The sequence below is a fragment of the Kribbella sp. CCNWLW201 genome (assembly GCF_037203805.1).
Classification (GTDB): Bacteria; Actinomycetota; Actinomycetes; order Propionibacteriales; family Kribbellaceae; genus Kribbella.
In genome coordinates this window covers 393,289-449,431 of the sequence record NZ_JBBCBQ010000005.1, presented here as the reverse complement: position 1 = coordinate 449,431, position 56,143 = coordinate 393,289, and the positions used below count along the sequence as shown (strand labels likewise).

At 68.4% G+C, this 56,143-nt stretch carries 53 protein-coding genes (2 of these 53 running past the window's edge); 27 read left to right on the top strand and 26 right to left on the bottom strand.

Going from position 1 to position 56,143, the window contains the following annotated elements; all coding sequences use genetic code 11:
* Positions 1-471, bottom strand: the 5' end (the start) of a protein-coding gene (locus tag V9K99_RS23960; protein ID WP_337012410.1) for an ABC transporter substrate-binding protein. The gene continues 849 nt to the left of window position 1, outside the view; 471 of the gene's 1,320 nt are visible here — the first part of the coding sequence; it begins with the start codon at positions 469-471; its stop codon lies off the left edge, out of view.
* Positions 472-823: 352 nt separating this feature from the next.
* A complete protein-coding gene (locus tag V9K99_RS23955) occupies positions 824-1,243 on the bottom strand; it encodes a cobalamin B12-binding domain-containing protein (protein WP_337012412.1) in 420 nt (139 codons plus the stop codon).
* Between the two features lie 134 nt (positions 1,244-1,377).
* Here V9K99_RS23955 and V9K99_RS23950 point away from each other — a divergent pair, with 134 nt between their 5' ends.
* The 4 genes from V9K99_RS23950 to V9K99_RS23935 all read left to right on the top strand — a co-directional run bounded on the left by V9K99_RS23950 (position 1,378) and on the right by V9K99_RS23935 (position 5,230).
* Positions 1,378-2,238 carry an esterase/lipase family protein gene (locus V9K99_RS23950; RefSeq protein ID WP_337012414.1) on the top strand — a complete coding sequence of 287 codons (861 nt, stop codon included), beginning with the start codon at positions 1,378-1,380 and terminating at the stop codon, positions 2,236-2,238.
* A 395-nt stretch (positions 2,239-2,633) separates the two neighbouring features.
* The gene (locus V9K99_RS23945; protein WP_337012416.1) at positions 2,634-3,392 is read left to right on the top strand and encodes a M23 family metallopeptidase; all 759 of its coding nucleotides are present in this window, start codon (positions 2,634-2,636) and stop codon (positions 3,390-3,392) included.
* A gap of 42 nt (positions 3,393-3,434) precedes the next feature.
* Positions 3,435-3,953 carry a DUF6886 family protein gene (locus V9K99_RS23940; protein ID WP_337012418.1) on the top strand — a complete coding sequence of 173 codons (519 nt, stop codon included), beginning with the start codon at positions 3,435-3,437 and terminating at the stop codon, positions 3,951-3,953.
* On the top strand, positions 3,917-5,230 hold the full coding sequence (locus V9K99_RS23935) for a lanthionine synthetase LanC family protein (protein ID WP_337012420.1): 1,314 nt from the start codon (positions 3,917-3,919) through the stop codon (positions 5,228-5,230). Before V9K99_RS23940 ends, V9K99_RS23935 begins: the two co-directional genes overlap by 37 nt.
* Here the strand turns inward: V9K99_RS23935 and V9K99_RS23930 are convergent.
* Both V9K99_RS23930 and pcrA read right to left on the bottom strand, forming a co-directional pair.
* Positions 5,227-5,790: a hypothetical protein gene (locus V9K99_RS23930; protein ID WP_337012422.1), complete on the bottom strand. Its 564-nt coding sequence runs from the start codon at positions 5,788-5,790 to the stop codon at positions 5,227-5,229. The genes V9K99_RS23935 and V9K99_RS23930 overlap by 4 nt on opposite strands.
* 86 nt (positions 5,791-5,876) lie before the next feature.
* Complete coding sequence (gene pcrA, locus V9K99_RS23925; protein ID WP_337012424.1) at positions 5,877-8,195, bottom strand: DNA helicase PcrA; 2,319 nt, start codon at positions 8,193-8,195, stop codon at positions 5,877-5,879.
* Positions 8,196-8,254: 59 nt separating this feature from the next.
* On the opposite strand from pcrA, the gene V9K99_RS23920 reads away from it, so the two are divergent.
* On the top strand, positions 8,255-8,878 hold the full coding sequence (locus tag V9K99_RS23920) for a class I SAM-dependent methyltransferase (RefSeq protein WP_337012426.1): 624 nt from the start codon (positions 8,255-8,257) through the stop codon (positions 8,876-8,878).
* On the opposite strand, the gene V9K99_RS23915 is transcribed toward V9K99_RS23920, so the two are convergent.
* Positions 8,875-9,252, bottom strand: coding sequence for a hypothetical protein (locus tag V9K99_RS23915; protein ID WP_337012428.1), 378 nt, complete (start codon positions 9,250-9,252; stop codon positions 8,875-8,877). The two genes, V9K99_RS23920 and V9K99_RS23915, sit on opposite strands and share 4 nt — an antisense overlap.
* Positions 9,253-9,350: 98 nt before the next feature.
* On the opposite strand from V9K99_RS23915, the gene V9K99_RS23910 reads away from it, so the two are divergent.
* Complete coding sequence (locus tag V9K99_RS23910) at positions 9,351-9,944, top strand: ClpP family protease (RefSeq protein WP_337012430.1); 594 nt, start codon at positions 9,351-9,353, stop codon at positions 9,942-9,944.
* Positions 9,944-10,552, top strand: a complete 609-nt coding sequence (locus tag V9K99_RS23905; protein ID WP_337012432.1) for a ClpP family protease — start codon at positions 9,944-9,946, stop codon at positions 10,550-10,552. The genes V9K99_RS23910 and V9K99_RS23905 overlap by 1 nt, the downstream gene beginning before the upstream one ends.
* Here V9K99_RS23905 and V9K99_RS23900 read toward each other — a convergent pair.
* From V9K99_RS23900 to V9K99_RS23870, 7 genes are all read right to left on the bottom strand, one after another.
* Positions 10,549-11,628: a serine hydrolase domain-containing protein gene (locus V9K99_RS23900; RefSeq protein WP_337012434.1), complete on the bottom strand. Its 1,080-nt coding sequence runs from the start codon at positions 11,626-11,628 to the stop codon at positions 10,549-10,551. The genes V9K99_RS23905 and V9K99_RS23900 overlap by 4 nt on opposite strands.
* Before the next feature lie 69 nt (positions 11,629-11,697).
* On the bottom strand, positions 11,698-13,965 hold the full coding sequence (locus tag V9K99_RS23895) for an FdhF/YdeP family oxidoreductase (RefSeq protein ID WP_337012436.1): 2,268 nt from the start codon (positions 13,963-13,965) through the stop codon (positions 11,698-11,700).
* Between the two features lie 97 nt (positions 13,966-14,062).
* Complete coding sequence (locus tag V9K99_RS23890) at positions 14,063-15,412, bottom strand: bifunctional folylpolyglutamate synthase/dihydrofolate synthase (protein ID WP_337012438.1); 1,350 nt, start codon at positions 15,410-15,412, stop codon at positions 14,063-14,065.
* Positions 15,409-16,284 carry a dihydropteroate synthase gene (gene folP / locus V9K99_RS23885; RefSeq protein WP_337012440.1) on the bottom strand — a complete coding sequence of 292 codons (876 nt, stop codon included), beginning with the start codon at positions 16,282-16,284 and terminating at the stop codon, positions 15,409-15,411. The genes V9K99_RS23890 and folP overlap by 4 nt, the downstream gene beginning before the upstream one ends.
* Entirely contained in the window at positions 16,281-17,180 is a 900-nt protein-coding gene (locus V9K99_RS23880; RefSeq protein WP_337012442.1) for a bifunctional methylenetetrahydrofolate dehydrogenase/methenyltetrahydrofolate cyclohydrolase, read from the bottom strand. Before V9K99_RS23880 ends, folP begins: the two co-directional genes overlap by 4 nt.
* 28 nt (positions 17,181-17,208) lie before the next feature.
* On the bottom strand, positions 17,209-18,372 hold the full coding sequence (locus V9K99_RS23875) for an NAD(P)/FAD-dependent oxidoreductase (RefSeq protein ID WP_337012444.1): 1,164 nt from the start codon (positions 18,370-18,372) through the stop codon (positions 17,209-17,211).
* Complete coding sequence (locus V9K99_RS23870; protein ID WP_337012446.1) at positions 18,369-18,719, bottom strand: bifunctional 3-phenylpropionate/cinnamic acid dioxygenase ferredoxin subunit; 351 nt, start codon at positions 18,717-18,719, stop codon at positions 18,369-18,371. The genes V9K99_RS23875 and V9K99_RS23870 overlap by 4 nt, the downstream gene beginning before the upstream one ends.
* Positions 18,720-18,872: 153 nt before the next feature.
* On the opposite strand from V9K99_RS23870, the gene V9K99_RS23865 reads away from it, so the two are divergent.
* The 5 genes from V9K99_RS23865 (at position 18,873) to V9K99_RS23845 (ending at position 24,310) form a co-directional block, all read left to right on the top strand.
* On the top strand, positions 18,873-19,679 hold the full coding sequence (locus V9K99_RS23865; protein ID WP_337012447.1) for an IclR family transcriptional regulator: 807 nt from the start codon (positions 18,873-18,875) through the stop codon (positions 19,677-19,679).
* A 171-nt stretch (positions 19,680-19,850) separates the two neighbouring features.
* Positions 19,851-21,509, top strand: coding sequence for a BCCT family transporter (locus V9K99_RS23860; protein ID WP_337012449.1), 1,659 nt, complete (start codon positions 19,851-19,853; stop codon positions 21,507-21,509).
* Between the two features lie 192 nt (positions 21,510-21,701).
* Positions 21,702-22,568, top strand: a complete 867-nt coding sequence (purU, locus tag V9K99_RS23855) for a formyltetrahydrofolate deformylase (RefSeq protein ID WP_337012451.1) — start codon at positions 21,702-21,704, stop codon at positions 22,566-22,568.
* Positions 22,569-22,598: 30 nt separating this feature from the next.
* Positions 22,599-23,684, top strand: a complete 1,086-nt coding sequence (locus V9K99_RS23850) for an S-(hydroxymethyl)mycothiol dehydrogenase (RefSeq protein WP_337012453.1) — start codon at positions 22,599-22,601, stop codon at positions 23,682-23,684.
* Positions 23,681-24,310: an MBL fold metallo-hydrolase gene (locus V9K99_RS23845; protein WP_337012455.1), complete on the top strand. Its 630-nt coding sequence runs from the start codon at positions 23,681-23,683 to the stop codon at positions 24,308-24,310. The genes V9K99_RS23850 and V9K99_RS23845 overlap by 4 nt, the downstream gene beginning before the upstream one ends.
* A gap of 81 nt (positions 24,311-24,391) precedes the next feature.
* On the opposite strand, the gene V9K99_RS23840 is transcribed toward V9K99_RS23845, so the two are convergent.
* The 4 genes from V9K99_RS23840 to V9K99_RS23825 are packed head-to-tail and all read right to left on the bottom strand — an operon-like array spanning position 24,392 to position 30,001.
* Positions 24,392-25,762 (bottom strand): L-serine ammonia-lyase, encoded by a 1,371-nt coding sequence (locus V9K99_RS23840; RefSeq protein ID WP_337012457.1) that lies wholly within the window; start codon positions 25,760-25,762, stop codon positions 24,392-24,394.
* Entirely contained in the window at positions 25,762-26,358 is a 597-nt protein-coding gene (locus V9K99_RS23835; protein ID WP_337012458.1) for a sarcosine oxidase subunit gamma, read from the bottom strand. The genes V9K99_RS23840 and V9K99_RS23835 overlap by 1 nt, the downstream gene beginning before the upstream one ends.
* 21 nt (positions 26,359-26,379) lie before the next feature.
* Positions 26,380-27,516: an aromatic ring-hydroxylating oxygenase subunit alpha gene (locus tag V9K99_RS23830; RefSeq protein WP_337012460.1), complete on the bottom strand. Its 1,137-nt coding sequence runs from the start codon at positions 27,514-27,516 to the stop codon at positions 26,380-26,382.
* A 46-nt stretch (positions 27,517-27,562) separates the two neighbouring features.
* Positions 27,563-30,001, bottom strand: a complete 2,439-nt coding sequence (locus V9K99_RS23825) for a GcvT family protein (RefSeq protein ID WP_337012462.1) — start codon at positions 29,999-30,001, stop codon at positions 27,563-27,565.
* A gap of 132 nt (positions 30,002-30,133) precedes the next feature.
* Here V9K99_RS23825 and V9K99_RS23820 point away from each other — a divergent pair, with 132 nt between their 5' ends.
* Complete coding sequence (locus tag V9K99_RS23820; RefSeq protein ID WP_337012464.1) at positions 30,134-30,865, top strand: alpha/beta fold hydrolase; 732 nt, start codon at positions 30,134-30,136, stop codon at positions 30,863-30,865.
* Here V9K99_RS23820 and V9K99_RS23815 read toward each other — a convergent pair.
* On the bottom strand, positions 30,862-32,184 hold the full coding sequence (locus tag V9K99_RS23815) for an aminopeptidase C (RefSeq protein ID WP_337012466.1): 1,323 nt from the start codon (positions 32,182-32,184) through the stop codon (positions 30,862-30,864). The two genes, V9K99_RS23820 and V9K99_RS23815, sit on opposite strands and share 4 nt — an antisense overlap.
* Before the next feature lie 130 nt (positions 32,185-32,314).
* Between V9K99_RS23815 and rpsR the strand changes: the two genes are divergently transcribed.
* On the top strand, positions 32,315-32,560 hold the full coding sequence (gene rpsR, locus V9K99_RS23810) for a 30S ribosomal protein S18 (protein WP_337012468.1): 246 nt from the start codon (positions 32,315-32,317) through the stop codon (positions 32,558-32,560).
* Between the two features lie 89 nt (positions 32,561-32,649).
* On the top strand, positions 32,650-33,444 hold the full coding sequence (locus tag V9K99_RS23805; protein ID WP_337012470.1) for an IclR family transcriptional regulator: 795 nt from the start codon (positions 32,650-32,652) through the stop codon (positions 33,442-33,444).
* Here the strand turns inward: V9K99_RS23805 and V9K99_RS23800 are convergent.
* The 3 genes from V9K99_RS23800 to V9K99_RS23790 form a co-directional block, all read right to left on the bottom strand.
* Positions 33,364-34,623, bottom strand: a complete 1,260-nt coding sequence (locus tag V9K99_RS23800; protein WP_337012472.1) for an MFS transporter — start codon at positions 34,621-34,623, stop codon at positions 33,364-33,366. The two genes, V9K99_RS23805 and V9K99_RS23800, sit on opposite strands and share 81 nt — an antisense overlap.
* 301 nt (positions 34,624-34,924) lie before the next feature.
* The gene (locus V9K99_RS23795; RefSeq protein WP_337006548.1) at positions 34,925-35,566 is read right to left on the bottom strand and encodes a response regulator transcription factor; all 642 of its coding nucleotides are present in this window, start codon (positions 35,564-35,566) and stop codon (positions 34,925-34,927) included.
* Positions 35,563-37,086 carry a PspC domain-containing protein gene (locus V9K99_RS23790; protein WP_337006545.1) on the bottom strand — a complete coding sequence of 508 codons (1,524 nt, stop codon included), beginning with the start codon at positions 37,084-37,086 and terminating at the stop codon, positions 35,563-35,565. The genes V9K99_RS23795 and V9K99_RS23790 overlap by 4 nt, the downstream gene beginning before the upstream one ends.
* A 195-nt stretch (positions 37,087-37,281) precedes the next feature.
* Here V9K99_RS23790 and V9K99_RS23785 point away from each other — a divergent pair, with 195 nt between their 5' ends.
* The 4 genes from V9K99_RS23785 (at position 37,282) to V9K99_RS23770 (ending at position 40,428) form a co-directional block, all read left to right on the top strand.
* Positions 37,282-38,619, top strand: a complete 1,338-nt coding sequence (locus V9K99_RS23785; protein WP_337006543.1) for a PspC domain-containing protein — start codon at positions 37,282-37,284, stop codon at positions 38,617-38,619.
* Complete coding sequence (locus V9K99_RS23780; RefSeq protein WP_337006541.1) at positions 38,616-38,798, top strand: hypothetical protein; 183 nt, start codon at positions 38,616-38,618, stop codon at positions 38,796-38,798. The genes V9K99_RS23785 and V9K99_RS23780 overlap by 4 nt, the downstream gene beginning before the upstream one ends.
* Positions 38,799-39,004: 206 nt before the next feature.
* Entirely contained in the window at positions 39,005-40,141 is a 1,137-nt protein-coding gene (locus tag V9K99_RS23775) for a Cmx/CmrA family chloramphenicol efflux MFS transporter (protein ID WP_337006539.1), read from the top strand.
* 86 nt (positions 40,142-40,227) lie between these two features.
* Entirely contained in the window at positions 40,228-40,428 is a 201-nt protein-coding gene (locus V9K99_RS23770; protein ID WP_132208951.1) for a cold-shock protein, read from the top strand.
* A gap of 22 nt (positions 40,429-40,450) precedes the next feature.
* Here V9K99_RS23770 and V9K99_RS23765 read toward each other — a convergent pair whose 3' ends face one another.
* Genes V9K99_RS23765 through glyA form a run of 5 tightly spaced genes read right to left on the bottom strand, consistent with a single transcriptional unit; the run spans position 40,451 to position 46,696 of the window.
* The gene (locus V9K99_RS23765) at positions 40,451-41,020 is read right to left on the bottom strand and encodes a sarcosine oxidase subunit gamma (RefSeq protein ID WP_337006534.1); all 570 of its coding nucleotides are present in this window, start codon (positions 41,018-41,020) and stop codon (positions 40,451-40,453) included.
* Positions 41,013-43,883, bottom strand: coding sequence for a sarcosine oxidase subunit alpha family protein (locus tag V9K99_RS23760; protein ID WP_337006532.1), 2,871 nt, complete (start codon positions 43,881-43,883; stop codon positions 41,013-41,015). Before V9K99_RS23760 ends, V9K99_RS23765 begins: the two co-directional genes overlap by 8 nt.
* Complete coding sequence (locus V9K99_RS23755; RefSeq protein ID WP_337006530.1) at positions 43,880-44,167, bottom strand: sarcosine oxidase subunit delta; 288 nt, start codon at positions 44,165-44,167, stop codon at positions 43,880-43,882. The genes V9K99_RS23760 and V9K99_RS23755 overlap by 4 nt, the downstream gene beginning before the upstream one ends.
* 16 nt (positions 44,168-44,183) lie before the next feature.
* The gene (locus tag V9K99_RS23750; protein WP_337006528.1) at positions 44,184-45,404 is read right to left on the bottom strand and encodes a sarcosine oxidase subunit beta family protein; all 1,221 of its coding nucleotides are present in this window, start codon (positions 45,402-45,404) and stop codon (positions 44,184-44,186) included.
* Positions 45,401-46,696, bottom strand: coding sequence for a serine hydroxymethyltransferase (gene glyA, locus V9K99_RS23745; protein WP_337006526.1), 1,296 nt, complete (start codon positions 46,694-46,696; stop codon positions 45,401-45,403). The genes V9K99_RS23750 and glyA overlap by 4 nt, the downstream gene beginning before the upstream one ends.
* 72 nt (positions 46,697-46,768) lie before the next feature.
* Between glyA and V9K99_RS23740 the strand changes: the two genes are divergently transcribed.
* From V9K99_RS23740 to V9K99_RS23720, 5 genes are all read left to right on the top strand, one after another.
* Complete coding sequence (locus tag V9K99_RS23740) at positions 46,769-47,458, top strand: GntR family transcriptional regulator (protein ID WP_337006523.1); 690 nt, start codon at positions 46,769-46,771, stop codon at positions 47,456-47,458.
* A gap of 139 nt (positions 47,459-47,597) precedes the next feature.
* The gene (locus V9K99_RS23735; protein WP_337006521.1) at positions 47,598-49,634 is read left to right on the top strand and encodes a hypothetical protein; all 2,037 of its coding nucleotides are present in this window, start codon (positions 47,598-47,600) and stop codon (positions 49,632-49,634) included.
* Positions 49,635-49,711: 77 nt separating this feature from the next.
* Complete coding sequence (locus V9K99_RS23730; protein WP_337006519.1) at positions 49,712-50,980, top strand: ABC transporter substrate-binding protein; 1,269 nt, start codon at positions 49,712-49,714, stop codon at positions 50,978-50,980.
* A complete protein-coding gene (locus V9K99_RS23725) occupies positions 50,977-51,867 on the top strand; it encodes a carbohydrate ABC transporter permease (RefSeq protein ID WP_337006517.1) in 891 nt (296 codons plus the stop codon). Before V9K99_RS23730 ends, V9K99_RS23725 begins: the two co-directional genes overlap by 4 nt.
* Positions 51,867-52,739 carry a carbohydrate ABC transporter permease gene (locus V9K99_RS23720; RefSeq protein ID WP_337006515.1) on the top strand — a complete coding sequence of 291 codons (873 nt, stop codon included), beginning with the start codon at positions 51,867-51,869 and terminating at the stop codon, positions 52,737-52,739. The genes V9K99_RS23725 and V9K99_RS23720 overlap by 1 nt, the downstream gene beginning before the upstream one ends.
* A 111-nt stretch (positions 52,740-52,850) precedes the next feature.
* Here V9K99_RS23720 and V9K99_RS23715 read toward each other — a convergent pair whose 3' ends face one another.
* Positions 52,851-53,816, bottom strand: a complete 966-nt coding sequence (locus tag V9K99_RS23715; protein WP_337006513.1) for an LLM class flavin-dependent oxidoreductase — start codon at positions 53,814-53,816, stop codon at positions 52,851-52,853.
* A 96-nt stretch (positions 53,817-53,912) separates the two neighbouring features.
* Between V9K99_RS23715 and V9K99_RS23710 the strand changes: the two genes are divergently transcribed.
* The 3 genes in view from V9K99_RS23710 to V9K99_RS23700 are tightly spaced (at most 48 nt apart) and all read left to right on the top strand, a layout consistent with a single transcriptional unit that may run on beyond the window.
* Positions 53,913-55,046: a mandelate racemase/muconate lactonizing enzyme family protein gene (locus tag V9K99_RS23710; RefSeq protein WP_337006511.1), complete on the top strand. Its 1,134-nt coding sequence runs from the start codon at positions 53,913-53,915 to the stop codon at positions 55,044-55,046.
* Between the two features lie 8 nt (positions 55,047-55,054).
* Positions 55,055-56,017: a dihydrodipicolinate synthase family protein gene (locus V9K99_RS23705; RefSeq protein WP_337006510.1), complete on the top strand. Its 963-nt coding sequence runs from the start codon at positions 55,055-55,057 to the stop codon at positions 56,015-56,017.
* Positions 56,018-56,065: 48 nt separating this feature from the next.
* Positions 56,066-56,143, top strand: the beginning of a protein-coding gene (locus V9K99_RS23700) for a helix-turn-helix domain-containing protein (protein WP_337006508.1). The gene runs 1,146 nt beyond the window's last position; 78 of the gene's 1,224 nt are visible here — the first part of the coding sequence; the start codon lies at positions 56,066-56,068; its stop codon lies beyond the right edge, outside the window.

Genomic DNA, 56,143 nt, shown 5'->3' with positions numbered 1-56,143 from the left:
CGGTACGGCGTACAGCTTGTCCTTGTACTTCGCGGTCTCGAGCGTCGACGGCAGCAGCTTGCCCAGGTCAGGGAACTGGTCCTGCGGCAGCTCCGTGACCCAGCGGTTGGCCGCGAACTCGGCCGTCCAGACCACGTCCAGGTTCAGCACGCTGAACGCGTCGGACTTGTTCTGAGCGTTCGAGATCATCTGCGCGCGCTGCTGGTCGGCGGACTCCGGAAGTTCCGAGACCGTGACCTTCTCGTCCGGGTGCTGGGAGTTCCACGCCGCGACCTGGTTCGTCAGGTTCCCGGAGGTGTCCTTGCCGGTGGCGAAGTTGATCGGGCCGCGACCCTCGAGCGCACCCCCGGCCGCGCCGTTGCCTCCACCGCCCCCGTCGTCACCGCCACCACACGCGGTCGCAAGCAGCGCGAGGCTGCTGACGACGGCTGCGAAGGCCGCCTTGCGTGTGTGTGATCGTTCAAACCTCATCGTTTACCTGCCCTCTCCCGATGGGAATTCGCTTGGTCCTGCGTCAGCGGGTCACAGTTCCCCACCACGCTGCGATCCCGCCTGTCCGGACAGTAACCGACGAGGGGGGTGATGTGTCCTGAACCACACACCTTGCCACTCGACAGCCTCTGAACATGGACAGCCGCATGGCTGTATGCGACCGCGATTCGACAGCCCGCACAACCGGGTCTTTCTTAACGATTCGGTATTACCGGTTAGTAACGTGACTGAACGCACGGTATTCGTTCAGAACGACTCCACCCAGTCGCCATCACGCTCCGGAGCGGAACGGACGTTCTCCAGCACGCGAGCGGCGCGCGTCCGGAGCGCCTCAGGCCGGAGAGGCGGAGGCGTCGCCGACGTGGCCGCGGACCCACTCGACGATCTCGGTCGTGGTGGCGCCGGGAGTGAAGATCTTGTGGACGCCGAGCTCGGCCAGCGGCTGCAGATCGGCGTCCGGGATGATGCCGCCGCCGAACACCACGATGTCGTCGGCGTCCCGCTCGGTGAGCAGTTCGCGGACCCGCTTGAACAGGGTCATGTGCGCACCGGACAGCACCGACAGGCCGATCGCGTCGGCGTCCTCGGCGATCGCGGTCTCGACGATCTGCTCCGGGGTCTGGTGCAGGCCGGTGTAGATGACCTCCATCCCGGCGTCCCGCAGGGCCCGGGCGACCACCTTCGCGCCACGGTCGTGGCCGTCCAGACCCGGCTTGGCGACGACGACGCGCAGAGGACTCGTAGCAGGCATGCTCGCAGGCTAACCGCTTCGTTCCTCACGGATAAGACACGGAGGTGTGTGTTCCCCGACACGCCCGGAGGGAACCGGTTACCGTGGAAGAGATCGGACCAATCGGGGGGTCTGGTTGCTGTGAGGAGTCGCCCATGAGTACCTGGCAGGACGACGTACGCGGCGCGCTGGACGGACTCAGGTACGGCGCGCGGTCCGCGCTGTCGCCTCGCGTCCTGCAGGGCGCCGCGGTAGAGATCGGGTGGCTGACCACCCATCTGGCGATGTATCCGCTCGGCCTGGTCAGCGGTTCCGGCTCCCGCACCGAACGACTCAACCTGACCGGCCTGACGCCGGCCCAGCGCGGCCTGCTGGTCCGCGACGTCCGGGCCGCCGGTACGCCGATCCTGCTGGCCCACGGGATCATCGACAACCACACCGTCTTCGCCCTGATGCGCCGGCAACTCGTGCGTCGCGGTTTCAGCAGCATCCACACGTTCTCGTACTCACCGCTGACCTTGGACGTACGCCGTACGGCGGAACGGATGGCGGACGAGATCGAGCGGATCTGCGAGCAGTCCGGGTCGGACCAGATCCATGTGGTCGGGCACAGCCTGGGCGGACTGATCGCGCGGTACTACATCCAGCGGCTCGGCGGTCATGAGCGGGTCCACACCTGCGTCACCCTCGGCACGCCACACCAGGGCACTGTCGCCGCGCGGCTGCTGCCGTGGCCGCTGGTCAAGCAGGTGCGCCCGGACAGCGACCTGATGGCCGAGCTGGCCGAGCCGGCGCCTGACTGCCGGACCAGGTTCGTCGCGTTCTACAGCGACGTCGACCAGCTGATCGTGCCGCAACGGCGGGCCCGGATCGCGCACCCCGATCTGGCGGCTAGTAATGTCCGCGTGAACGGCGTGGGCCACCTGTCCCTGCCGTTCCACGGCGAGGTCGTGCACCGGATCACCGGGATGCTGGCTCAGCTGGACGAGCAGGACGACGAGAACACCGTCGCCTGATCATTGTCCTGACATGCGTAGTTCTGCCTGATGGGGAAGCCTTTTGGGCGCCTTCCGGCAGATGCACGTGCAGGCGCTCATGCAAAGGTTTCGTGAAGGAGACGTGGAAAAGGGGGTGGCAGGGTTTGTCGCCTCGTGACTGATCCGTTATCGTGCGTGGAGCCCGACGGGGAATAAACCCCCGGACGGCGGGAAGAGCACCGGCCCTCCCAAGGCCTCAGCCCCTCCCACAAGCCCCTCCCCTGTGACCGAAAGGCCACGTTGTGTCCCAGCACCGTGCCGCGGGCAACCGCGTCACGCCAGGCAACGCTGCGCGCAATACCGGCGCAGGACGTCACAGTGCCAAGCATCGTGTTGCCAGGCGTACCACCCCGAGTAGTACCCAGATCGTCGGTTTGACCGCAGCCCTCGCTGCGGCGGCAGGAGCTGTCGGGTTCAGTCACAGCTCGCTCGCCTCGCCGACACAGGCGAACTCGGCGGTCAACCTCGCCGCCCTCAGCTTGGACAACGGACAGATGTCCGGGATCACCACCGCACGCATCCAGGCCCGCCAGCTCGCCACCCGTGACTCCTCCCGGGTCCAACTGGCCGGCAACGACACGAACAAGAAGCAGGCCGCCGCCGCTCAGCTGGCCAAGGCCCGGGCCGCGAAGCTCACCGCCACCCAGGCCCTCACCGCCAAGCGCGCCTCCGCGCTGGCCCAGGCGAAGGCCGCGGCGGACGCGGCCGAGAAGAAGGCCCGCGAGTCCGCCACCCGCTGCGAGATGATGGTCTCCGGCTACCGCATCACCGCGACCTTCGGCCAGGGCGGCAGCCGCTGGGCCCGCAACCACACCGGCACCGACTTCGCCGCCCCGATCGGCACCCCGATCCGGACCGTGATGAAGGGTGTGGTGATCTTCGCCGACTGGGCCGGCGCCTACGGCCGCCAGGTCCAGGTCCGGCACGAGGACGGCACCGTCACCTGGTACAACCACATGTCGAAGTTCAGCGTGTCGGTCGGTGAGACTGTGTACGCCGGTGACCAGGTCGGCGCGGTCGGGATGACCGGCAACACCACCGGCCCGCACCTGCACTTCGAGGTCCACCCGGACGGCGGCGACGCGACCGACCCGATGCCGTGGCTGCGCGACCACTGCGGCCTCAACCCGTAAATCCCCAGCAGGTCCCCTGCCCACCTGACTAAGCTGCCGGTCATGCGTCCAGCAGCCGGAGAAGTTCTGCACTTCTCCGAAGATCCGGCCATCGAGGTCTTCCGGCCGCACGTCGCCAAGACGGCGCAGCCGGCCACTCCCTACGTCTGGGCCGTCGGCCACGACCGAGCCCCTGACTACTGGTTCCCGAGGCAGTGCCCCCGCGCGATGGCGTGGGTAGGCCCCTCCACCACTTCCGCCGACCGCGACCGCATCATCGGTGCAGGCTCCGGCACCCGCGTGCACGCCGTCGAATACGGCTGGCTGGACGCGATGCGCTCGGTCAAGCTCTACGCCTACCGCCTCCCCGCTAGCCTCTTCACGGTGAACGATGCCGCGTTCGTCGCGACCACCGAGGTCCGGCCGCTCGGCCCGCCTGAACGCGTCCGCGATCTGTTCGAACTCCATGACGAAGCCGGTATCCAGTTGCGCGTGCTGTCCCGGCTGCACGACTTCTGGGCCGAGGTCACCGCCAGCTCCCTCGAGTGGAGCGGTATCCGGCTCCGGAACGCCCGGCCATGACGTCGTACGGCGAACTCGGCGAAGCCTCCTGGCGCTGGGTGCTCCAGCAGGTGCAGTGGGACGAGGCCGGGCCGTGGATCCCCGAGGCGGCGGGCGGGGACAAGCCGAAGGAGTACACCCACGGCATGCACAGCGGGATCGGCGGGCTCGCGCACACACTGGCGGAGATCAAGCTGACCCGCGCCTGGACCACCGAGGAAGCAGAGCTGGCCGGCGCGATCGCGGACCGGATCCGCTCCGCGCTCCCGACCGAAGCCTCGATCACCTACTTCGACGGTCTGGTCAGCGGCATCGGCGTACTCACTGCCCTCGGCGAACCGGGCTCGCAGGCTGCGCTGGACCGGATCGCCGAGCTCAGCATCGACAGTGGGTGGCACGAGAGCTTCCTCGATCCACCGACGTACCTGCCGGACGCGGTCGGGAACGACGTGACGCTCGGCACCGGCGCTGTCCTGCTGGGCGCGCTCTGGGCCGGTCGACAGGGCGAGGACGCCCACTCACTGGCAGAGCGAGCCGCCGACCTGCTGATGGCCGAGAAGGAAGAGCCGGCGAACTGGCAGTTCATCCCGCGCCGCTTCTGGACCGAGCCCAGGGGCGAGATGCCGAACTTCTCGCACGGTCTGGCCGGCATCGCGACAGTCCTGGCGTTGGCAGGCGTCGAACTCAAGAGACCGGACCTGATCGAGGCGGCCCACGGCGGCGCCGAGCACCTGGTGACGCTCGGGATCAACGACGACAAGGGTTTCCGGGTGCCGCGCGTCATCCCGTGGGCGGAGCGGCATGGCGACGAGTACACGTACAACTGGTGCCACGGCGGCCCTGGTACGTCGCTGCTGTTCCGCGCACTCGAGTACGCCGGGGTGGACAAGGTGGCCGGTGAGACGCCGCCCGTCTGGCATCGGCGGTGTCTGGACAGCGTCCGCTACTCCGGTGTGCCCGAACGGCTCCACCCGGGCTTCTGGGACAACGACGGACGCTGCTGCGGTACGGCGGGAGCCGGCGATGCGTTCCTGGACGCGTGGCACCGCGACCGTGACGAGCAGGACCTGGAGTTCGCCGTACGGCTCGGGGATGCCCTGGTGGAGCGGGCGTTCCACGACGACGGCACGGCGTACTGGCGCTTCGTCGAACACCGCAACGAGGAGCCGCTGCTGCCTCCGGGTGTCGGCTGGATGCAGGGTGCGGCAGGGATCGCGGCGTACCTGTTCAGGCTGCAGCGCACGCTCGACGGTGGCACCGACGCGGTCGAGCGGATGGAGAACTGGTGGGCGCTCTAGCGGCGCCAGACCTCCGCTGTCGTCAGAAACGCGGACGAACCGGGCTTGTCGGGTGAGCCGTCGACCTGGACGAAACCGGGGACCGAGGCACCGCCGATCGAGACGGTCGCGGACCGGACCGGGGCGATCACCAGGCTGAGGCTGTGGTTGCCCTCGGCGAGCTGGAAGTTGTCGGTGGCGAACAGCCGCCGGTCGAGGACGCCGCCCATCTCGATCTGGATGTCGGCGGCCTTGGCGCTGAGGCCGTCGGCCAGGTTCATCGACACCTGGACCAGGTCGCGTTCGACCGCCGGCTCGTGCCAGGGCAGGCCCTGGACCTCGAGGAACGAGCGGACGAAGTAGCGCTCCAGCCAGGCGGCCAGATCGACGTCCTCGGACACCACCCGGACGATCCCGTCGAACCAGAGGACGACCGCCGTACCGGCGCCGCGGATCGACCAGTCGACCATCCAGATCGACGCGTACGCCGTCACCTTGCCGGACTCGTCGAACAGCCGCAGCCCAGGGTTGGCTCCCGCCAGGATGATCCGGCGGTTACTACCTGCTACCGACTTGGACACGGGGGGACGCTTCCGGGGGAGGGCCGAAGATCCTTGATTGTCTCAATCTCCGGCCCAGATGCAACGTGAAAGTCCAAGAACTTGACTTAGATCTTCTCCACCGGTGCGTAACGAAGCAGCAACCGCTTGACACCTTCCGACCCGAAGTCGATGTCTGCCTGGGCCTGCTGGCCTTCGCCGCGGACCACCACGACGGTGCCCATCCCGAAGCTGTCGTGGACGACCCGGTCGCCCGGGTTGAGGCTGATGACCGGCTTGTCCGAAGCGGTCCGACGGGGTGGCTCGTAGCGACTGGAGATGCCGCTGCCGGTCGACGTCCCCGTGCCGGACCAGCGGGTGATCGCGGACTCGTCCCGTCGCCAGTCGAGCAGCTCGGCCGGGATCTCCTCCAGGAACCGGGACGGCGGGTTGTGCTGCGGAGCGCCGTACGCCGACCGGACCGCGGCCCGGGAGATCGCCAGCCGCTGCCGCGCCCGGGTGATCCCGACGTAGGCGAGCCGCCGCTCCTCCTCCAGCTCCTTCATGTCGGTGAGCGACCGCGAGTGCGGGAAGACGCCGTCCTCCATCCCGGTCAGGAACACCACCGGGAACTCCAGGCCCTTCGCGGTGTGCAGCGTCATCAGCGTGACCACACCGCCGTCGTCGACCGCGTCCGGGATCTGGTCCGCGTCGGCGACCAGCGCGACCCGCTCGAGGAACGCCTGCAGATCGGCCGCTTCACCGGCCGCCGTCCGCTCCTCGACGAACTCCCGCGCCACCGAGATGAACTCGTCCAGGTTCTCCAGCCGGGTCTCGTCCTGCGGATCCGGTGACTTCTGCAGCTCCTCGTAGTACCCGGACCGGTGCAGCGCGACGTCGAGGATGTCGTCCGGCGGTGCACCGGAGTCGACCATCGCGGTCAGCTCGTCGAGGATGTCCACGAAGGCCTGTACGGCGTTCACCGAGCGACTCGCCATCGCTGGCGCGTCCTGGGCCCGGCGGAGCGCCTGGGCGAACGAGATCCGGTCCCGGGCCGCCAGCGCCTCGATCGCGGCCTCGGCCCGGTCGCCGATCCCGCGCTTCGGCACGTTCATGATCCGGCGCAGCGAGACGGTGTCCTCGGGGTTCACCAGCACGCGCAGGTACGCGAGCGCGTCGCGGACCTCCTTGCGCTCGTAGAACCGGACGCCGCCGACCACCTTGTACGGGTGGCCGGTCCGGATGAAGACCTCTTCGAAGACCCGGGACTGGGCGTTCGTCCGGTAGAACACCGCCACGTCGGACGGCTTCACCCCGTCCGCGTCGGTCAGCCGATCGATCTCGTCGGCGACGAACTGCGCCTCGTCGTGCTCGTTGTCAGCGACGTACACCGCGATCTGCTCGCCCTGGCCCTGGTCGGACCAGAGGTTCTTCGCCTTGCGGCCCTCGTTCCGGCTGATCACCGCGTTGGCCGCGGTCAGGATCGTCTGGGTGGAGCGGTAGTTCTGCTCCAGCAGGATCGTCTCGGCGCCGGCGAAATCCTCCTCGAAGGCGAGGATGTTGCGGATCGTCGCCCCGCGGAACGCGTAGATCGACTGGTCCGAGTCACCGACCACCATCAGCTCGGCCGGCGGCACGGTCGGGCCGCTGGAGCCCACCGGGTCCTCAGCACACAGCTCGCGGATCAACGTGTACTGCGCGTGGTTCGTGTCCTGGTACTCGTCGACCAGCACGTGGCGGAACCGGCGCCGGTAGTACTCCCGGACCTCCGGGAATGCCTGCAACAGGTTGACCGTGGTCATCAGCAGGTCGTCGAAGTCCAGCGCGTTCGCCTGGGCCAACCGCTCCTGGTAGATCCGGTAGCACTCGGCGTACGTCTCTTCCAGGTGGTTCGACGTCTTCGACGCGGCCGTCTCGTGGTCGATCAGCTCGTTCTTCTGGGTGCTGATCCAGTTCAGCACCGCGCGCGGGTTGTACCGCTTGACGTCCAGGTCGAGCTCGCGGCAGACCAGCGTCATCAGCCGGCGCGAGTCGGTGTCGTCGTAGATCGAGAACGTCGAGTTGATCCCGAACCGCTTGATGTCGCGGCGCAGGATCCGCACACAGGACGAGTGGAACGTCGAGACCCACATCAGCTTCGCCCGCGGCCCGACCAGGTCCACCACCCGCTCGCGCATCTCCGCGGCGGCCTTGTTGGTGAACGTGATCGCGAGCACCGACCCGGGGTGCGCGTCCCGGGCGGCGAGCAGGTAGGCGATCCGGCGAGTCAGCACCCGGGTCTTGCCCGAGCCCGCACCGGCCACCACCAGCAGCGGTTTGCCCGCATGCACGACGGCGGCCCGCTGCTGCGGGTTCAGCCCTTCGAGCAGCGCGTCCGGATCGGTCCGATGCTTCTTGGGCTCCTCCAGCGGCACCGGGAGCTCATCAGGCGAGAACAGCGTAGTCATCACCAACACCTTAGGCCGTCCCCCGGACAGTTCCCGAAACACGCACCTATGGTGGCTCCATGGGTCAGTCACATCCGGTGTTCGCGCGGCTGTATGCGCGGGCGCGGCCGGCGTTGGACGAGCAGGGTGTGACCGATCACCGGCGGGCGCTGCTGGACGGTCTGGCCGGGCGGGTGGTCGAGGTCGGTGCGGGCGACGGCGGGAACTTCGCCCACTACCCGGCCGAGGTGACCAGCGTGGTGGCCGTCGAGCCGGAGCCCTATCTGCGCGCGAAGGCCGAGTCCGCGGCCTTCGCGGCCGCCGTCCCGGTGGAAGTCGTCAACGGTACGGCGGACCGCCTGCCGCTCGCCGATGCCTCGGTCGACGCCGTGGTCGCGTCGCTCGTGCTGTGCTCGGTCCCGGACCAGGCCGACGCGTTGGCGGAGGCTTTCCGAGTACTACGACCAGGCGGCGAACTCAGGTTCTACGAACACGTCGCAGCCGATCCGGACACCGGGTTGGACCGGGTTCAGCGGATCGCGGATGCCACCATCTGGTCCTGGTTCAGCGGCGGCTGCCACGTTCACCGCGACACCGCCACCGCCATCACCACCGCCGGCTTCACGATCACGACCATGGACCGCTTCAGGTTCGGGCCCAACCCCGCCTCTCCACACATCCTGGGACGGGCGGTCCGGCCTTAGGAGAGTTGGCGGGTGAGGTGGAGTTCCACTGGGGTGGATGCGCCGAGCCAATGCATCCTGGCGGTGTTGTCGTCGCAGGACGTGACGCGAAGACCCGGGACACCCTCGATGGTGCCCTCGTAGTCCTTCGCGGCCAGGTGGGCGACGACGGCCGGCAGTTCGGGACCGTCCATCCACTCGACCCGGGCCAGGTCGGGGCGGGCCTGCCACATGTCGACCCAGACCGCGGGGTCCTCGCCGAAGAGCGTCGTACGCAGAATCATCGACACCGCCCCGAGCAGCGTCGCGGCCGGGGTGGCCGTCAGTTCCAGCAGGGTGCGTTCCTGGTCGGACAGATCGTCTGCGACCAGGATCGCGTTGTCACTCAAGTTCACGGAGCAGGAGCCTGCCACAAAGCTTTGTCCGCTGTGGGCAGACTTGCCGTCAGCAGAAAAGCTGGGGTGCGCCCGGTGCGGCGGTCAGGGTTGAAGACATGGCTGATGACAACAAACCACCGCTGTTCAACGAGGCCGCGCGACAGCGGTTGCTCGGGCAGCGCATCGTCGTACTGGACGGAACCCTCGACGACGACAACGGGACCCTGCTGGCGACGCAGATCCTCACCCTCGCGGCCGAGGATCCGGATCGCGACATCGCGTTGTGGATCCACTCGCTCGGCGGGTCGGTGCCGTCGATGCTGGCGATCCGGGACGTGATGCGGCTGGTGCCGTGTGAGGTGTCGACGCTGGCGATCGGGCTGGCCTGCAGCGCCGGGCAGTTCCTGCTGTCCGCCGGAGCGCCGGGCAAGCGGTACGCACTGCGGCACGCCCGGGTCCTGATGCACCAGGGATCGGCCGGGATCGGTGGGTCCGCGGTGGAGATCGAGATCCAGGCGAACGACCTGCGGCACATCCGCGACACCGTGCTCGCGCTGATCGCCGAGGACACCGGGCAGCCGTTCGACACCGTGCACGAGGACTCGCTGCACGACAAGTGGTACACCGCCGAACAGGCCCGCGAGTACGGCTTCATCGACCACATCGTCGAGTCCTTCGACCAAGTGATGCCCCAGCGAAAGGCTGCGTGATGAGCTCTTACACCATCCCGAACGTGATCGCGCAGAACCCGCGGGGCGAGCGCATCATGGACGTCTACTCGCACCTGCTCAGCGAGCGGATCATCTACCTCGGTACGGCGATCGACGCCGGTGTCGCGAATGCGCTGATCGCCCAGTTGCTGCACCTGGAGGCGGACAAGCCGGACCAGGAGATCAACTTCTACATCAACTGCGAGGGCGGCGACATGACCGCGATGCTCGCGATCTACGACACGATCCAGTACATCCAGTCGCCCGTGTCGACGTTCTGCGTCGGCCAGGCGATCTCGGCCGGCGCGGTCCTGCTCGCCGCCGGTGCGCCCGGGCGTCGCGCCGTACTGCCGCATGCGCGGGTCGTCCTGCACCAGCCGGCCGCCCGCGGTCAGGGCACCATCCCGGACCTGATCCTGCAGGCCGACGAGGTGGTCCGGGTCCGCGGTCAGGTCGAGTCGATCCTCGCCGCGCACACCGGTCAGACGATCGAACGGCTCCGGCACGACACCGATCGCGACCACGTGCTGACCGCCGAGGGCGCCCGCGACTACGGGATCGTCGACCAGGTCGTCGAGAGCAGGATCCCGGTGCCGGTGTTCTCCTAATCGAAGGTGGCCTCGAGGATCTTGTCGGCGACGGCGGCGTGGTGGGCGGCGTCGACGTCCCGGCGGCCGATCCGGTTGGTCAGGTAGGCGTAGGCGATCCGCCGGTCGGGATCGGCCCAGCCGATACAGCAGTTGCTGCCGTTGTGCCCGAACGTCCGCGGACTGCTCGTCGTCCCGAACGGCGTGATCGCCTCCGGAACGAACCGCGGCCCGCCGAGCTGGAACCCTTGCGACCACCGGATCGGCGCGCCGACGGTCCGGTCCAGCTCGCCCTCACTGGTCGGCGCGACCATCGCCGTGATCGACTCCGGCCGCAGGATTCCCGATCCACCCTGCAACAAGGCTTGGTAGAGCGCGGCCAGGTCCCGCGCGGTGGTGGAGATTCCGGCCGCCGGTACGACGGCCTGCCGGGTACTGCGGTTGTTCACGATCGACTGGACGACCGGGCCGACCGGGCCGCTCACCCGGACCGGTACGGCCCGATCCCACTGGTCGGGGGGCACTCCGAGGAAGGTGTCGGCGACACCCATCGGTTCCAGGATCGAGCGTCGTACCAGCTCCTCGATCGGTTGCCCAGTGCACCGATACGCGATCTCACCGAGGACGAAGCCGAACGCGAGCGGGCTGTACGCGACCGTGTCGATGGGCCAGAGCGGCCGAGCCTGCTCGATCCGCCGCAGTGACCGATCCCAGTCGGTCATCGCCCGGGCCTCGGCGAGATACCTGCCGACCGTGGTCAGCCCGGACCGGTGCTGGAGCACCTGCCGAACGGTGATCGCCCGCTTGCCGTTCTCGCCGAACTCGGGCCAGTACGCCGCCACCCCGTCGTCCAGGTGCAGTCGCCGGGCCTCCACCAGCTGGTGGATCACGATCGCTACGTAGGGCTTGCTCGCCGAGAACAGCCAGAACAACGCGTCCGGCGCACACCCGATCGCCTGGTCCATCACCACCCGGCCGTCCCGGATCACGCACAGCTGCGCCGCGGCCTTACGGGACCGGACCAGCTCGACAGCGGCCCCCAGCCGCGCGGCATCCATCCGGACATCCCGCGGTTCGCACTCCCCACCCAACTCCATTGACGCACCTCCCCGTCATCACCAGCTTGCCCCCGGTACCCAAGGCGCTGGAACAGCACGGCGCGGCGGTCAGATCTGCTGAGCGGGAGCCTCCAGGCGGATCAGGATGCCCTTGGAGGTCGGGGTGTTGCTGACGTCGGCGACGCTCTCGAGCGGTACCAGCACGTTCGTCTCGGGGTAGTACGCCGCGGCGGACCCGCGCGATGCCGGGTAGGCCACGAGCCGGAACCCCTCAGCCCGGCGCTCGGTGCCGTCGCGCCAGACGCTCACGATGTCGACCAGATCGCGGTCGGCGAACCCGAGCTCGGCGATGTCCTCGGGGCTGACCATCACGATCCGGCGGGCGTTGTGGATGCCCCGGTAGCGGTCGTTCATCGCGTAGGGGATGGTGTTCCACTGGTCGTGCGAGCGCAGCGACTGCAGGATCAGGTGGCCCGGCGGAGTCGCCAGCCACTCGTGCTCGTTGCAGGTGAAGACGGCCTTCCCGCTCGGTGTCGGATACACGCCCGAGTTCACCGGGTTCGGCAGCGTGAAGCCGCCGGGCTGCTTGATCCTTTCGTTGAAGTCCTCGAAACCCGGCACCACCCGGGAGATCCGGTCCCGGATCAGGTCGTAGTCGGTCTCGAACCCGGCCCACGGGATCGCCGGCGAGTCGCCGAGCGTGCGCCGTGCGAGCCGGGCGACGATCGCGACCTCGCTGAGCAGGTGCGGGGATGCCGGGGGCAACTTGCCACGCGACTGGTGCACCGCACTCATCGAGTCCTCGACGGTGACGTACTGCTCGCCGGTCGCCTGAACGTCACGGTCGCTGCGGCCGAGCGTCGGCAGGATGAGCGCGGTCTCGCCGGTGACGGTGTGGGACCGGTTGAGTTTCGTGGAGACCTGCACGGTGAGGCTGGTCTTCCGCAGCGCCGCCTCCGTGACCTCGCTGTCCGGGGTCGCCCGGGCGAAGTTCCCGGCGACGCCGACGAACACCCGCGCCTTCCCGTCGCGCATCGCCCGGATCGCATCCACCGAGTCGAGGCCGTGCGCGCGCGGCGGTTCGAACTTGAACTCGTCCCGGAGTGCGTCCAGGAACCAGTCGGGCATCCGCTCCCAGATGCCCATCGTCCGGTCGCCCTGGACATTGGAGTGACCGCGTACCGGGCAGACGCCCGCACCCGGCTTACCGATGTTGCCACGCAGCATCAGGAAGTTGACCACCTCGCGGATGGTCGGCACACCGTGCTTGTGCTGGGTGAGGCCCATAGCCCAGCACACGATGACGGACCGGCTGGCGAGCACGGACTCGTGCACGGCCTCGATCTCCTCGCGGGTAAGGCCGGTGGCCTCGAGCGCGTGCTCCCAGGTGATCGTCTGGGCGTGATCGGCGTACGCATCGAAGCCCGTGGTGTACTTCGCGATGTAGTCCCGGTCGATTGCGTCGGCCTCGAGCAGCCGGCGGTTGAGCATCTGGAAGAGCGCGAGGTCGCCGCCGGGGCGGATGTGCAGGAACTGGTCGGCGATCGCCGTACCGCGACCGACGACGCCGCGGGCGTTCTGCGGATTCTTGAACCGCATCAGGCCGGCCTCGGGCAACGTGTTCACGGCGATCACCCGCCCGCCGTTCTGCTTGGTGCGCTCCAGCGCCGACAGCATCCGCGGGTGGTTGGTCCCCGGGTTCTGCCCCACGACGAAGACCAGGTCGGCGTTGTAGATGTCCTCGAGTTGCACGCTGCCCTTGCCGATGCCGAGCGTCTGACCGAGCGCGGAGCCGCTGGACTCGTGGCACATGTTCGAGCAGTCCGGCAGGTTGTTGGTGCCGAAGGCCCGGGCGAAGAGCTGGAGCAGGAACGCCGCCTCGTTGTTGAGCCGGCCGGAGACATAGAACAGTGCCCCGTCGGGCGAGTCGAGCCCGTTCAGCTCGTCGGCGATGATCCCGAACGCGTCGTCCCAGCCGATCGGCTCGTAGTACGCCGCACCGGGCCGCTTCACCATCGGCTCGGTCAGCCGGCCCTGCTGGTTGAGCCAGTAGTCGGACTTGCCGTCGAGTTCCTCGATCGAGTGCTGCGCGAAGAAGTCGCGAGTGACACGGCGAGTCGTCGCCTCGTCGTTGATGTGCTTCGCGCCGTTCTCGCAGTACTCGTTCTGGTGCCGATGGTCCGGTTCGGGCCAGGCACATCCTGGGCAGTCGAAACCCTTCACCTGGTTGAGGTTGAGCAGTGTCAGCGCAGTACGGCGTACCGTCGTCTGCGCCAGCGAATACCGCATCGCATGAGCGACCGCCGGCAGTCCGGCCGCGTACGTCTTCGGCGGTCCGGCGGTCAGGTCGTCCTGCGGATCCTCGATACCACCCATGCCGCCGCGCGTTCCTTTCACTGTTCGTCTCCACGAAGAGGTTGGGGTTGGGCGCCAGATGCTGACCTGGCACCCAACCCCGGACCGATGGGGCGCATCACCCGGGCAGGGGGCGACCCATCGGTGGTTCAGGGGCGGGCAGCACGCGATTCGCGTCGCCGACGGTCACGACCGAGCCGGTCACGAGCACCAGAGCGTCAGGTGCGCGCCCGGGCAGCGGTGCCGCGAGCGCCCGAGCCTTCTCGATCGCGGTCGCCACGTTGAAGGCGACATGGATTCGTTGCGCCCCGAACACCTGCCGGGCGACCGCGGCGAGCTTCGCGGGTGCCAGGCTTCGGGGGCTGGAGTTCCGGGTGCAGACGACCACGTCGATGACGGGCTCGAGTTCCCGCAGCATTCCCTCGACGTTCTTGTCCTCCATCGCCGCGATGACGGCGAACGTCCGGCACGGCTCGCGCTCGCCCAGAGCTTCGACCAGGGCGCGGACCCCATGTGGATTGTGCGCCGCATCCAGGACCATCAACGGCGCACCCGGCCGGACATCGAATCGCCCCGGTGATGCCACGCGGCCGAGAGTGGTCCTTACCGCGGCCAGGTCCAGTTGCCCGCCCAGCACCGCCTCCACCGCCGCGATGGCACACGCCGCGTTGTCGGCCTGGTGACGGCCGTGCAGCGCCAGGAGAACGTTGCCGTAGGTTCCGTAGAGCCCTTGCACCGAGATGACCTGGCCGCCTTCCACGGCCGTCCGCCGCAGCAGGGAGAAGTCGTGGTCCTGCACGACCAAGCGAGCGCCGACGGAACGAGCACGTGCTCGCAACACCCTCGCGACGTCCTCGCTCTGCCGCGCGCTGACGGCAACGGCCCCGGCCTTGATGATGCCTGCCTTCTCCCGGGCGATGGTGGTTGTCGTCGGACCGAGGTAGTCCGTGTGGTCCAGAGCCACCGGGAGGACCACGGCGACGTCGGCGTCGATGACGTTGGTCGCATCCCACTGCCCGCCCATGCCCACTTCGACGACGGCGACATCGACTGCGGCGTCGACGAACGCCCGGTAGGCCATGGCCACCGTCATCTCGAAGAACGACAACGGCTGCGGCATGGTGGCATCGACATGGTCGGCGTGCTCGGCGACAGCGGCGTAGGCGGACGCGAACGCCGGCACATTGATGATCTCTTCGGCGATGCCGATCCGTTCCCTGATGCTCGTCAGGTGCGGGCTCGTGAGCCGGCCAGTGCGCTCACCGGACGCGGCCAGGAGCGCCTCGACCATGCGCGCCGTGCTCGTCTTGCCGTTGGTCCCGGTGAGGTGAACACTCCGGTACGTCTTCTGCGGATCCCCGAGAAGGGCCATCACCTTGGCGATGCGGTCGAGCGACGGTTCGAGCTTCGTCTCCGGCCAACGGGTGAGAAGCCGTTCCTCGATCTCCCGAATCGAGAGGCTGGTCATGGGATCTCCCATCCCAGGGTGGCGATGCGGGAAACAACGCGCACCGCCGCGGCCGCAGGCGCAACCGCATGGACGCGCACGCCCCAGGCTCTGGCCGACGCCGCGAGGGTTGCCACCGCGCTCGACACGTCGTCACGATCCAGCGGGTTGTCCGGGTCGAGGCCGCCGTAGTCCACGCATTCGGCCAGAAATCGCTTCCGGGACGCACCGACCAGAACCGGGAAACCGAGATCGAGGAGTTGCGGCAATGCCGCAAGCACGGACCAGTTGTGCTGGGCGGTCTTCGCGAACCCCAGCCCGGGATCGAGTACGACGTTCTCGGCATGGACTCCCGCGGCTACCGCTGCATCCACCCGCCGCGACAGTTCGACGCGCACTTCCTCGACTACCGAGTGATAGCCGGCGAACGCGTCCATGACCGCCGAATGCGCGCGCCAATGCATCAAGATGCAACGGGCCCGCGATTCAGCGATCAGCGGCAACATCGCGGGGTCGGCCAGCCCGCCCGATACGTCGTTGACCATCACGGCACCAGCCTCGAGTGCCTTCTCGGCAACACTCGCGCGCATCGTGTCCACCGACACGCTGACACCAGCGTTGCTCAGCGCGCCGGTCACGGGGATCACCCGCCGCAACTCCACCGCCTCGTCCACACGGGCGGCACCGGGCCGGGTCGATTCACCCCCGACGTCGACGATGTCCGCACCCTGCTGGACAAGCCCGAGGCCCCGGGCAACCGCCGCGTCGAAGCCATCGAACCGTCCGCCGTCGGAGAACGAATCCGGGGTGACATTGAGGACGCCGAGGACCTGGCATCGCCCCACCGCCGCGTCCGGAGATGTCGCCGGCCCGGAAACGTGGAGCGCGGTCATCGAAACACCTCCACGGCGTGATCGCGCCGGTGGCCGTTGAGGGCGAACAGACTCCGCTCGGCGATCTCGACGATGTTCGTCAGCAGCATGGCCCGGGTCATCGGCCCGACGCCGCCGATCGCCGGGCTGACCTTGCCGGCTACCGAATCGACCTCGGGATGGACGTCGCCGAGGATGCCCTCGATCGTTCGGGTGATGCCGACCGAGAGGACCGTCGCGCCGGGCGAGATCCAGTCCGGCCTGACCAGGTGGGCCACACCGGCGGCCGCGACGACCACGTCCGACGCACGCGTGTGCGCGGCGATATCGACGGTCGCCTCGTGGCACAACGTCACCGTGGCGTGTTCGGTCGGGCGGGTGAGCATGAGGCCGAGCGGCCTGCCCACGGTCAGGCCGCAGCCGATCACACAGAACCGCTGGCCGGTGATCTCGACGTCATGCGCCCGGAGAAGCTCGATGATTCCCCGGGGTGTGCACGGCAACGGACCGGGAATGCCGAGCACCAGTTTGCCGAGGTTCGTCGGATGCAGCCCGTCGGCGTCCTTGGCGGGATCGATCAGCTGAAGGACCCGGTGCGTGTCGACGTGCGGCGGCAACGGAAGCTGGACGATGAACCCGGTACAGGCCGGATCGTCGTTGAGCCGGGTCACGGCGGTCTCGATCTCGTCCTGCGTCGCCGACGCCGGCAACTCCACCCGGATCGACTCGATGCCTACCTCAGCACAGTCGCGATGCTTGCCCGCGACGTACGAGTGACTGCCCGGGTCGTCACCAACCAGGATCGTGCCAAGCCCTGGGCGGATCCCCTGTGCGTGCAGGGCACCGACGCGGACGGCAAGCTCTGCCTTGAGGTCGCCAGCGACCTTCCGTCCGTCAATCCTCTGTGCGATAGCCACCGGCTCGCCTTTCCGAGACTCGTAGGGGTCAGACCGGAACAGCAGCGTTGAGCTGCCGCCGCCAGCGGCCGAAAAGGCGTGCCTGGTTCATGCTCAAGACGCCGACCGGAACATCGCCGCGGCGGTAGACGGCCAGGAGATTGTGACTCTCCACCGTCCCCTCCTCGATCGTGACCGAGTCGGCTTCCGCGGCATGGCCGGCGAACTGGATCCGCACGTCGTACTGGTCGGACCAGAAGTACGGGATGCCGACCTGGCGGCCCTCACTCCACCCGTCCCCGCCGAGCAGAGCCGCGACGGCGATCGCCGGTCGCTCCATGGCTCCGGTCCAGTGCTCGACACGATGTGAGCGACCGAGCCGCGGGTCGTGCCACGCCGCGCAGTCGCCGACCGCGATGATGCCGGGGATGCTGGTGCGGCCCTGGTGGTCACACTCGATCCCGTTTCCGAGCGCGATGCCCGAGTCAGCGAGCCACTCGATGTTGGGAACCGCACCGATGCCAACCACCACCACGTCCGCGGGCAGCAACGTCCCGTCGGCGAGTTCGACACCTTCGACACGCTCACTGCCGACGAGTCCCCGCACACCGACACCGCATCGGAGCGTGACTCCGTGCGCTTCGTGCAGCCCGCTCACGACGGCGCCCATCTCGGCACCGAGTGGTCCGGCGAGCGGCGCGGCCATCGCCTCGACCACGGTGACATCGAGGCCGAGCGCCTTCGCCGTGGCGGCGACCTCACCGCCGATGAAGCCGGCGCCGATCACCACGAGGCGGGCACCCGGCAGCAACTCCGATCGAAGTGCGACGGCGTCGTCGATCGTCCGCAGTACATGGACGCCGGCCAGATTGCCCGGCAACGCGCGCGCCCGTGCTCCGGTGGCGATGACCACTGCGTCACTGCGGACCCGGGCACCACCGGCGAGGACCACCTCGCGAGTGCCTGGGCACAGCGCGACCGCGGGCGACCCGAGGAGCCAGCCGGCCCCCAGGTCGTCATCGGCCGACTCGAGGTTCAGCACGTCCGCCTCGATCTTGCCGGCCAGGAAGTCCTTCGACAGCGGCGGCCGGTCGTAGGGCCGGCGCAGTTCGTCGCCGACGACAACGACCTCTCCGTCGAATCCCTGCGCGCGCAGCGCCTGAGCCGCGTAGAGGCCGGCGAGCGACGCACCGACAATCGTGATCGTCCTCACGAGGTCACACCGAATGTGACGCCCGGCGGGAGGTTCGGCTCCGCATCGGACAGTTCCACACAGATGTGCTCGTCCTCGACGTGCACCGTGTGGGTCCGGATCGGCCGCTTGGCCGGCGGCGCGTCGACCTCCCCGGTGCGCAGGTTGAACTTCGACGCGTGCAGCGGGCACTCGATCTCGCAGCCCTCGAGCCAGCCGTCGGCCAACGAGGCGTCCTGGTGGGTGCAGGTGTCGTCGACGGCGAAGATCTCACCCTCCTCGGTGTGGAACACCGCGATGGGCGGCTCGGCATCGACGCGCAGAGCCTCTCCGGGCGGGAGTGCGGAGAGGGGACAGACTCGGATCATATTCTCCACCTTGGTGCGAATAGCACAACGTATCGCGCAATGCGCAACAGTCTGAGAAGGCTGGCGACCACCTGTCAAGGGCCCACGCGAGGTCCGTCACAAATCGCGAGCAGCAGCCCTGGAGTTAACACCGCCGACATGTAGGGTTGCGCTATGAGCAACGGGGAGCAGAATTCTGCCGGACGTGGCCGTGGCGGCGACAGCCAGGGAGGTGTCCAGTCCGTCGACCGGGCGATCACGGTTCTCGAGATCCTCGCCCGCGAGGGCCATGCGGGCGTCAGCGAGGTCGCCGCGGAGATCGGCGTCCACAAGTCGACGGCCTTCCGGCTCCTGGCGGCACTCGAGGAGCGCGACCTGGTCGAACAGAACACCGACCGCGGCAAGTACCAGCTCGCCTTCGGCATCCTCCGGCTGGCGAGCGCCATCCCGACCCGGATCGACATGGTGCGTCAGGCCCAGCCGATCATGGACGCCCTCGCGGTGCAGTTCGACGAGACGATCAACCTGGCCGTCATGCGGGAGCACTACGCGGTGAACGTGCAACAGGCGCGCGGCTCGGCAGCCGTGGCGAGCCAGAACTGGGTCGGCCAACTGACCCCCTTGCACGCGACCTCCAGCGGCAAGGTCCTGCTCGCCTACCTGCCGGACGAGCAGCGCGACTCGATCCTGGACAAGGCCGGCCTTCCGTCACTCACCGAGAACACCGTGACGTCGCGAGTAGCACTTCTCGACCAGTTGGCCGAGGTCCGGCAGACCGGCTTCGCGACCGCGTTCGAGGAGCTCGAGGTCGGCCTGAACGCCGCCGCCACCCCCGTCCGCGACCACACCGGAACCGTCGTCGGGGCACTGAGCGCGTCTGGTCCGGCGTACCGGTACGACGAGGCGCGAATCAAGAGCACCGAGGCGGACCTCAAGCTCGCCGCGAGCCGCATCAGCCACCGCATGGGCTGGCTGGGCTAACCCCAGCACCGAACCCGCAACGCGACCACGTCTTCGTGGTCGCGCTGTTCTGCGTTGGCGCCGCGCTACCGTCTGTTTCATTTGCCGCAGGTTGTTGCGGATCACACAACACGGTCTTAGAGTCGAGGAACGCCCGGGCAACGTGGAACCCACTTGAAGGGACCCCTCGCAATGTCAACCACCCCTGAGAATCCACCCACGCCGGAGAGTTCTGAACGGTTCCTCCGCCTGCCGGCCGACAAGATCGTGCTGCTCAGCGCAGCCACGCTCGCGCTCGGCTTCGTCCTGTGGGGAATCTTCGACAACAAGGGCCTGGCCAGCGTCTCCGGCGACGCCCTGGCCTGGGTGATCAAGAGCTTCGGGTGGCTCTTCGTGCTGGCGAGCACGGGCTTCGTCGTACTCGCCGTCGTGCTGGCCTGCAGCCGCTGGGGCCGCATCCGGCTCGGCCGCGACGACGAGAAGCCCGAGTTCAGAACGGTCAGCTGGGTCACGATGATGTTCAGCGCCGGCATGGGTATCGGGCTCATGTTCTACGGCGTTGCCGAGCCCCTGTCACACCTGAGCGCGCCCCCGATGGGCCTCGCCGAGCCCAACAGCCAGGAGGGTGCACAGCTGGCCATCCAGTACTCGTTCTTCCACTGGGCGTTCCACCCGTGGGCGATGTACGCCATCGTCGGGCTGGCACTCGCATACTTCTCGTTCCGCCACGGTCGCGCGAACCTGATCAGCTCGACGTTCTTCCCGCTGCTGGGCAAGCGCTCCGAGGGCGGCGCCGGCCGGGCCATCGACACCTTCGCGATCCTGGCCACCCTGTTCGGCTCGGCAACCTCCCTCGGCCTCGGCGCCCTGCAGATCAACTCGGGGCTGAACCAGCTCTACGACGTCCCCAAGTCAACGCCGATGGCGATCGGCATCATCTCGGTGCTCACCCTGGCCTTCATCGTCTCGGCGGTCAGCGGTGTCCACCGCGGCGTCCAGTACCTGTCCAACCTGAACATGGTGCTCGCCGTCGCGCTGCTGTTCTTCCTGTTCGTTGTCGGCCCGACTGTCTTCATCCTCAGCACGTTCACCGAGTCGACCGGCGATTACCTCTACCAGATCGCTCCGATGAGCTTCCGATCCGGCGCCTTCGGCGGACAGGACTGGCTCGGCGGCTGGACGATCTTCTACTGGGCCTGGTGGATGTCGTGGACGCCGTTCGTCGGCGCCTTCATCGCCCGCATCTCGCGCGGCCGCACCATCCGCGAGTTCGTCTTCGGCGTGGTGCTCGCACCGAGTCTCGTCACCTTCGTCTGGTTCTCCATCCTGGGCGGCATCTCGATCAACCTGCAGCTCGGCGGCACGGATCTGGCCGGCGCCCTCGAACAGGGACAGGAGACGGCGCTGTTCGAACTCCTCCGGCAGTATCCGTGGTTCGCGCTGACCGCACTGATCGTCGTGATTCTGGTGGCGTTCTTCTTCATCTCCGGTGCGGACGCCGCAGCGCTCGTGATGGGCATGCTGTCGTGCCGGGGTTGTCGCGAGCCGGGCACCCTGGTGACGATCTTCTGGGGTGTCATGACCGGCGCCGTGGCAGGCATCCTGCTCCTCGCGGGTGGACTATCGGCCCTTCAGACGCTGTGCATCCTGGCCGCTTTCCCCTTCATGTTCATCATGATCGGCGCTGCCGTGGCGCTGGTGAAGGAGCTCCGCAACGAACCGGATCCCGCCCCACGGCCGGGACGCCGCAGAGCGACGGCCACCCTCGCCGAGCTCGACGAACTCGATGAGGAAGCGATCACCGCTTCACCCAACGGCGCCGCACCGGCGTCGCACTCACCAGTCGCCTGAGCACCTCCACAGCCGCGAGCCGGCCGGGAGACGGGTCCCAGACAGGGCCCGTCTCCCGGCCGGTTCGCACGTGTGGGCACGCCGGCCGCGGCGCACGAAAAACCCGACTCGCACCTCTTGACCTGCCTCCCCCAGGAAGGCAGTCTGTTGCGTATCGCTCGTTAAGTTGTGTAATACGCAAAGGAGACCCTGATGGCGCCTCGTCCCCCGGCCGGCCAGGAGTACGTACTGACGCTGACCTGTCCGGAGGCGCCGGGCATCGTCTTCGCGGTCAGCCGCTTCGTGATGGAGCACGGCGGGACCATCAGCGCCAGCCAGCAGTTCGACGACCGGCTCACCGACACCTTCTTCATGCGGGTCCAGTTCCGGCTGGACGGCGCGACGGCCGAGTCGCTGCGTCAGGACTTCGCCGCGATCGGGAGCCAGTTCGCAATGGCGTGGCAGTTGCACGACCTGCACACGCCCACCCGCAGCCTGCTGCTGGTCTCCCGCTTCGGCCACTGCCTGAACGACCTGCTCTTCCGGACCAGCACGCGCGCTCTGAACATCGAGATCCCTGGCATCGTCTCCAACCACCGGGACTTCGAGGCTGTCGCCGACGCCAACGGCATCCCGTTCTTCCACGTGCCGGTCACCCCGGACACCAAACCGGAGGCGGAGGCGCGCCTGCTCGAACTGGTGGATTCGCTCGACGTCGACCTCGTCGTACTCGCCCGCTACATGCAGGTACTGTCGAACGAACTCTGCGGCAAGCTGGAAGGGCGGGCCATCAACATCCACCACTCGTTCCTGCCGAGCTTCAAGGGCGCCAAGCCCTACCACCAGGCACACACCCGCGGGGTGAAGCTGATCGGTGCCACCGCGCACTACGTGACCTCGGACCTCGACGAAGGGCCGATCATCGAGCAGGACGTCGCCCGCGTCGATCACTCTCTCGACCCCGCCGACATGACCGCCGCGGGCCGCGACGTCGAGGCTCAGGTGCTCGCCCGGGCGATCCGCTGGCACAGCGAGCACCGGGTGCTGCTCGACCGCAACCGCACCGTCGTCTTCCGCTGAGTCCGCAAACCACCCAGAACAAGGAGAGTCATGTCCGTCACCGTCAAGGGAGTCATCGCCCGCAGCAAGGGCGCGCCGGTCGAGGTCGTCGACATCGTCGTCCCCGACCCCGGGCCCGGGGAGGCCGTGGTGAAGGTCCAGGCCTGCGGCGTCTGCCACACCGACCTGCACTACCGTGACGGTGGGATCGGCGACGAATTCCCTTATCTGCTGGGCCACGAGGCCGCCGGTGTCGTCGAGTCGGTCGGCGAGGGTGTCACCGAGGTCGCACCGGGCGACTTCGTCATCCTCAACTGGCGTGCGGTGTGCGGCCAGTGCCGCGCGTGTGCGAAGGGCAAGCCGCAGTACTGTTTCAGCACTCACAACGCCAAGCAGTCGATGACGCTGACCGACGGCACCCCGCTCTCACCCGCCCTCGGCATCGGCGCCTTCATCGAGAAGACGATCGTCGCGGCGGGTCAGTGCACCAAGGTCGACCCGCACGCGCCGGCGGCTGCTGCCGGCCTCCTCGGCTGTGGTGTGATGGCCGGGTTCGGAGCGGCTGTGAACACCGGTGGTGTCGAGCGAGGCGACTCGATCGCTGTGATCGGCTGTGGCGGTGTCGGCAACGCAGCGATCGCGGGCGCCGCCCTCGCCGGCGCTGCCACCATCATCGCGATCGATGTCGACGACCGTAAGCTCGACTGGGCCAAGGGCTTCGGAGCGACCCACACCGTCAACTCCCGCGACGAGGACGCCGTCGAGGCGATCCGGAGGCTGACCGGCGGCTTCGGCGCCGATGTCGTGGTCGATGCGGTCGGTCGGCCGGAGACCTACGAGCAGGCGTTCTACGCACGCGACCTGGCCGGCACCGTCGTACTCGTCGGCGTCCCGTCGCCGGACAGCGAGCTCACTCTTCCCCTGCTCGAGGTCTTCGGGCGGGGCGGTGCGCTCAAGTCCTCGTGGTACGGCGATTGCCTGCCATCGCGCGATTTCCCGATGCTCGTCGACCTGGCGCAGCAGGGCCGGTTCCCGCTGGCCGAGTTCATCACGGAGACCATCGCCCTCGGCGAGGTCGAGGACGCCTTCGCGAAGATGCACAAGGGCGAGGTACTGCGCTCGGTGGTCGAGCTGTGAGCGGCGCCGAGATCACCCGGGTCGTGACCGCGGGTACCTTCAGCCTCGACGGTGGCACCTGGGACGTCGAGAACAACGTCTGGGTCATCGGCGACGAGAACGAATGCGTCGTCATCGACGCCGCACATTCGGCTGATCCGATCGTCGCCGCTGTTGCGGGACGCGAGGTGCGCGCGGTTCTCCTCACCCATGCGCACAACGACCACGTCAACGCAGCCACTGATCTGTGTACGGCGACGGGCGCGCGGTCGTACCTTCACCCGGCCGACCGCATCCTCTGGGACGTGGTTCACGACACCGCCCCTGACGAGGAGCTTGCTGACGGCAACGAGTTCAAGGTTGCCGGCATCACCCTCCGAACGCTGCACACACCCGGTCATGCCCCCGGTGCCTGCTGCTTCTACAGCGAGGAGCTGGGCGCGGTCTTCACCGGAGACACCCTGTTCCACGGCGGGCCGGGCGCGACGGGGCGCTCTCACAGTCACTTCCCGACGATCATCGACTCGATCCGGGACAAGCTGCTCACGCTCCCGAGCGAGACCGTCGTACACACCGGACATGGTGACGACACGTCCATCGGCGCCGAGAGCGGCGACCTGGAAGCGTGGATCGCCCGCGGCCACTAAAGAAAAAGCAACAACCCCGCCCCTCGCTTCGCTCGGGGCGGGGAGGGGAAACGGTCCAGTCCGGCGAAGGACTGGACCTTTTCAGCACTCGATCACGTTGACGGCGAGGCCGCCGCGGGATGTCTCTTTGTACTTCACCTTCATGTCGCGACCGGTGTCCCGCATCGTCTTGATCGCCTTGTCCAGGCTCACCTTGTGGCTGCCGTCGCCGCTCACGCCCAGGCGCGCCGCGTTGATCGCCTTCATCGAAGCGATGGCATTCCGCTCGATGCACGGAATCTGCACCAGGCCTCCGACCGGATCACAGGTCAGGCCCAGGTTGTGCTCGATGCCGACTTCCGCCGCGTTCTCCACCTGGGCCGGCGTACCCCCCAGGACCTCGGCGAGGCCGCCGGCCGCCATCGAGCAGGCAGAACCGACCTCACCCTGACAGCCGACCTCCGCCCCGGAGATCGATGCATTCAGCTTGAACAGGATTCCGACCGCCGCCGCGGTCAGCAGGAACCGGACGATGCCGTCCTCGTTCGCGCCGGGGACGAACCGCACGTAGTAGTGCAGGACGGCCGGGATGATCCCCGCGGCGCCGTTGGTGGGCGCCGTGACGATGCGCCCTCCGGACGCGTTCTCCTCGTTGACGGCCAGGGCATAGAGGTTCACCCAGTCCATGACGTGTAGCGGGTCGTCGTACCCCTTGCTGGTGAACTCCCGGAACAGTCCCGGAGCCCGTCGCGGCACCCGGAGTCCGCCCGGAAGTACGCCGTCGCGTTGGAAGCCTCGTTCGACACACTCGGCCATCACCGACCACAGGTGGAGCATCCCGGCCCGGATCTCGTCCTCGGTGCGCCAGGCCTGCTCGTTGGCGAACATGACGTCACTGATCGACATCTGCTCGCGTTCGCAGATCGCCAGCAGTTCCGCGCCGGTGCCGAACGGGAACTTGACCTGCGTTTCGTCCAGCACGACCCGGTCCGCGCCGGTGGCCTCCTCGTCGACGACGAAGCCGCCGCCGACGGAGTAGTACGTCCGGAAGTCGAGCTGTACGTCGTCCTCGTCGAAGGCGGCGAACGTCATTCCGTTCGGGTGGGCCGGAAGGCTCTTGCGTCTGTGCATGACCAGGTCGGAGTCCACGTCGAACCCGATCGGGGTGGTGCCGTTCAGGACGAGCAGGCCGGTCTCCCGGATCTCGTCGATCCGGCCATCGGCCCGGTCCGTGTCCGTTGTCGCCGGGTCCTCACCCTCGAGGCCGAGGACGACTGCCTTGGGCGAACCGTGACCGTGTCCGGTCACGCCGAGCGATCCGAACAGCTCGGCCCGGACCCGGCGTACGTGCGCCAACTGTCCGGAACCGGCGAGCCTCTCGACGAACCGCTTCGCGGCCCGCATGGGCCCGACGGTGTGCGACGAGGAGGGACCGATACCGATGGAGTAGAGATCGAACGCCGAGAGCGCCATCAGGAGCCGCCCGCGGTCTGACCCCGCGGAGCGAACTCCCGCATGGCGTCGAGCAACCAGGTGGCGACGGACGGAGCGGACGAGGCACGCGGCATGACGCGGAACGTCGTACGGTCGACCTTCCAGAGCAGGACCGGAACGCGGGCGAGTGTCGTCGTGACCGCCGTGTCATCGAGGAATACGCGGGGGTGCAGGTCGACGGGACAGCCCTTCTCGAGGACCTCCCGCGCGTGCGGCCCGGAGACCTCGAGAACTGTCCGGTTCGCCGACACGTCGACGATGGCTGCGTGTCCGCCGCCCGCCGCCGCGCGGAGGCCGGCCACCGGAATGTCAGGCACCCCGTCGGCGGCCGTTGGATCCGAGACGATGAGCCATTCGTCAGGCCCCAGCCACAGCACCGCCCGCTCACCGCGCCGGGCGACCTCCCCACACGTTCCGGGCAGGCCGAGCTCCAGGACGCATTCGATGCCTCGTGCCGCAGTGGAGTCCGGATCGACGCGGAGGCTCACCATGCTGAGGAACGTCAACTCCAGCAGCCGCAGGTCCCCGATCCCGGCCTCCGACCCGCTGCGCCGCAGGCTCGTCAGATCAGCCATCTCGCTTCGTCCCTTCGGCGGTCAGGCATTCGGGTTGAGGGAGTCGAGGACCCAGCTGTGGAACTCGGCGATGTGGTGCTCACTGGGCACCAGGACGCCGCCGGCGGCGTACATCCGCGAGTCGGTGGCCGCCTGGCAGCGCTCGCACGCGTCGAAGTCCTGCTGGTTGACCCGGTGGAAGAGCTCGACGGACTTCGTCAGGTCCTTGCCTGAGGCAACGACGTCGGGCAGGTAGAGCCAGTCGCACTCGACGATCGTGTGGTCCGGGGCGAGCGGGAACATCCGGTGGATGATCACGTGGTCCGGGACCAGGTTGATGAAGACCTGCGGCCGGACCGTGACGGCGTAGTAGCGGCGATCCTGGTCCTCGGAGACACCCGGGATCCGGTCGAGGCCCTCGGAGCCGTCGACGGTGAAGCCCTTGATCTCCTCGCCGAACAGCGCGCCGTGGCCGACGAAGTACTGCGCGGCGAAACCGTCGGCGAACTCCGGCAGCACCTCGGTGAGTTCCGGGTGGATGGTGGCGCAGTGGTAGCACTCCATGAAGTTCTCGATGATGAGCTTCCAGTTGGCCTTCACGTCGTACGTGATCCGCTTGCCCAGTTCGAGGTTCTCCACGCCGTAGTGATCGAGCGACTCGATGTCGCCGAGGCGGGTCCGCACCGCGCCGACGACCGTGTCGTCGAACGACGGCGCGTCGTCGGCGAGGCAGACCCAGACGTAGCCGAGCCACTCGCGCACGTGCACCTTGCGGAGTCCGTACTCGACCCGGTCGATGTCCGGCATCTTGGTGAGGTTCGGGGCGGCGACCAGCTTGCCGTCGAGGTCGTAGGTCCACGCGTGATAGGGGCACTGGAAGGCGCGCTGCGTCTCCCCGGACTCCTCGGTACAGAGCTTGGCGCCGCGATGCCGGCAGATGTTGAAGAAAGCGCGCGCCTCGCCGCGCCGCGAGCGGGTGATCAGGATGCTCTCGCGGCCGATCTGGACGGTCCGGAAGGCGCCCGGCTTCACGATGTCGCCCGAACGGATCGCGCAGAACCAGAGCTGCTCGAAGATGCGTTCCTGTTCGCGGGCAAAGAGCTCGGGGTCCGAGTAGGCCGATCCCGGCAGGGTCGGGAGGAAGCTCTCCGGCAGGGTCTGGTTCTCGGTGACGGTCATGCTGTTGCTCCTTGCAGCGTGAAGAAAGTCAGTCGGGGGCGGAAGGTCAGCCGCGGAGGCGGGTCATCTTCGGGTCGAAGAGCGGCTCGGCCGCCACGACGGCCTGGACCCGGCGGTCGAAGTAGCCGATCTCGACCAGAGTCCCGGGAGCGGCGGCGTCGGCCGGCAGCCAGGCATAGGCGATGCCCTTGCCGATCGTGTAGCCGTAGGCGGCGCTGGTGACATATCCGGCCGCGCGCCCGTCGACGAAGACCGGCTCCTTGCCCGCGACGACGTCGAACGGGTTGTCGATCGTCAGGCAGGCGAGCGTGCGGACCCGGTTCTCCGTCCGGCGGAGCAGTGCGTCCCGGCCGATGAAGTCACCCTTGTCGAGCTTCACGGCGAAGCCGAGACCGGCCTCGTACGGGTCGTGCTCGAAGGTCATGTCCGCACCGAACGAGCGGTAGCCCTTCTCCAGCCGGAGGGAGTTGAACGCGCCGCGGCCCGCCGCGATGATGCCGTGCTGCCGGCCGGCCTGCCAGATGGTGTCCCAGAGGCGGAGGCCCAGGTCGGCCGTCGTGTAGAGCTCCCAGCCCAGCTCGCCGACGTACGACAGACGCATCGCGGTGACCGGGACGTTGCCGATGCTGAACCGGGCGGCACGGAAGTACTTCAGGCCGTCGTTGGTCAGGTCCGCGTCGGTGAGCCTGCTGAGGACCTCGCGGGCCTTCGGGCCCCACAGGCCGATGCAGCATGTGCCCGGCGTGATGTCCGTGACCACGACCGAGCCGTCTGCCGGCAGGAAGCGGTTGAACCAGTCGGTGTCGAGGGCTCCGTTGACGCCGACCTGGTAGTGGTTGGTCCCCAGGCGCGCGATGGTGACGTCACTGCGGATGCCGCCGTCGACGTCGAGGAGCAAGGTGTAGATGACCGAGCCGACGGACCGGTCGACGTTGCCGGTCGAGAGGCGCTGCAGGAAGCCGGTCGCACCCGGGCCGGTGACCGTGAGGCGCTTCAGCGCGGTCATGTCGTACATCGCGACGCCCTCGCGGGTGGCCTGCGCCTCGGCGCCGACGATCGGCGACCAGTACTGCGCGGCCCAGTCGTTCGGCTGCGGTACGTCGTACCGCTCGAGAAGACCCTTGTTGGCGTCGTACCACTGCGGGCGCTCCCATCCCGTGGCCGGCAGGAAGTAGGCGCCGAGCTCCTGCTGCCGCGGGTAGAACGGCGAGGTGCGGATCGCACGCGGCGAGTCCATCGGCTGGAGCGGGTGGAGGATGTCGTAGACCTCGACGAAGTTCTGGCAGTCGCGCTCGAGGATGTACTCGGGGACGAGCTGATGGTCCTCGAACCGGTTCACGTCGCACTCGTGCAGGTCGAAGCTCTCGCTGTAGCCGTTCGCCAGCCACTCGGCCATCGCCCGGCCGACGCCGGCGGAGTGGGTCACCCAGACCGCCTCCGCGACCCAGAAACCGGAGACCTCCGGTGACTCACCCATCAGCGGCATACCGTCCGGCGTGAAGGAGAAGATCCCGTTGATTCCCTCCTCGATCTTCGCGTCCGCGGTCGAGGGGAGCAGTGCCTGGGTCTCGTCCCAGGCCGGGGCGAAGTCGTCGGGGGTGAACTCGAGGACGGACGGCATGACGTCGGCCTCCTCGACCGACAGCAGGTCGTTCGCGTCGATCGGCATCGGGCGGTGGCCGTAGTAGCCGATGCCGAGTTGGTCGTAGCGGTCGCGGTAGTACAGATCCGCGTCCTGGTGCCGAAGGACCGGGCGGATCGCTTCCTCGGTCTGACCGGCCAGCGCCGGAACCGCGCCGGTCCACGCGAGCTGGTGAGCCAGCGGGGTCAGCGGCAGGTTCATGCCGACCAGCGCGGCGACCTTCGGACCCCAGATGCCGGCGCAGCAGACCACGACGTCGGCCTCGATCTCGCCATGGTCGGTGACAACCCCGACGACCTTCCCGTCCTCGACCGCGATGTCCGTGACCTCATGGCGCGGCAGGAACTTCACGCCCCGGCTCTTCGCCCGCTCGATCTGGGCCTCGACCGCCCACAGGGCCTTCGCGATGCCATCGGTCGGGCAGTGCAACCCGCCGAGCACTCGCTCGCGGTCGACCAACGGGTGGAGCTCGACGCACCGATCGGCGTCGACAACCTCCGCCTCGACACCCCAGGAGGTCAGCCAGCCGTGGCGGCGGTGGATCTCCGCCAGGCGTTCCGGAGTTGTCGCGACCTCGAGGCCGCCGACCTGGAGGAAGCACGACCGGCCTTCGTGCTCGAGCGAAACGAACTTCTCGACGGTGTAGCGCGCGAGGTCGGTGAGGACCTTGGAACCGCTGGCCTGGAACACCAGACCCGGCGCATGCGAGGTGGAGCCACCCGTGGCCGGCAGGTCGCCTTGGTCGATGACGACGATATCCGTCCAGCCGAGCGCGGACAGTTCGTCCGCGACAGCCGCGCCCACGACTCCGGCTCCGATGATGGCGGTCCGACGTCCGACCATACTGAGGCCTCCTGTTGCGTATCCTGCACTCCATTGCGACACAAGCAACAATGCAGGCGCGGCAGGGAAGCCGTCAAGGGCAGCGGCGAAACCCGTTTGCGGGTTTGGGGCAGCAGCGGCGAGGGTGCGGGCATGACGATTGCTTATTGGGTGGCCGGCGACGGGCCGGCGGTGTTGCTCGTGCACGCCGGGGTGGCGGATGCGCGGATGTGGCGGCGGCAGGTCGAGGAGCTCGCGCGGGACCGCCGAGTGATCACGGTGGATCTCCGGGGGTACGGCGAGACGCCGTTGGAGCCCGAGGCGAAGTACTCCGACGCGGGGGATGTGCTCGCCGTGCTGGACGAGTTGGGCGTCGACACGGTCGAGGCCGTCGGGGCGTCGTACGGCGGGTATGTCGTCCAGCAGATCGCCAGCCGTCAGCCGGAGCGGTTCAAGCGCTTGGTGCTGATCTGCGCGCCGACCGACGGGGTGGAGCCGACCGAGGACATCCGGGCGGTGTGGGCGGAGGAGGAGCGGTTGCTGGAGGCCGAGGACGTCGACGGCGCGACCGACCTGATGGTGCGCAGTTGGCTCGGTCCCGAAGCGGACGACGACGCGCGCGAGTTGCTGCGGGCGATGCAGAAGCGTGCGTTCGAGCTTCAGCTACCCGCGGGCGACGTCGACAACGAGGAGTACGACCTCGAGCCCGAGAAGATCGTCGCGCCCGTGCGACTGATCACGGGCGCACACGATTTCGACTGGTTCCGCAACTGTGCGTCGCACCTGGCCGAGCGGCTCCCGAACGCCGAGCGCGTCGACCTCCCGTGGGCCGGCCACCTGCCGACCCTCGAGCGTCCCACCGAAGCGATGGGTCTGATCGTCTAGTCCGCGAGGGCGCCCATCGGGTCCCAGGCGGGTAGCACGATGGGCGCGTCGTCGAGGCGCGCCTGGAGCTCGACCGGCAGGGCGGAGCGCCGTACGGCGATCTCGAAGACGTGCTCGCCGAACCACGAGTCGTTCATGGTCCAGAAGCCACTGTCCGCCTTCTCGTCACCCCAGCTGTTCTCGACCCGCCAGCGCCGCGGCTTGCCGTCCACCACGTCGACACCGGTGAACAGCATCGCGTGCGTCATCAGCGTCTCGTGGTGCAGCAGCCGCTCGGCCTTGTTCAGGGTGAACTCGGTGTCGTAGACGGCGCCGTAGTCGTACAGCTTGGCGTCCCAGTAGCCGAGGTCGGCGTTCATCTGCTTGCCGACGTCACAGCCGAACCAGACCGGCTCGCCGCCGACGATGGCGTCCTGGGTGAGCTGCTTCATCAGCTCGATCTCGACGTTCAGGTACACAACCGGCGGCGCGTCGATGACGTTGCCGAGGTAGTCGACGGTGAACGTCTGGCCGACCGGGCTGGACTCGCGCGGGTCGTGCACCAGGCAGACGTACTCGTCCACCGGCAGCTGCACGTACGCCGCCGCGAACTCGGTCGGCGTCGTCCACCCGTCGCGGTGGAACTCCTTGTCGCTGTCCTTCCACTGCCACAGGAACTTCTGCGGCGGCGTACCGAGGTGGATGCTCAGCACCCGGTGCACGGTGGTCAGGATCTCCTGCTTGCGGTCGCGCTGCGCCTCGATGCCGTCCAGCGCGCGCAGGTCGCGGGCGCCCTGGCGGAGCAGCTTGCGCAGGGTGTCGTTCAGCTGCGCGGTCGCCGAGGAGCTCTCGGTCTCCGGCATCGCCGACTTCGGCACCAGGCCGTGCTTGCGGACCAGCGCGACGAACATGTTCCACTGGCCACCGTCACCGATCGGGTCGGACAGCAGGTGCGCCACGGTCCGGTCGTCGACGTCCCGGCCGGCCGTCTCGATGATCGCCTCGAGGAAGAAGTTGGACCGCTCGAACTTGTCCCAGAACAGCAGGTAGTTCTGGGAGAACTCGAAGTCCTTCACACCGAGCTTCTCGGCCGCGCCGGCGCGGAGCAGGTTCAGCCCGGCGAACAGCCAGCAGCGGCCGCTCTTCTTCTGGTTCGTCACCTTCCAGTCGTCGAGCAGATGAGAGACCGAATGATCGATCGAGGTGACGACCTGGCGGTCGAGGGCGATGGCGTTGACCGGCGTCTGCGTGACGGCGTTCTGCATCACCCGGTACTGCGGGTTCGATGCGAACTCCTTCTCGAAGAGCGCGAGCTGTTCGGCAGTGAGATTCCGCTCCATAGCACTCGACGGTATAACAGCCGCCAAGCCCGCACCGCCTCCGCCGGGGTGGCGACTCCGTGCCCTGTCCACAACTCGCCACACCAGCTATCCTAAATGAAAACGACATTCAACAACTAAGGACCCGACCATGGCACCCCGACGCCCGGCGCCGACCGGTAAGCGCAAGCCGAAGCAGAACCCGCTCGACCGCGACGGCATCACCTACATCGACTACAAGGACACCGCGCTGCTGCGGAAGTTCATCTCCGACCGAGGCAAGATCCGCTCCCGCCGGGTGACCGGGCTGAGTGTCCAGCAGCAGAAGCAGGTCGCCCGCGCGATCAAGAACGCCCGCGAGATGGCCCTGCTCCCCTACACCTCGGCCACCCGCTGACCCCTGCGGCAACCCTGGCGAGCGGTTGACCTTCCACTGGCCGGAAGGCGGTCGTTTCCGCTCAGCGGAAGCCACGCCATACTGCCGGGATGACGGCGAGTGTGAGCTCCAGGCTGCTGGCGGTGTTGCGCACCTTCAGTCATCGCACGCCGCTGCAGACCTTGTCCGAGATCAGTCGCCGCTCCGGCCTGCCGCTGACCACCACGCACCGGCTCGTCCGCGAACTCCTCCAGGGCGGTGCACTCGAGCGCGACGACGACGGCCGGTACCGGATCGGCCTGTGGTTGTGGGAGATCGCGGCCCTGGCACCTCGCGGACTCGGGTTGCGCGAGATCGCGATGCCGTTCCTCGAGGATGTGTACGAGGCGACCCGCCAGCACGCGCAGCTCGCCGTACTGGACGGGTGCGATGCGGTGTTCCTGGAGCGGATCTCGGGTCGTGGCGCCGTCCACGTGTTCACCCGGGTCGGCGGCCGGTTGCCGTTGCACGCGACCGGCGTGGGCCAGGTCTTGCTGGCCCACGCCGACCGGGACCTGCAGGAGCAGGTCATCGCCGGTCCGCTGCGTCGCTACACCCGCCACACCGTCGCGGACGGCGAGCAGTTGCGGCGACGGCTCGCCGAGATCCGGCGGGACGGGTACGTGATCAGCAGTCGCGCGATCGAGGAGATCAGCCTGTCGGTGGCGGCCCCGGTGTACGACGCCGATGACCGGGTCGTGGCCGCCGTGTCGACAGTTGTCCCGTACGGGCAACAGGATCCGCTGACCCTGGTCCCGCTGATCAAAGCCTCCGCCCGCGGTATCTCACGCGTGCTCGGCGCGCCCAGCGCTACCGGTCTCCCCAAGTCGGTCCGCCGTACGTCGGTCGCCTGGCAACCGAACTGATCCACGCTCGACCAGGCTGACCGCGATCGCACCGAACAGACCGACCGTGGCGAACACGTAGAAGCCCCACGGGAACGCCATGCCGGCAGACAGCAGCGCACCGCCGACGGCCGGTCCAGCGATCGCACCGAGCCGGCCGACACCGGCCGCCCAGCCGAGACCGGTGGCCCGGTTCTCCGCGGCGTACACACGGCCGATGTACGCGTACACGAGGACCTGGGCCGCGAAGACGAAACAGCCGGCGAGCAGTACGACGACGTACAGGAGCGGACCGGGAAGACGCACGCTGAGCAGCGCGAGCATGATCGTCGCACCGGCGAACCAGGCGCGGGTGACCGGACGCATCGGAAGCTTGTCGGCGATCCGGCCGGCGACGAGCAGACCGACGATGGCGCCGGCATTCAGGACGAGCAGGAGACTGAGCGCCGCGCCGAGCGGGTAGCCGGCCTCACGCATGATCTGCGGCAGCCAGGTGTTCAGGCCGTAGACCAGCAGCAGCCCCATGAACGACGTGATCCAGAACGCGAGCGTCGGGCGGCGGTACCCGGGCCGCAGCAACGACTTCACCGTCTCCAAACCGGGCCTATCCGCCGTGAAAACAGGCGATTCCGGCAGATATCGATACATCAACGGGAGGAGCACCAGCGCAGGCGCGGCACCGATCAGGAACATCGCCCGCCAGCCCAGCGTCGGGATCACCAGGATCCCAAGCAGAGCCGTGAGTACGGCGCCGACGTGGTAGCCGGTCATGATCAGGGTGGTCGGACCGCCGTTACGGCCACGCGGTGAGTACTCGGTCACCAGGGTGATTGCCGTCGGCAAGCAACCGCCGAGACCGAGGCCGGCCAGGAACCTGAACAGTCCCAGTACGCCGGCCGACGGCGCGAATGCGCACAGCAGAGTGAACAGCGAGAACGTCGCGACCGCGATCAGCAGCGCGCGACGCCGGCCGATCACATCGGTCACCGTCCCGATCAGCAGACCACCCAGCATCATCCCGACCAGCCCGATGGTCGCGACCGCCGCCGCGGTCCCCGGGGTGTAGCCGAAGACCTTCCCACTCAGCAGAACCGGGGTGATCGTGCCGAGCACGACCAGGTCGAAGCCGTCCAGCAGGACGGCACTCCAGCACAGCGGGCGCACCCACCGGCGCGCCTCCGGCACAGCGAAATCCTGCATGCGGACCTCCGCTCGGGTCTGGGAGGGGCGGATCCCACCCAGTCCCCCGAAGGTCCAGTACCGTCCCCGCGCCGACCACCCCGCCTTCCAACCACCGGAAGACCACTGAGGTCAGTGGTCTGTTCCCCACGCCGAACGGCGCCGCCCCTGCCTCCCGCCCACCGCCCCCATTTGAGGGGTCAACCCCTTGCTTTGTGGGTTGCGGAGGCAGATTTTGCCTCCGCAACCCACCACATCAGGGGTTGACCCCTCAAATGGCGCGGGCCGGAAGCGGGGTTGGGGGTACGGCGAACGGCGGTGGTCAGACCAAGCGGCGGTCGGTCGCCCAGCGGGTGAGTTCGTGGCGGTTGGACAGCTGCAGTTTCCGCAACACCGAGGACACGTGGGTCTCGACCGTCTTCACCGAGATGAAGAGTTCGCGGGCGACTTCCTTGTAGGCGTAGCCGCGGGCGATCAGACGCAGTACCTCACGCTCCCGCTGCGACAGCCGGTCCAGGTCCTCGTCCACCGAGGCGATGTCGATCGCACCGGAGAACGCGTCCAGCACGAACCCGGCCAGCCGCGGCGAGAACACCGCGTCCCCGTCCGCGACCCGGCCGATCGCGTCGACCAGCTCGGCCCCGCTGATGTTCTTGGTGACGTACCCGCGCGCGCCGGCCCGGATCACACCGATCACGTCCTCGGCCGCGTCCGACACCGACAGTGCCAGGAACTTGACCTCCGGGTGCCGCTGGTGCACCTGCTTCATGACCTCGGTCCCACCGCCGCCGGGCAGGTGGACGTCGAGCAGGACGACGTCCGGCTCGGTTCCGACGATCGCCTTCACCGCGGAATCGACGTCGGAGCCCTCCCCGACGATGTCGACCGCGGTGCCGATCTCGCTGCGCACTCCGGCCCGGAACATGTCGTGGTCGTCGATGACGACAACGCGCCTCTGGCTCATCTGTCCATCTCCAGTCGCACTTCGGTGCCTGTCTCCGGGTCGGACCGCACTGTTGCGCGGCCGCCGTGCCGTTCCATTCTGCCCATCACACTGTGCCGCAGGCCGAGCCGATCGTCCGGCACGCCGTCGACATCGAATCCCTTACCCCGGTCCCGGACGAAGATCTCCGCCCGGTCCCCGTCCACCTCGACGAACACGTCGATCTTCTCCGCACCGGAGTGCTTGGCCGCGTTCACCATCGACTCGCGCGCGGCCCGGACCATCGAGGACAACGGTTCGGTCAGCTCGCAGTCCCCCACCGTCACCACCTCGACCGGGACGCCGTGCGAGTCCTCGACCTCGGCCGCGGCCCGCTTGGCGGCACCGGACAGAGTCTGGTCGGTCTTGTCGTCCTCGTCGTACAGCCAGGTCCGCAGTTCGCGCTCCTGCGAGCGGGCCAGCCGGGCGACGGCCTTCGGGTCGTTCGCCTGCTTCTGGATCAGCGCCAGCGTCTGCAGCACCGAGTCGTGCAGGTGGGCGGCCATGTCGGCACGCTCCTCCGACCGGGCCCGCTCGGCCCGCTCGTTGTTCAGGTCCCGGGTCAGGCGGTGCACCCACGGTCCGGCGATCACGCCGAGGCCGACCACGGCGAGCAGCAGTGCGACGAGTACGTCGCCGACCATCGAGAGCCGGCCGTTCTGCACCAGGAAGACGGTGATCGCGGTGCCGATCAGGATCAGGCCGACGGCGATCCGGATCAGCGACTTCCAGCCGCCCTTGCCGAGCACGATCCCGAGGATCGGGACGCGCACGTCCCGGCTCCACGCGGCCCGCTGGCTCTCGTCGGCCTGCCGCCAGATCAGCGCCAGACCGGTGCCGGCGAACACGAGCGGCCAGAACATCTTCCCGGCGATCCCGAGCCCGGCGACCTGCAGCAGGAGCAGTACGCCGATGCCGACGACCACCAGGGCCGCGACCTGGCCGCGGCTCTTCTCCTTCTTCCGCTCCTTGGCCTCGGTCACCGGCTGCGGCGGCGGCTGGTCGGTCCGGAGTCCACCCCGGGTGTGCGCGGCCAGACCGGGCGCGGCCGGCACCGTCGGAGTGCCCAGCGGCATCAGGAACCAGAGCGCCGCATAGATCAGTACGCCGAACCCGCCGAACACCGTGGCAGCGATCAGCACGAGCCGCACCAGGGTGTCGGACACCCCGAGGTGGTCCGCCACACCCCCTGCGACCCCCGCGACCACCCGTCCATCGGTACGGCGGTATGCCCGGCGTACCGGTGGCGGCTCGTGGCCCTGTCCGGTCGGACCGCCGTACGGGGGTTGAGCGCCGTACGGGGCCTGAGCGCCGTACGGGGGCTGGCCCGGCTGAGCGCCGTACGCGGCGTAGGGGCCTTGGTACTGCCTGGGTCCCTGTGGTCCCCAGCCTTCGTACCGCCATTGACCGGTGCCTTGGTCACCTCGGCCATGCGGCGGCCCGGGTGGGGTCCCTGGCGTGGCAGACCCGCCCGTCGGCGCGGCTGAGGCTGGTTGAGTCATCCACACGATCGTCACACGTGGACCGGGCCGACACCAGCAGGCTTGTCCCTAGGCGTCTCCTCAGCGCCTGACCGGCCGGGTCAGGGTCGGACCGGGGAGAACCCCGAGCCGACCGCTCCCTGGGAGGCGACCCCGGGGTCGCGAGAGGGGGATCCCCGATGTCGTCCGGCTTGGTAGAGGGCCAGTATCGATGGCATGGAGCAGAACTCGAGTGGACCCGGTGGGTTCGACCGCGGCGGCCTGCAGAACGTGCAGAGCTGGCAGCGCAGCCGGTCGGACCGGATGCTGGCCGGTGTCTGCGGCGGTATCGGCCGCGCGCTGAACATCGATCCGGTGCTGGTCCGCGTCGTGATGGCGGTCCTCATCATCAGCGGTCCCGGGATCATCTTCTACATCGCCGCCTGGGTGCTGATGCCCGACGAGGGCCATGACCGCTCGGCGGCGCAGGGTCTGCTCGGCGACCGGGTGCGCCCGGACCACCCGTGGCTGTGGCCGATCGTGATCGGCGTCTGCGTGTTCGCCGGGATCGCGATCATGTCGTCGTTCGACTTCGGCCGGGCCGTCCCCGGGCCGCTGATCGTGCTCGCGGTGATCTGGATCGTCGCCCGGCACCGGAAGAACCGCCGGAACGGCAACGGCCAGGACTGGTCCGCGAACCGCGGCTGGTCCGGCCCGCAGTGGACGAACCAGCCCGGTCAGCCGGGTCCGGCGCCGACCGCTCCGATGGGTCAGCCGGCCACGTCGTCGTACCTGCCTCCTCAGACCGGCCCGTCAGCTCCCCCGGCGGGTCCGTCGTCCTCGGCCACGCAGCGCCCCCAGGACCGCACCGTCGAACCGGTCCAGCCTGTGTGGACCGAGGACGACCCCCTCGGCCTGTACGTCGACGAGCCGCCGGCCGCGCGACCGCCCACGACCGCGAAACCGGCCGAACCGCCGGCCAAGGGGATGCGCGGGGTCAAGTCGATCGTCGTCGTCCTGACCGGTCTCGCGATCGCGATCGCCTGGGCGGCCGGTGCGGCCACCTCGACGATGCTGATCATCGGCCTGGCCACACTCGGCGCCGGCATGCTGGTCGGCGGCTTCGTCGGCCGGGTACTGGGGCTGCTGCCGCTCGGCATCCTGCTCGCGGGCGCCGCGGTGGCGAGCACAGTCTTCCCGGAGGTGCCGCGCGACTTCTCGGAGGTCAGGTACACCGCGACGGCCGGGGAGGCGATCACCGCGACGAGCACGTCGTACAACCTCGACGGTGGGGCCGTGCACCTGGACCTGACCAAGGCGAAGTTCGAGCCAGGTGCCAAGGTGGATGTGCACCTCGGGGTCGGTGAAATCATCGTCAGGGTCCCGCAGGACGTGGACGTCGAAGGGCAACTGTCCGCCGAGATGGGCGAGGTGGTCTGGCTGGGCCAGAACCGCGGCGGCCATAATGCCGAATTGACCCTGAAGGACCTCGGCCCCGACGGAAAGCCCGGACCGACGGCGGTCACGCTGGACCTGGACGTGAAACTGGGCAGCATCAAGGTGGAGCGCGGATGAAGCAGAAGTCGAAACCGGACGTCCCCGGCATCATCGCCGGCACCGTCCTGTCCGGCGCCGCCACGATCTGGATGCTCACCGAGAACGGTGTTCTCCAGACCGACGACCTCGGCGTCACCAGCGCCCTCCTCCTGGTCGCCGCCGGCATCGTCGGCCTGGCCGCCTCGCACCGCAGCTGACTCGGGTCCACCGGGTAACTCGGTGGACCTCCGGCTCGGGCTTCTCTAGGCTCGCCCGCATGTCCAGTCCGGAGGCCAGCAGACCGTAGCCACCGGCCGTTCGGTGGCCCTGGATCTCTCAGCACAGGCCGCACCCGAACCGCCGGCGATGCTCGGCAGGCGATCCGTCCTGCCGCACCTCATCGACGTGGTTGCGGAGCTTCTCGATGCCTTTCGTGCTGTACCTGCTCGGCCTGGCCGTGTTCGCCCAGGCGACCTCCGAATTCATGCTCTCCGGCCTCGGTCCGGACATCGCCCATGACCTGGGCGTCTCGATCCCCACCACCGGCTGGCTCACCTCGGCCTTCGCGGTCGGGATGATCGTCGGCGCACCGGCGATCGCCGTCCTCGGCGCCCGCTGGCCGCGCCGCCGTACGCTGCTGGTCACTCTTACCGTGTTCCTGCTCGTCCACGTGATCGGCGCGGTCACCACCAGTTTCGCCGTCCTGCTGATCACCCGCGTCATCGCGGCGCTGGCCAACGCCGGCTTCCTCGCGATCGCCCTCGCCACCGCCACCAGCCTGGTGCGTCCCGACGCCAAGGGTCGCGCGACCTCCGTCCTGCTCGGAGGTACGACGCTCGCCTGCATCGTCGGCGTACCAGGGGGTGCTCTCCTCGGCCAGCAGTTCGGCTGGCGGTCCGCGTTCTGGGCGGTCGCGATCATCTCCTTCCCGGCGTTGATCGCGATCCTGCGCGCAGTCCCCGCCGACCGCATCACAGGCCCCGTCACGGTCGGCGGAGTGCGGTTCCGGCAGCGTCTCGTCGTACTCCTGATCCTCGGGGCATTGGTGAACGGGGCAACGTTCTGCTCGTTCACCTACCTCGCACCGGTGCTGACCGAGGTGACCGGCCTCGGCGCCGGATGGGTGCCGGTGATGCTCGCGCTGTTCGGCCTCGGCTCGTTCGCCGGCGTCGCCATCGCGGGCCGGTACGCCGACAGTCGCGACACCCGCCTGGTCTTCGTTGCCGGTGGCACCTTGCTGCTCGGCTGGTGCGCGTTCGCCCTGACCGCGTCCGCTCCGACCGCAGCCGTCGTACTGGTCTTCACCCAAGGATTGTTGTCGTTCGCCGTCGGCTCGACGCTGATCTCGTACGCCCTCTACGCGGCCTCGGAATCACCCGTCCTGGCCGGCGGCCTCGCCACCGCATCCCTCAACGTAGGCGCCGCCCTCGGCCCGGCCCTAGGCGGCGCCGCGATCACCCTGACCAACTACCGCGCCCCACTCTGGGCCAGCGCCCTCCTAGTCGGTACGGCGCTCTGCCTCGCCGGACTCGGCCAGCTCCGGAGCAGACGGCTGAGCTAGGATTTGGACCGCCCACCGGCTCCTGCCGGTGGGCGGAGTACCCGAGGGGTCCGGGTGAAGCGGGTCCCGTGGTCACAGGAGTTTCGATGGTGCGCGGCACCGTGAAGTGGTTCAACGCCGACAAGGGCTACGGCTTCCTCGCCGTCGAGGGCCAGGACGACGTGTTCGTCCACTGGAGCAAGATCGTCTCCGACGGGTACAAGACCCTCGAGGACGGCCAGCAGGTCGAGTTCCAGATCGTCGACGGCCCCAAAGGCCGCGAGGCCGACGCCGTCACCCCGGTCTGAAGCAACCACCCGCAGAGCGCCATCAGGTGGTGAACTCCTGCACCGCATCCAGCAGCCAGCGGGCGACGTAGTCGGCGAAGCTCGAACGAGGCAGTAGGCGGTACGTGGTGTCGCCGGTCTGCCACAGCAGCACCGGCACCCTGGCGAGGGTGGTGGCGACCGCGCGGCCGGGCCCGAACACACGAGGGTGAAGGTCGACGGGACAGCCCTTCTCCAGTACGGCGCGTGCCCGCGGCCCGGTGATTTCGATGACGGTCCGGTTGGCCGACACATCCAGCGCCAGCCCGGGGTCCTCTCCGAGAGCGGCATCGAGCTGGTCGACCAGGGCAACCGGGTCGTTCGTGGTGACCACGAGCCATTCGTCCGGGCCGAGCCACAGGGTCGTGCCGGTGGTCTCGCCACAGTTGGCCGGTAGCGGGGCACCTAGTACGGCGGCGACCCGAGCCGCGGCCGGCGAGGAGGGATCCACCCGGAGGCTGACCATCCCCAGGAAGGGCGCCTCCGCCAGGCTCACTGTGAGGTCCGAGGCCTCGGCCATCCGGTCGGCGAGGTGCGTCAACGGACTGCGCCGCAGCGTACTCAGGTCAGCCATCTCGCTTCGTCCCTTCGGGGTCGTACAGCACGGGTGACGTCACTTCGACCTCCACCAACCGGTCGCCGACAGGCGCCAGGAGTACCTCGCCGAACCGATCGCGGCCGGACTTGATGAGCGCCAAACCGAAGGGCCGGCCGAGTGCCTCGCTGTGGTAGCTCGAGGTCACGTGCCCGAGCATCGGCACCGGCCCGTCCACCGCTGTCGCCGGCGAACCGGGAGCGACGAGTTGGGCTCCCTCGGGCAGCCGGGTGCTGCGGTCCACGGGCAGCACGCCGACGAGGTGCTTGCGGTCCGCTCGCGCGGTGTCCGGGCGGCTGTAGGAGCGCCGGCCGACGAAGTCCTTCACCTTCGAGACGACCCACTCCATGCCGGCGTCCTGCGGCGTGACCGTGCCGTCGGTGTCCTGCCCGACGATCGGGTAGCCCTTCTCAGCCCGCAGTACGTGCATCGTCTCGGTGCCGTACGGCGTGATCCCGAGATCCTGCCCAGCGCCGTACACCTCCTCCCAGACCGCACGCCCGTACCAACCGGACACGTTGACCTCGAACGCGAGCTCACCCGAGAACGAGATCCGGCAGATCCGGGCCGGGATACCGGACGCGAGCGTGGTCTCCCGGAACGTCATGAACGGGAACGCCTCGTTCGACACATCCAACTCAGGCGCAACCCGAGCGATCACGTCGCGGGACCGCGGACCGACGACGGCAACGGTGGTCCACTGCTCCGTCACCGAGGTGCAGTAGACGTCCAGGTCGGGCCACTCGGTCTGCAGCCACTCCTCGAGCCAATCCAGAACACCCGCGGCGTTACCTGTGGTCGTGGTCATGAAGTAGCGGTCCTCGGCGAGCCGCAGCGTCACACCGTCGTCGAACATCATCCCGTCCGGCGTACACATGACGCCGTACCGGGCCGAGCCGATCGGTAGCTTCTTGAACGCGTTGGTGTAGATCCGGTTCAGGAACTCGCCCGCGTCCTTTCCGCGGATCTCGACCTTGCCCAAGGTGGAGGCGTCCATCATCGCCACGCCCTGGCGGGCGGCCCGGCACTCGCGCGCCACGGCAGCATCCAGGTCCTCACCCGCCTGCGGGTAGTGCCACGGGCGCAGCCACTGCCCGACGATCTCGAACTCGGCGCCGTGCTCGACATGCCAGGAGTGCACCGGTGTGGTCCGCTCGGGATCGAACAGGTCGCCGCGCTCCCGTCCCGCCAGCGCCGCGAACGGAATCGGGGTGTACGGCGCCCGGTAGGTGGTCGTGCCGATCTCGCCGATATTCGATTCGTTAAGGGCCGCCGCGATCACCCCGATGGCGGCGACGCCCGAGGTCTTGCCTTGGTCCTGGCCGGTCCCGATGGATGTGTATCGCTTGACGTGCTCGACATTGCGCATGCCGGCGCCGGTGGCCCGCCAGACATCTGCGACGGTCTGGTCGCGCTGCAGATCCACGAAGTGCTCGTCCCACTCGCCCGGCTCACCGTCGATGCCCGGCACCAACCAGACCGGTCGTACCGCTCCGTTCCAGCCGCCGATGCCCCGGGGTGTCACAACCTCGGAGGGGTATCCCTGACGACCGGCCGCCGCGATGCCGGCGACGCCTCCAGCGCCGAGGATCGCGTCCAGGCTGAACTCACCGGCCGCGGAGCCGACCACGAACTGGTTGCGCACGGCACCGAAAGGGACGAACCCGGCGATCCGGGCGTTCCAGGTCAGCCGCCCCTGCCGCTGACTGTGCAGGTGTACGACGGGGCTCCAGCCACCCGAGACCGCCAACGTGTCGCAGGCGATGGTCGACCGTTCGCCCACGAGCTGCCCATGGGCGTCGAGCTTGCTGATCTCCACCGAGGACACCCGGGGGTCGCCGTGGGTTGCCACCACAACGGTGGCCACCTCCACGGGGACGGCGCAGGTGGCGGCCCGGTCGGACAGCGTCGGCCGCGCATCCAGTACGACGGGTACGTCGACGCCGGCCGCGACCAGGTCGGCGACGAGCTCGTACGCGCTGTCGTTGGTGGTTGCCACGACCACGCGGTCGCCGACGGTCACGGCGTACCGGTTGAGGTAGGTACGGACTGCGTCGGCCAACATGACGCCTGGCCGGTCGTTGCCGGCAAAGACGAGCGGCCGCTCGTGTGCACCCGTGGCGAGTACCACCTGACCGGCCCGGATGTGCCAGAGTCGCTGGCGCGAGAGGCGAGCCGGCGGCTCGTCGAAGTGGTCGGTCCGCCGTTCGACGGCCAGGACGTAGTTGTCGTCGTAGCTGCCGAACGCCGTGGTCCGAGCCAGCAGAGTGACCTCCGGGGACGCCTCGAGCCGGGCAGCGACGTCGGCGACCCACTCCAGTGCGGGCCGATCGTCTACGCGTTCGTGACGGCCGGACAGCAGCGATCCGCCAAGCTCTGCCTGTTCGTCGATGAGGATGACGCGCGCACCACCGGCCGCGGCCGCGTCGGCAGCCGCGAGGCCGGCCGGGCCGGCGCCGATCACCAGGACGTCCGTGTGGACGAACCGCTTGTCGTACTGGGCCTCGTCCGACGCGGGATCGAGATGTCCGAGTCCAGACAGGGTCTGCGCGCTCAGGCCGTCCACCAGCGCTCGCACAGTGGCAGGCACCATCGGCTCGGAGCAGTCGCCCCCGATCTGAAGCAGTGCGTTCGGCTCCTCGACGCCCGCCGCCACAATGCCGCGTGGTCGGCCTTTGTAGATGGAGTCACCCACCCGCCCCTGCCCGTTGGCCAGCAGGGCGGAGGCCACGGTGTCGCCGGGGTGGCCGACGTACTCCACCTCGTCGACGGTGAACCGCAGCTCCCGGCTGCGGTCGATCCGCCCGCCGGTGGGGAGCCTGCGGTACTGCGAGCCGGTCATCGGGCTCCTCCTGGCTGGGCGGCCGGAGCCGCACCGGTGTAGACCTCGTGTACGGCGTACGTCGCGGTGTCGCGAACGACGTTGAACCAGCGACGACAGCCGCCGCTGTGCGACCAGCGCTCCGCGAACAGGCCCTTGGGGTTGTCGCGGTAGAAGAGGTAGGCCGCCCACTCCTCGTCGGAGAGCGCGGACGGGTCCTCGGGGTAGGCCACGTGAGCTTGGCCCCCGTAGTGGTACTCGGTCTCGTCCCGTGGTCCGCACCAGGGACAGGTCAGCAGGAGCATCGGTTGTCCTCTCGGCTCAGTGGGCCACGGCGGCGGCGCCGTGCTCGTCGATCAGGGCGCCGGTGACGAATCGCTCCAGCGCGAACGGCCGGTTCAGTTCGTGCGGCTCGCCGGTGGCCATGGTGTGTGCCATCGCCCACCCGGCTGCCGGCGTCGCCTTGAAGCCGCCGGTCCCCCAACCACAGTTGACGAAAAGGTTGTCCACCGGGGTGGCGCCGATGATCGGCGAGGCGTCCGGGGAGACATCGACGATGCCTCCCCAGGTTCGCAACAGGTGAGCGCGGGCGAAGATCGGGAACAGCTCGAGCGCGGCGGCCATCTGATGCTCGATCACATGGAACGAGCCGCGCTGTCCGTAGCCGTTGTAGGAGTCGACGCCGGCGCCCATCACGAGCTCGCCCTTGTGGGCCTGGGAGACGTAGACGTGGACGTGATTGGACATCACGACCGTCGGATGCACCGGCTCGTAAAGCTCGGACACCAGCGCCTGCAGCGGGTGGGACTGCACGGGCAGCCGGAAGCCGGCCAGTCCGGCCAGCACACTGCTGTGGCCTGCCGCGTTCAGCCCGACGACGCCGGCGTTGATGCGCCCGCGGGTGGTCTCGACACCCACGACGCGACCGTGATCCCGGACGAACCCGGTCACCTCGCAGTTCTGGATCAGGTCGATGCCGAACTGGTCACACGCCCGGGCGAGTGCCCAGGCCACATGGTCGTGCTTGGCGATGCCTGCCCGCGGCTGGAAGGTCGCGCCGAGCACCGGGTACCGAACATCCGGCGACACGTTGACGATCGGGCAGACCTTGGCCACGTCGTCGGGCTCGAGCCACTCGGCATCGACACCGTTGAGCCGGTTCGCATTCACCCGCCGGGTGCTGTCCCGGACGTCCTGGAGGGTGTGCGCGAGGTTGAGCACCCCACGCTGGCTGAACAGGAAGTCGTAGTCCAGCTCCGCGGGCAGCTGCTCCCAGAGCTTCAGGGCGAACTCGTAGATCGCCGAGCTCTCGTCCCACAGGTAGTTCGAGCGGATGATCGTCGTGTTGCGGGCCATGTTCCCGCCCGCCAGCCACCCCTTCTCGAGGACGGCGACGTTCGTGATGCCGTGGTTCTTCGCCAAGTAGTACGCCGTGGCCAGACCATGGCCACCGCCTCCGACAACGATGGCGTCGTACGACGACTTCGGGTCCGGGTCGCGCCAGAGCCAGTCGGGGTGCTCGGGCAGGTGCGGGGTGCTCATGCTCTCGTCTCCTCGGCGGCCGCGAGGTGCGGATAGAGGGGGAACTTGTCCGCGAGGCTCTCCACTCGGCCACGCAGCTCAGCCGCAAGGGCGTCATCCAGCGGGGCGGACAGGGCGGCGGCGATGATGTCCGCGACCTCGGCGAACGCGGTCCGGTCGAAGCCACGGGTCGCGAGCGCGGGGGTTCCGATCCGCAAACCCGAGGACACCATCGGCGGGCGAGGATCGAACGGCACCGCGTTGCGGTTCACGGTGATCCCGATCGTGTGCAGCCGGTCCTCCGCCTGCTGGCCGTCGAGCTCGGAGTTACGCAAGTCGACGAGGACCAGGTGGACGTCGGTGCCTCCGGTCAGGACAGTGATGCCGGCCAGGAACACATCGGCCGCACTGAGCCGGTCAGCGAGGATCCGGGCACCCTCGAGGGTGCGCTCCTGGCGATCCCGGAAGTCCTCGCTCGCGGCCGCCTTGAAGGCGACCGCCTTGGCCGCGATGACGTGCTCGAGCGGTCCGCCCTGCTGGCCCGGGAAGACCGCGGAGTTGATCTTCTTCAGCAATTCCGGCCGGCACAGGATCACGCCGCCACGCGGGCCGCCGAGGGTCTTGTGCGTCGTGGTGGTGACCACGTCGGCGTGCGGCACCGGATTGGGGTGCAGGCCCGCGGCGACAAGGCCGGCGAAGTGCGCCATGTCCACCATCAGGTAGGCGCCGACGAGGTCGGCGATCCGGCGAAACTCGGCGAAGTCCAGCTGGCGCGGGTACGCCGACCACCCGGCCACGATCAGCTTGGGCCGATGCTCGAGTGCCAGCCGCTCGACCTCGGCCATGTCGACCCGGAAATCGGTGTCGCTCACGTGGTAGGGCACGACGTTGTAGAGCTTGCCGGAGAAGTTGATCCGCATGCCGTGCGTCAGGTGACCACCGTGGGCCAGGTCGAGGCCGAGAATGGTGTCGCCGGGCTCCAGCAGGGCGACCATCGCGGCCGCGTTCGCCTGGGCCCCGGAGTGCGGCTGGACGTTCGCCGCCTCGGCACCGAACAGCGCCTTCACCCGGTCGATCGCGAGCTGCTCGACCACGTCGACATGCTCGCAGCCGCCGTAGTACCGGCGGCCCGGGTAGCCCTCGGCGTACTTGTTCGTGAGCACCGAGCCCTGGGCCTGCATCACGGCGTACGGCGCAAAGTTCTCCGACGCGATCATCTCCAGGGTCGACTGCTGCCGGTGCAGTTCGGCGGCGATGGCGCTGTGGACCTCAGGGTCGAACGCGGCCAGGTCAAGGTCGAGGGATGCGGTCACGATGCGGGCCTCCACACTGATGCACGATTGAAAACCTACTGATATATCAATTGTTCAGGTAACGTACGGCACATGTCGGAGCACGTCAACACCCACGAACTGAGCCTCCCCGTCGCGGCCGGGGATGCGACCGAATCGCTGGCCGACCGTGCCTACCGCGAGATCCGCGATCGCCTGGTGATGCTCGACATACGTCCTGGCAGCCCGATCAACGAGGACCAACTGGGGACGTCGCTGGGCATCGGTCGCACTCCGGTGCGGGAGGCCCTGAAGAGGCTCGCGTACGAGCGGCTGGTCGTCGCGTATCCGCGTCGCGGCACCTTCGCCACTGACGTCAACATCACCGACCTGGCCCACATCTCCGAGGTGCGCCAGCATCTGGAGCCGATCGCGGCCGCGAGCGCCGCACGCCGGGCCACCACACCTGAACGTGCGTCGTTCCTCGAGCTGGCCGAAACGCTCCGGTCGGAGGCAGTGTCGCGAATGGGCGCGCTGGACCTGATGCGACTGGACCTGGAGGCACACCGCGCGCTGTACGCGGCGACGCACAACCCGCACCTCGAGGACACCCTGGTTCGCTACGACAACCTGGCGAACCGGATCTGGTGCCTCTTCATCCACCGCCTGCCCGGGATGGCCGGCCACATCAGCGAGCACGGCCCGCTCCTGGAGGCGGTGGCCGCCGGTGACGCGGACGCAGCGGCCGAGCTGGCGCGCGCTCACGTCGTCCACTTCGAGGAAGAAGTCCGAGCCCTGCTCTGATTGCGCCTTACGGCTGAGGCCGAAAAAACCTCAGGAGTGCCAGAAGCGGCAAATGATGCCGAGCGGTTGACTTCGCTGTGCGGGCGAGGCTTCACTTTCGGACAGGACCGTAAATAGGTCGTCCACCGGAGGCATTCGCATGCGATCAGCCCGTTCGCTCATCGCGGTGGCACTCGCCGCGCTGCTCGTCACGACTCTGACCACCCCCGCCGAGGCCGATCCACCGGCGCCGGCGGCACCCACGGGAACGCCCACGGCGACCGTGACCTCGCTCGGCACACCACTGTCCGACGTACTGCTGATCGGCGGAACCGTCGCGCCCGGCCCGAACGGCAAGGCCGCGATCTGGAACGTCTCGAGCAGCAACCCGGCGTACCTGAACGCCATCGACCCGGCCACCGGCATCCCGCTGGTGTCGGCTCCGCTGCCCGGAGCCGGCGGCAGCTACGCCGTGGCCGCCGCACCCGACGGCACCATCTACACCGGCACCTACAACAACGGTCACCTGTACCGGTGGAAGCCGGGGTCGGGCAACACCGTCGAGGACCTCGGCCGCCCGATCGCGACCGAGACCTTCATCCAGCGGATCACCACCGACGAGCAGGGCAACGTGTACGGCGGAACCTTCCCGAACGGCAAGGTGTTCCGCTTCGACCACGCGACCGGCGCGGTCCGCGACTACGGTCAGCTCAAGGCCGGCCAGACGTACGTGAAGAGCATCGACTACTGGAACGGCAAGATCTACGGCGGCACCATGCCCGACGCCCACGTTCTCGAGCTCGACGTGGTGTCCGGCGCGGTCACCGAGCTGCCGGCGCCGCCCGGACTGGGCGACCCGTCGGACAAGACCGTCTTCGACCTGAACACCCGGGCCGGCCGGGCGTACGTCCGGATCAGCACGGCCTTCCCCGGCCCGATGTACGTCTGGGACATCGCCGGCCGGACCTGGGTGGACGAGATCCCGAACGCACACGGCCTGGACATCTCCCCGGTCGGCGACAACGGCGAGATCTACCTGATCCAGGCCAGCGAGCTGAAGAAGTACGACCCGGCAACAAAGACGCTGACCGGGACCGGCCTCACCTTCACCGGCCGGATCCAGAACACCCGCTCGATCGGCTGGGCCGAGCTCGATCTGCCCGACTACCCGGGCAAGAGCATCGTCGGAACCCTCTGGAGGGGTGAGGAGTTCCGGTACAACCCGCAGACCGGCAAGTCGGAGATCTTCCAGACCTCGGTACGGCGCGAGCCGATCGAGATCCTGTCCGTGGCCGGAGGCAAGGACAACATCTACGCCGGCGGATTCCTGAACGGCGGAGTCTCGGTGGTCAACCCGGCCACCGGCGAGGCCAAGTTCAACCGCTTCTCGCAGACCGAGGCACTGCTGGAAGGCAAGGACGGCAAGCTCTGGATCGGCGCCTACCCCGACGCCCGGGTCTACTCGTACGACCTGAGCCAGCCGTGGAGCAGCCCGGAGTACTCCCCCGGACCACCCGGCACCCCGGACAACCCCAAGCAACTGCTCAACCTCAAGCCGGACATCTTCCAGACCCGCGCCCGGGCCCTCGTCGAGGTGAACGGCAAGCTCGCGGTCGGTACCGTCCCCGACGGCGACCGCCTCGGCGGCGCGCTCGTCATCTACGACCCCAAGACCGGTACGTCGCAGAAGTACCGCAACGTGGTCCAGGACGAGAGCGTCTTCGGCCTGACCGCCCGTGCCGGCATCGTCTACGGCGGTACGTCGATCGTCGGCGGCCTCGCGACCACGCCACCGACCCGGACCGAGGGCACCGTCTTCGCCTGGGACGTCGGGCGCGCCCGCAAGCTCTGGGAGACCGTGCCGGTGCCCGGTGCGATCACGGTGTCGTCGGTGACGTTCGGCCCGGACGGCCTGCTCTGGGGTGTGGCCGGCAAGACCGTCTTCGCCATGGACCCGCGGTGCGGCAAGGTGGTCAAGTCCTATGTCCTGGGAACGACGGGGTCCAGCGGAGACATCGTCGCGACCGGGGAGGCGGTGTACGTGAGCATCGATCTGAACAAGATCTTCCGGATCGCGCCGAACAAGGCCCCGGCGCTGTTCGTCGAAAAGACGCACCGCCGGCTCGGCGTCCGGAACGACCACCAATTGGTGCTCACCTACGGCGCCGAGCTGTTCCGAGTTGATATCAGCCGTTGACAGCCGAAATTCGACCCAGCTACTTTCGGTCCTGACCGTTATTCCGGACCCTGACTTCCGGACACCCAGGGGGTGCGATGAAATCCACCGTCCGCCGCATCGCGGCACCACTCACGGCGCTCGTGCTCGCCGCTGCTCTCAGTTCCTGTGGCGGCGACGACAACGCGGGCTCCTCGTCGGAGAAGAAGGCCATCACGCTCTGGATGTATCCGGTGATCGGCGACCAGGCGGCCAGTGACGCGTACTGGAAGAAGGTCGAGACCGACTTCGAGGCCGCCAACACCGACGTCGACCTGAAGCTCGAGATGCAGCCGTGGGACAAGCGCGACGAGAAGATCGCCGCCGCGTTCGCCGGTAAGAAGGGTCCGGACGTCGTACTGCAGATCCCGGACCAGTTGCCGCAGTACGTCAAGAACGGTTCGTTCGAGCCGGTCGACGACGTGGTCGAGCCGGACAAGGACAAGTTCCTGCCGGCCGCGATCCCCGGCCTGACCGTCGACGGCAAGGTCTACGCCGCGCCGATCTACCACACCGTCACCACGACGATGTTCAACAAGACGATCCTGACCAAGGCCGGGATCAGCAAGCCGCCGGAGACCTGGGACGAGATCAAGGCCGCGGCACCGAAGATCAAGGCGGCCGGGTTCTCCACCCTGGACTACTCGGCGTCGCCCGAGGCGTCGCTGAACCTGAACTTCTACCCGCTGCTGTGGCAGGCCGGCGGCAAGGTGTTCTCCGACGACGGCAAGACGGTCGCCTTCAACCAGGCACCCGGGCTCGAGGCGCTCACCTTCCTGAAGAGCCTGTACGACGAGGGCGCGATCCCGAAGAGTTCGCTGACCAACGGGAACCTCGTGGCCGACCAGCCGTTCGGCAAGGGCCAGGTGGCGATGGCCTTCTCGAGTACGCCGGCCGACGCGAAGACGGTGGCGGCGACCTGGGGGGCCGCCAACGTCGAGATCGGCACGCCGCTGACCGGCAAGAAGCAGGTCGCCTTCGGCATCCCCGGCGGTCTGGCCGTGAACGCCGCCTCGGAGAACATCGACGCGGCGAAGAAGTTCCTGTCCTTCATGATCCAGCCGGCCCAGGTGGAAGGGCTCAGCAAGGCGTCGGGGTTCTTCACGCCCCGCACCGATGCGAAGGCGCCGATCACCGACCCGACCGCGCAGAAGTTCGCCGACTCGCTGCAGTACACCTACGCGGGTGAGCGGAACGCGTCCGCCCGTCAGGTGATGTCACTGCTGAGTGTCGAGATCCAGGCCGTGCTGACCGGTAAGAAGGCGCCGCAGCAGGCGCTCGACGACGCCGCGAAGGCCGGCAACGACCTCCTGTCGAGACAGCGTTGACCCAGGTCAGCGTCCGCCCGGCCCGGGACCGCATCCGCCGGCCCTGGGTCGGGCTGTTGTTCGTCGCCCCGATGCTGGCGTTGTTCCTGCTGTTCCGGTTCGTTCCGGTGGTCGGCGCCGTACTGCTCTCGCTCACCGACTACCGGCTGAGCGGGCGCTGGTCCTTCATTGCTCTCGACAACTACACCCGGCTGGTCCAGGACAGCCTGTTCCACCAGGCCCTGGCCGTCACCCTCACCTACACGGTGATCTTCGTCCCGATGACCGTGCTGCTGTCGCTCGGCACCGCCGTACTGCTGCATCAGGTGGTCTGGCGGCGGGGCTTCTTCCGGGGTGTCTTCTTCCTGCCGTACGTGACCAGCATCGTGCTGGCCGCGGTGATCTGGAAGTGGATCTACGACGCCCAGGACGGCCTGATCAACGCCGTTCTCGGGCTGGTGTCGATCGGGCCGATCGACTTCCTCGCCGAGTCCAACTTGGTGCTGCCGTCGATTGCGGTGACGTCGGCGTGGAAGGGCTTCGGCTACTCGATGCTGATCCTGCTCGCCGGGTTGCAGGCGGTGCCGCGCTCGTACCTGGAGGCCGCGATGATCGACGGCGCCGGGACCTGGCAGCGGTTCCGCTACATCACTCTGCCGCAGTTGCGTCCGGTGCTGTTCTTCGTGCTGGTGATCGAGACGATCGGCGCGTTCCAGGTCTTCGACGCGATGTACGTGATGACCGGCGGCGGCCCGGTCCGGTCGAGCTACTCGCTCGTCTACTTCCTGTACGACAGCGGTTTCAAGTACTTCGACTTCGGCTACGCCAGCGCGATCGGCCTGATGCTGTTCGCGATCGTGCTCATCGTCTCGCTCGTGCAGCGACGGCTGGTCGGGAGGGACGACTGATGGTGAACCTGCTCGAACGGCCGCGGACGCAGGACGCGGCACCGGCGCCGCGGCGCGAGCGGCGCCCGGTGGCACGGCTCACCCTGCCGACGCTGCTGGCGCTGACCGCGATCGTCACCATCGTGCCGTTCGCGGCGATGGTGCTGGTCGCGTTCGCACCGCCGAGCGGCCGGACCTTCCCGGACGCGCTCGACCCGACCCGGTTCACCTTCGAGAACTTCACCCGGGTGCTGTCGAGCTCCGACATCCCGCGCTGGACGGTGAACTCGCTGCTCTACTCGCTGGTGTCGGTGGTCTTCGTCCTGCTGTTCGCGGCGATGGCGGGGTATGCCTTCGCGAAGAAACGGTTCCCGGGCCGGGAGCTGATGTTCTGGGCCTTCCTGGCCACGCTGATGGTCCCGTTCCAGGCGACCCTGATCCCGTCGTACATCCTGGTCTCGCGACTCGACTGGGTGGACAGCTACTGGGGCCTGATCGTGCCCACACTGGCGAACTCACAGGCCGTCTTCCTGCTCCGCCAGTTCATCAGCCAACTACCGGACGAACTCTTCGAGGCCGCCGAGATCGACGGCGCCCCGGAATGGCGGATCTTCACCCAGATCGTGCTCCCGCTGATCCGTCCCGCGCTGGCCACCCTCGGCATCTTCGTCTTCCTCTGGCACTGGAACGACTTCCTCTGGCCCCTCGTGATCGGCCAATCAGCCGAGATGCAAACCCTCACGGTCGGCCTGGCCACCCTGCAAACCCAAGCAGTCCCCATCAACCAAATCATGGCCGGCGCCACCATCACCGTAGTCCCAAGCCTCCTGGTCTTCGGCCTACTCCAACGCTACCTGACCGACAGCATCGCCATGTCCGGATTGAAGGCCTGAGTGGCGCAAGACGTACCGAAGAACGGGTAGTAGTTCCGGCAAGTCCCACCTTGGGGTTGTCCGGCCTCAGTTGAGGCGACTACTACCCGTTCATCGGTACGGCAGCCAGCCCTACAACAGGTTGCCGAAGGACTCGATGGCGTGGAGGGTTTCGGTTTGGGAGAGGCCGGGGGGTTGGATGCGGAGGATGATGCCGTCGGCACCCATTTCCTCGTAGTGGGTCAGGCGCTCGGCGCATTCGGCGGGCGATCCGATCACGCTGCGGGCAGCGATGTCGTCCCAGCCCTGGGTGTAGCGGCTCGCGTCTGCCGACGTACGTTTCCAGCCGGTGTAAGCGTCGTACAGATCGCGGAGCGGCTCCTCCAGCGCCTGACGCGCGTCCTGCGACGTCGGGGCGCAGAACCCTTCCCGGCACAGGATCACATCGCGGCCCAACGTGCCCTCGCCGCTCGGGTACGACAGGTACTCAGCGATCTTCGCAGGCAGGTCGGAGTCCAGCTCGTTGAACGACGTCGTCCACCCGTCGCACATCCGCGCGGTTCGTTCCAGTACGGCGGAGACGCGGCCGCCGTTCCACAGTCGCGGCCGCGGGCTCTGGACCGGCCGGGGCGACAGGAACGCCTCGCTGATGCTGGTGAACTTCCCGTCGTACGTCACCTCATCCGAAGTCCACAACCGGGTGAGGATGGTCAGGCACTCCTCGAACCGCGCGACCCGTTCGGCCTGCGTCACGCCGTACAGCGCGAACTCCTCCGGCCGGTAGCCGAGCACGAATCCGGCGGTGAGTCGCCCGCCGGAGAGTACGTCGATGTGCGCGAGCGTCTCGGCCAGTACGACGGGATCGTAGAGCGGAGCCACGATGCCGGAGGTGGCGAGACCGATCCGGTCGGTCTTGGCCGCGAGGTACGTCAGCGAGGTGAGGATCTCGTGGTAGCCGGGCCGGTGCAGGTGCCGCTCACCCAGCACGATCCACTCGAACCCGGCCTGCTCGGCCAGCCTCGCCTGCTCGACGGCGTCCTCCAGTCGCGGCCGCTCGTCCGGCGTGCCGTAGAGGTTCAGATACAGACCCAGCCGCATCAGGGTGCCACCTTCCGTTGACAGAGAGCGCTCGCGGTATTTACGGTCTTGACCGTAAGTCCTTTCACGCCAGATTGCGACCCTGAGGAGCCGGATTTGAGTGTCGTACCGCATCCGGTCGGGTTGCCGGCCCAACCCGAACCGGCACAGACCGGCGCGGGACCGATCAGCGCGATCAAGACCCGGGTGGTCAGCGCGCCGTACCGGCGTCCGTTCCAGATCAGCAGCGGGATCAGCACCGAGCTGATCAGCCTGGTGGTCGAGGTGCACACCGCCGACGGCGCGATCGGCATCGGCGAGACGTCTCCGATGACGGCGTACACCGGGGAGACGCTGGCCGGTGTCACCGCCGCCATCGAGGAGCATCTCGCCCCGGCGCTGATCGGCCGTGACCCGCTGGACCGGGCCGGAGCCCACCTGGTGATGGACTCCGTTCTCCGCGGGCAGCATGTGGCCAAGTCCGGCCTCGACATCGCCCTGTACGACCTGGCCGGGCGGCTGAGCGGCTGGCCGGTGCATGTCCTGCTCGGCGGCAGCATCAGGAAGCGTGTGCAGACCACGTGGGTGGTCGGGCTCGGCACCCTGGACGAGATGGCGGCAGAGGCCGCTGAGTACTCCGACAAGGGTTTCCTGCACCTGAAGGTGAAGGGCGGCCACGACCCGGCCAAGGACCTCGAGCTGGTCCGAGCGGTCCGTGCGGCGATCCCTGCCGACGCAGAGCTCTGCCTGGACGCCAACGAGGGGTACGACGCTGCCACGGCACTCCCGTTCCTGACCAAGATGGGTGAGGCCGGTCTGACCCTGCTGGAGCAGCCGCTGCCCCGCTGGGACCTGGCCGGCCTGGTCAGGCTGCGTGAGCGGCTCGACGTACGCCTGATGGTCGACGAGAGCATGCACTCGTTACAGGACGCTCTGGAGATCGCCCGGCGCGGTGCGGCCGACGTACTGAACATCAAGATCCTCAAGGTCGGTGGGCTGCACAGAGCCCTGCAGATCGCCAACGTAGCCGAGGCTGCGGGCCTGGCCGTGAAGGTAGGCTCTATGCCCGAGCTGGGCGTGGCCACACTGGCCGCGGTCCACCTGGCAGCCGCCGTACCCGGTGCGACCGTGGCAGCCGACCTGGTCGGGCCGCTGATGGTCCACGAGGACCCGCTGGCCCCGACCGTGTTCGCCGACTGCGACGGCTGGATCGACGTACCCACGAGCCCAGGCCTCGGCCACGACGTCTGAGAGGTCCGATGCACCCCCTCGTCGAGCAACTCCGCGGCACTCTGCTCCCTGCCGTCGTCACCCCGATGGACTCCGACGGTGTCATCGCGTACGACGCTCTGTCCGCCTACGCCGGCCGGATCGCGGCGGAGCCCATCGGTGGGGTCGCGGTGTGGGCTCACACCGGGCGCGGGCTGTACCTGTCCCCAGGGGATCGCTCCAAGGTGCTGGAGACGTGGCGGCAGGTGACGGACGTCCCGATCGTGGCAGGAGTCGGCGTACCTCGCTCTGAACCGGCACGGACCCTGCAGGAGGCCGCAGACGCGACAGTGGCGATGGCTCTGCAGGCTGCAGCGGGTGGAGCCGATGCGGTGATGGTCTACCCGCTGGCAGCGCTTGGAGGGCTGCCAGACGGCCATGCGCAGGCTGTTGCACTGCACGAGCGAGTGGCGGCCGAGAGTGGGCTGCCGCTGGTCGGCTTCTACCTGCATGGGGAGGCCGGCGGGTACCCGTACCCACCGGAGCTCATCCGCGACCTGCTGAGCCTGGACGCCATGCTCGGGGTCAAGACGGCCACACTGGACCGCGCTATCGGCTGTCAGGACGCCATCTGGGCCGGACGCGGTACGGGCAAGCTGCTGATCACCGGTGAGGACCGCATGTTCGGCCCATCGTTCATGTGGGGCGCCGACACCGCGCTGGTGGGGATTGCCGCGGCACAGGTCGAGCTGTCGGCCGCCGTACTGCGAGCCTGGACGTCAGGCGACCACACTGCCTTCCTGACCGCCTCCGACCGGCTGGACCGCTTTGCTGCGGCGACCTTCTACGCGCCGATCGAGGGCTACGTCCAGCGGATGCTGTGGGCCGCCGTCTGGGAGGGCCTGATCCCTGAGGACGCGGCCCACGACCCGCACGGCCCCGAGCTGCCCGCCGCCGAGCGGGACGTCGTGATCCGCTGTCTGGAGGAACTCAGCCACTATCCTGCGAGTTAAGGGCCCGACCATAAGGAGTGCCGTGCAGATCAACCCAGCGGTGGCCTGATGGCCCTCACGGTCGGTGTCATCGGCCCGGAGGACCTGGTCCAGCGCGTGATCGCGGTCGGTCCGCCGAGCGGCGCG

What these genes read in the sequence shown, in the direction of transcription:
- V9K99_RS23955 (WP_337012412.1), bottom strand. Translation starts at nt 1,243, where the DNA reads ATGCCTGCTACGAGTCCTCTGCGCGTCGTCGTCGCCAAGCCGGGTCTG.
- V9K99_RS23950 (WP_337012414.1), top strand. Translation starts at nt 1,378, where the DNA reads ATGAGTACCTGGCAGGACGACGTACGCGGCGCGCTGGACGGACTCAGG.
- V9K99_RS23940 (WP_337012418.1), top strand. Translation starts at nt 3,435, where the DNA reads ATGCGTCCAGCAGCCGGAGAAGTTCTGCACTTCTCCGAAGATCCGGCC.
- pcrA (WP_337012424.1), bottom strand. Translation starts at nt 8,195, where the DNA reads ATGACTACGCTGTTCTCGCCTGATGAGCTCCCGGTGCCGCTGGAGGAG.
- V9K99_RS23920 (WP_337012426.1), top strand. Translation starts at nt 8,255, where the DNA reads ATGGGTCAGTCACATCCGGTGTTCGCGCGGCTGTATGCGCGGGCGCGG.
- V9K99_RS23910 (WP_337012430.1), top strand. Translation starts at nt 9,351, where the DNA reads ATGGCTGATGACAACAAACCACCGCTGTTCAACGAGGCCGCGCGACAG.
- V9K99_RS23905 (WP_337012432.1), top strand. Translation starts at nt 9,944, where the DNA reads ATGAGCTCTTACACCATCCCGAACGTGATCGCGCAGAACCCGCGGGGC.
- V9K99_RS23900 (WP_337012434.1), bottom strand. Translation starts at nt 11,628, where the DNA reads ATGGAGTTGGGTGGGGAGTGCGAACCGCGGGATGTCCGGATGGATGCC.
- V9K99_RS23895 (WP_337012436.1), bottom strand. Translation starts at nt 13,965, where the DNA reads ATGGGTGGTATCGAGGATCCGCAGGACGACCTGACCGCCGGACCGCCG.
- V9K99_RS23890 (WP_337012438.1), bottom strand. Translation starts at nt 15,412, where the DNA reads ATGACCAGCCTCTCGATTCGGGAGATCGAGGAACGGCTTCTCACCCGT.
- folP (WP_337012440.1), bottom strand. Translation starts at nt 16,284, where the DNA reads ATGACCGCGCTCCACGTTTCCGGGCCGGCGACATCTCCGGACGCGGCG.
- V9K99_RS23870 (WP_337012446.1), bottom strand. Translation starts at nt 18,719, where the DNA reads ATGATCCGAGTCTGTCCCCTCTCCGCACTCCCGCCCGGAGAGGCTCTG.
- V9K99_RS23865 (WP_337012447.1), top strand. Translation starts at nt 18,873, where the DNA reads ATGAGCAACGGGGAGCAGAATTCTGCCGGACGTGGCCGTGGCGGCGAC.
- V9K99_RS23860 (WP_337012449.1), top strand. Translation starts at nt 19,851, where the DNA reads ATGTCAACCACCCCTGAGAATCCACCCACGCCGGAGAGTTCTGAACGG.
- purU (WP_337012451.1), top strand. Translation starts at nt 21,702, where the DNA reads ATGGCGCCTCGTCCCCCGGCCGGCCAGGAGTACGTACTGACGCTGACC.
- V9K99_RS23850 (WP_337012453.1), top strand. Translation starts at nt 22,599, where the DNA reads ATGTCCGTCACCGTCAAGGGAGTCATCGCCCGCAGCAAGGGCGCGCCG.
- V9K99_RS23840 (WP_337012457.1), bottom strand. Translation starts at nt 25,762, where the DNA reads ATGGCGCTCTCGGCGTTCGATCTCTACTCCATCGGTATCGGTCCCTCC.
- V9K99_RS23835 (WP_337012458.1), bottom strand. Translation starts at nt 26,358, where the DNA reads ATGGCTGATCTGACGAGCCTGCGGCGCAGCGGGTCGGAGGCCGGGATC.
- V9K99_RS23830 (WP_337012460.1), bottom strand. Translation starts at nt 27,516, where the DNA reads ATGACCGTCACCGAGAACCAGACCCTGCCGGAGAGCTTCCTCCCGACC.
- V9K99_RS23825 (WP_337012462.1), bottom strand. Translation starts at nt 30,001, where the DNA reads ATGGTCGGACGTCGGACCGCCATCATCGGAGCCGGAGTCGTGGGCGCG.
- V9K99_RS23820 (WP_337012464.1), top strand. Translation starts at nt 30,134, where the DNA reads ATGACGATTGCTTATTGGGTGGCCGGCGACGGGCCGGCGGTGTTGCTC.
- V9K99_RS23815 (WP_337012466.1), bottom strand. Translation starts at nt 32,184, where the DNA reads ATGGAGCGGAATCTCACTGCCGAACAGCTCGCGCTCTTCGAGAAGGAG.
- rpsR (WP_337012468.1), top strand. Translation starts at nt 32,315, where the DNA reads ATGGCACCCCGACGCCCGGCGCCGACCGGTAAGCGCAAGCCGAAGCAG.
- V9K99_RS23805 (WP_337012470.1), top strand. Translation starts at nt 32,650, where the DNA reads ATGACGGCGAGTGTGAGCTCCAGGCTGCTGGCGGTGTTGCGCACCTTC.
- V9K99_RS23800 (WP_337012472.1), bottom strand. Translation starts at nt 34,623, where the DNA reads ATGCAGGATTTCGCTGTGCCGGAGGCGCGCCGGTGGGTGCGCCCGCTG.
- V9K99_RS23795 (WP_337006548.1), bottom strand. Translation starts at nt 35,566, where the DNA reads ATGAGCCAGAGGCGCGTTGTCGTCATCGACGACCACGACATGTTCCGG.
- V9K99_RS23790 (WP_337006545.1), bottom strand. Translation starts at nt 37,086, where the DNA reads ATGACTCAACCAGCCTCAGCCGCGCCGACGGGCGGGTCTGCCACGCCA.
- V9K99_RS23785 (WP_337006543.1), top strand. Translation starts at nt 37,282, where the DNA reads ATGGAGCAGAACTCGAGTGGACCCGGTGGGTTCGACCGCGGCGGCCTG.
- V9K99_RS23780 (WP_337006541.1), top strand. Translation starts at nt 38,616, where the DNA reads ATGAAGCAGAAGTCGAAACCGGACGTCCCCGGCATCATCGCCGGCACC.
- V9K99_RS23775 (WP_337006539.1), top strand. Translation starts at nt 39,005, where the DNA reads ATGCCTTTCGTGCTGTACCTGCTCGGCCTGGCCGTGTTCGCCCAGGCG.
- V9K99_RS23770 (WP_132208951.1), top strand. Translation starts at nt 40,228, where the DNA reads ATGGTGCGCGGCACCGTGAAGTGGTTCAACGCCGACAAGGGCTACGGC.
- V9K99_RS23765 (WP_337006534.1), bottom strand. Translation starts at nt 41,020, where the DNA reads ATGGCTGACCTGAGTACGCTGCGGCGCAGTCCGTTGACGCACCTCGCC.
- V9K99_RS23760 (WP_337006532.1), bottom strand. Translation starts at nt 43,883, where the DNA reads ATGACCGGCTCGCAGTACCGCAGGCTCCCCACCGGCGGGCGGATCGAC.
- V9K99_RS23755 (WP_337006530.1), bottom strand. Translation starts at nt 44,167, where the DNA reads ATGCTCCTGCTGACCTGTCCCTGGTGCGGACCACGGGACGAGACCGAG.
- V9K99_RS23750 (WP_337006528.1), bottom strand. Translation starts at nt 45,404, where the DNA reads ATGAGCACCCCGCACCTGCCCGAGCACCCCGACTGGCTCTGGCGCGAC.
- V9K99_RS23740 (WP_337006523.1), top strand. Translation starts at nt 46,769, where the DNA reads ATGTCGGAGCACGTCAACACCCACGAACTGAGCCTCCCCGTCGCGGCC.
- V9K99_RS23735 (WP_337006521.1), top strand. Translation starts at nt 47,598, where the DNA reads ATGCGATCAGCCCGTTCGCTCATCGCGGTGGCACTCGCCGCGCTGCTC.
- V9K99_RS23730 (WP_337006519.1), top strand. Translation starts at nt 49,712, where the DNA reads ATGAAATCCACCGTCCGCCGCATCGCGGCACCACTCACGGCGCTCGTG.
- V9K99_RS23720 (WP_337006515.1), top strand. Translation starts at nt 51,867, where the DNA reads ATGGTGAACCTGCTCGAACGGCCGCGGACGCAGGACGCGGCACCGGCG.
- V9K99_RS23715 (WP_337006513.1), bottom strand. Translation starts at nt 53,816, where the DNA reads ATGCGGCTGGGTCTGTATCTGAACCTCTACGGCACGCCGGACGAGCGG.
- V9K99_RS23705 (WP_337006510.1), top strand. Translation starts at nt 55,055, where the DNA reads ATGCACCCCCTCGTCGAGCAACTCCGCGGCACTCTGCTCCCTGCCGTC.